Source organism: Pseudomonas urethralis (assembly GCF_021602465.1).
Classification (GTDB): domain Bacteria; phylum Pseudomonadota; class Gammaproteobacteria; order Pseudomonadales; family Pseudomonadaceae; genus Aquipseudomonas; species Aquipseudomonas vlassakiae.
In genome coordinates this window covers 55,975-97,869 of sequence record NZ_BQIJ01000020.1, presented here as the reverse complement: position 1 = coordinate 97,869, position 41,895 = coordinate 55,975, and the positions used below count along the sequence as shown (strand labels likewise).

The window sequence follows — 41,895 nt, the reverse complement described above, 5'->3', positions numbered from 1 at the left end:
GCCCCACGCCCATCATCCGCCGCGCTGACCAGCGCAAAGTTGTATGCTCCGTGCGACCAGTACCGCGCCTCCAACTGCCCATCGACCCGCTGCCCCTGGGGCATGCGTTCATAGCGGTCGCCCGGCGAGCGCAGGAACAGGCTGATGCGCTGGCCGTTACGATCCTGGAATACCAACAGCGCTGCCGGCCCCTGCTCGTTGCTGAGCAAGCGCGCGCCGACCGGCTCGAAGCCATAACCCGCCAGGTCAGGGAGCTGGCCCACGCGGTTGAAATGCCGGCCCAGCCAGTCGCGCAGTTGCGCCGGGTCACTGGCCTGGATATCCAGTGCCTCACTGCCGGCGAACAACCGATGGGCCTGCACCGCATCGGCCATCGGCAATTCATTGCTGGCCAAGGTCACCTGGCGTGCCTGCCAGCCACCCAACCCGCCGACCCCCATGGCCAGCAACAGCATCGCCGCCGAAGCCAGCCGCCGCTGCCGGCGCTGGCGCACCCGCTGCTGCACCTGACGCAGGTCGAGCGTGGCCGCCCCAGGCTGCTCGGCAAACCCTGCCAAAGCCGCACGCAGGCGCCGGGCATCGTTGCGCCAGGCCTCGACCCGCGCCGCTTCCTGCGGGTTGGCCGCCAGCCAGGCCTGCACCTCGGCACGGCGGGTGGGTTCCAGGCGGTCATCGATATAGGCGTGCAGTTCGTCTTCACCAGGAATCAGGCGTGTCATTTGAGTCTCCGCAAGGCCGGCGGCTGGGGGTTGCCTTCGGTCAGTTCACGCAAGGCAGCACGGGCACGCGACAGCCGCGACATCACCGTGCCAATAGGGATTTCCAGGGCTGCCGCCGCTTCCTTGTAACTGAACCCCTCGATGCTGACCAGCAACAGCAAGGCCCGCTGTTCGGTCGAGAGCTGGGCGAAGGCCTGCAAGTCGGCCTGGGCCAGGACGATGTCCTCGGTGTTATCGCCGAGTGCTTCATGCTCCACCGCGCTGCGGCCGAACCATGACAGCCAGCGGGCATGCAAGCGCTCGCGGCGCTTGGCATCGAGAAACAGCCGATAAAGAATGGTAAACAGCCAGGCGCGCAGCGCCTCGGCCTCGCGTTGCTGGTCTCGGCGGCTCAAGGCGCGTTCGACCGTGGCCTGGACCAGGTCATCGGCACTGCCGGGCTCACGGGTCAGCCACAGGGCAAAGCGGCGCAAGCGCTGCAACAGCTCACGCCATTGCTGTTCGTCCAGATCGTGCATGGTCAGGTACCGGGCGCGGGGGTTGTCAGTGTAGGGGCAGACGCCCGGCAAGAAAATTTATTCCCGCCGAGGGAATAAGTTTTTCCCCAGGCCGTCGTACCGCCACCTTCACTGAACCGGATGACCACCATGAACTTACCCTTGCAAGGCCCTGCCAAGGCGCTGCGCCTGGCCGGCATCGGCGCCGTGATGCTGGCGCTGGGCGCCGGCTTCGCCTATGCCGCAGGCTGGATAGGCGGGCCGCAGCTGACGCCACAACGCATCATCGACACCTTCGAGGCCCAGGCCGGGCACTACCCGGGCTATCGCAAGAACCACGCCAAGGGCCTGTGCGTCAGCGGCTACTTCGAGCCCAGCGGCCAGGCCGCAACTTTGTCGACTGCACGGGCTTTCAGCCAGGCGCGAGTGCCGGTGATCGGCCGCTTCGCCATCGGCGGTGCCAACCCGTTCGCCCCGGACACCGGCATACCGGTGCGCAGCCTGGCAATCCAGTTGAGTACCGATGACGGCCAAGTCTGGCGTACCGGCATGAACAACCCGCCCGTGCTGGCGGTCAGCACACCGCAAGGCTTCTACGACCAGGTGCTGGCCGGCGCGCCAGACCCGACCACTGGCAAGCCAGACCCGGCAAAGCTGCAGGCATTCTTCGCCGCCCACCCGGAGAGCGCGGCATTTCGCCAGTGGGCGGCAAGCTACAAACCCAGCGACAGCTTCGCCAGCACCCAGTACTACAGCATCAATGCCTTCCGCCTGATCGACGCTCACGGCACCGCGCACCCGGTACGCTGGCAGCTGGAACCGCAAACGCCATTCACCGCCCTGCCCGGCCAGGTCGACGACAAACAGTTCCTCCAGCACGACCTGCAACAGCGCCTGGCCCAAGGGCCGTTGCGCTGGACCCTGCGCCTGGTGCTGGCCGACCAGGGCGATGCGGTGGACGACCCGGCTCGTCCCTGGCCGGCCGAACGCCGTCGCGTCGATGCCGGCACCCTGGTGATCGAACAGGTCGACGCTCCCGAACAAGGCGCTTGCCGTGACCTGAACTTCGACCCATTGATCCTGCCCGGTGGCATCGAACCGTCCGCCGACCCGATCCTCGCCGCCCGTTCTGCGGCCTATTCGGAATCATTCAACCGCCGCAGCCGCGAGTCTCTCGGCGCAGGAGCACAGCGATGAAACCTGAAGTCTTCCACCCGATGGCGCGCCTGGTGCACTGGCTGATGGCGATCCTGATCATCAGCATGCTGTTCATTGGCGTGAGCATGGTCGGCGACCTGTCACCGCGCCACCCGCTGCTGGTCGAATTGCACAAGGCCACAGGCCTGGCACTGCTGGTACTGGTGATCGTGCGCATCGGCCTGCGCCTGACCTTGCCACATCCGCCCTTGCCCAGCGACCTGCCTGCCTTGCAACGTGTTGCCGCAGGCGCCTCGCACTTGCTGCTCTACGCCCTGATGCTGGCCATGCCGCTGCTGGGCTGGGCGATGCTGTCGGCGGGCGGCTACCCACGCCCCCTGCAACTGCCGGCGATCGCCCCGCACGACCTGCACCTGTATGCCGTGCTGCGCCAGGCCCATGGCTGGGCCGGCTACCTGCTGTTCGCCACCGTACTGGTGCATCTGGGCGCGGCGCTGATGCATGCGTTGGTGCGTCGGGACGGCGTGTTGCGTAGCATGTGGCCAGGCCACGTGCGGCGCAGCGAGTGACAGGCTGACGCCAGGCGGGCTCGACGATAACTACTCTTACTCATCTCGACAGCTAGCTTGTCGACCTGCTCTGGACTGCCCGATGAATGCCGCAAAGGACCCTGCCGTGCTTGCCCCTGCCAACACCCTGGACATGCGCCCGCTGCTGCTGGCCAACATGGCCTGCACCATGTCGATGATGGCCTTCGTCGCGCTGATCGGGCCGATCTCGCGCTTGCTGGGCATGGCCACCTGGCAGGCCGGCGCGGCGGTGACGGTGGCCGGCGTGGTCTGGGTGCTGCTCGCGCGCCCTTGGGGGCGATTGTCCGACCGCTTGGGGCGTCGCCGCATCCTGCTGATGGGCAGCGCTGGCTTCACCCTGGCCTACTGGCTACTGTGCCTGTTCGTCGAAGGTGCGCTGCGCTGGCTGCCAGGGGCAGGCCTGGCATTCGTCGGGCTGATGCTGGCGCGCGGTTGCATCGGCGCGTTCTACGCTGCCATACCGGTGGGCTGCAATGCGCTGATCGCCGACCATGTCGAACCGCAGCGCCGGGCGCGGGCCATGGCTTCACTGGGTGCGGCGAATGCCGTCGGCCTGGTGGTGGGGCCGGCGCTCGCAGCCGTGCTGGCCCAGCACAGCCTCAGCCTGCCGTTTCACATCATGTCGTTGCTGCCGGCCAGCGCCTTCCTGGTGTTGTTGTTCAAGCTCAAACCACAGCCCCTCGCCCAGAACTATGCGCCCAGCCCGGTTCGGCTCAGCGACGCCCGCCTGCGCCGGCCACTGCTGGTGGCGTTCAGCGCCATGCTCAGCGTAACGGTTTCGCAGATCGTCGTCGGCTTCTTCGCCCTCGACCGCCTGCAACTGGCGCCGACCGATGCCGCGCAAGCTGCCGGTGTCGCCCTGACCACCGTCGGGGTGGCGCTGATCCTGTCGCAAGTGCTGCTGCGCCAGCTGGAGTGGCCACCGTTGAAGATGATCCGGGTCGGTGCCAGCGTGTCGGCGCTGGGTTTCGCCGCTGGCGCGCTGGCCACCACGGCGCCTTGGCTGTGGAGCTGCTATTTTGTCGCTGCGGCCGGCATGGGCTTTGTATTCCCGGCGTTTTCCGCGCTGGCAGCCAATGCCATGCAGGCCTCCGAACAAGGTGCCACCGCCGGCTCGATCGGCGCAGCCCAAGGCATGGGGGCGGTGATCGGCCCGTTGGCCGGAACGCTGGTCTATGCCTTGGACCCACGCCTGCCGTTCCTGGCGGTGGCACTGCTGTTGCTGCTGGTCGGGCTGTGGCCGCTGCCGCGTGACCAACGCGCCTGAAAGCACAGCGCGCAAGCGTGCAGAGTATGTTTTAATGCGTCGCTAATTATTTTAAACACCTCTGATTACAAGGCGGCTATGGACACGGGGACGCGACTCAAACTGGTGCGTGAACGCAACAACCTCTCCCAACGGGAACTGGCCCGCCGCAGCGGGTTGACCAATTCGACGATCTCGCAGATCGAACAGAACCGTGTCAGCCCGTCGGTCAGCTCCCTGAAAAAACTCCTCGAAGGGATCCCCATGACCCTGGCCGAGTTCTTCAGCTTCGACGAGCCGGTGCGCGAAGAACGCTTCGTGTTCCGTGCCAGCGAGCAGCCGGACCTGGGCCGCAATGGCCTGCGCATGCTGCTGGTCGGTGCCAGCGTCGAGGCCCGCCAGATGCGCATGCTGCGTGAACTGTATGCCCCCGGCGCCGACTCCGGCGAGCCGATCGTGCATGCCGAAGGCGAAGAATGTGGCCTGGTTACCCGGGGCACCGTGGAGCTGTGGGTCGATGGCCAGGTGAGCATCCTCAACTCGGGCGATGGCTATTACATCCCTACTACCCTGCCGCACAGCTTCAAGAACATCGGCCCGGACGAGGCGGAAATCATCAGCGCCAACACTCCGGCGAATTTCTGAGCCCGCGATGGCCTCACCCATGGGGAGGCCATCCAGCCTCAACGGCTCAGCGCTTCTTCGACGAAATCCAGGCGATCCTGGCCGAAGAACATTTCCCCGTCGACAAAGCAGGTCGGCGCACCGAACACACCCCGCGCAACCGCTTCCTCGGTCACTCGCTTGAGTTCGGCCTTGACCTCGCCATCGGCCGCCAGCGCATGAAACGCCGCAGGGTCGAAGCCGGCCTGGCGCAGCGTTTCATCCAGTACCGCGGCATCGCTCAAGTTGCTCCGGTGTTCCCACAGCCCCTTGAACAGCACGGCCAACAACGCGTCGAACTGCGCGGGCGCACGAAGCTGCATGCCGAGGGTGCCGCGCATCAGGGTCAGGGTGTTCACCGGAAACCCCGGCGGCAGCCCGAACGGCACGTCATAACGGCGGGCGTAACGGCCGAGATCGATGGACATGTAGCGGCCCTTGGCAGGGATCATCGCCGGTGATGCGTTACCGGTGGCCTGGAACACCCCACCCAGCAGCATGGGCCGGTAGAACAGGGCCGCGCCATGCCGGGCGCACAGTGCAGGCAGCTGGGTCCAGGCCAGATAACTGGCCGGGCTGCCCAGGTCGAAGTAGAACTCCACGGTCTTGTTCATACGTCACGCTCCTTGCTAATGCAGGCTTACCAGCGTTCCATCCACGGGCGCAGGTCCAGTTCGAAGGTCCAGGCATCCCGGGGCTGGGCATGCAGGAACCAGTAGCTGTCGGCGATGTGCGCCGGGTCGAGGATACCGTCCTGATCCTTCAGCGCGTAGCGTTCGGGGAACGTGTCACGAATGAACGCGGTGTCGATGGCCCCATCCACCACCACATGGGCCACGTGGATGTTGCGCGGGCCAAGCTCGCGCGCCATGCTCTGGGCCAAGGCGCGCAGGCCATGCTTGGCCCCTGCGAAGGCGGCGAAACCGGCAGCCCCACGCGTGCCTGCGGTGGCGCCGGTGAAGAGGATCGTGCCGCGCTCACGGGTGACCATGCACCGGGCCACGGCCTGGGCGGTGAGGAAGCCGGCGAAGCAGGCCATTTCCCAGATCTTGAAGTATTTGCGCGGGGTCTCATCAAGGATGCTGCACGGCACGTTGGCGCCGATATTGAAGACAAAGGCTTCAATCGGGCCAATATCACGTTCGATGGTTTCGACCAGCTCGGCAACTTCCTGCTCTTTGCGCGCATCCGAGCCGAAACCATGGGCCTGACCCCCTTCAGCACGAATCTCGTCGATCAACGGCTGCAGCTTATCGGCCTGGCGGCGCGTGACACAGGCGACATAACCCTCACGGGCAAAGCGCTTGGCGATTGCGCCACCGGTGGCGTCTCCGGCCCCGATCACCAGCACCACTTTTTGTTGTTCTGCCATGCCTGACTCCATTGGTGAATGATCGTTTAGTAAACGAACGCTATGTTATGATCGCCCCCATCGTCAAGCAGCGCGAAGAGGTCGTGCATGCGCTACTCCACCGAACACAAGCAGCAGACCCGCGACAAGCTGCTGGCCAGCAGCGGCGCGCTGGCCAAGCGTGGCGGCTTTTCCAGCACCGGCGTGGCCGGGTTGATGAAGGCCATCGGCCTGACCGGCGGTGCCTTCTACAACCATTTCCCGTCCAAGGACGACCTGTTCACCGAGGTGGTCCGCCAAGAGCTGTGCAACAGCCCGCTGGCCCGCCTGGCCAATCAGGGGGCCAGCCGCGACCGCCTGGCCCGTTGCCTGCAGCAGTACCTGAGCCTGGCCCACCTGCACAATGCCGAGGGCGGCTGCCCGCTGCCACCGCTGGGGGTGGAAATCGCCCGCGCCGAACGGCCTGTGCGCGAAGAGGCCGAGCACTGGCTGGTAGGCTTGCATGGGGCGTGGAGCGAAACCCTGGAAGACCCGGCGCTGGCCTGGGTGCTGATCAGCCAGTGTGTCGGCGCCCTGGTGGTTGGGCGCATGCTGGCCAGCGAGGAGGTGCAACAGCAATTGCTCGATGCCAGCAAAGGCTTTGTCGACAGGGCATTGAATGAAAGCCATTAACCTGCTGTTGGGGCTGCTGCTGGCAGCGCCCGCCCTGGCCGAACAGGCCTGCCCGGCCGGGCAGTACCAGGTGTGCCTGATGGGCTGTTTCTGCGCGCCGATCGACCCCGGCCAGGCCGGGCAGATACTGCAGGATGTCGAAACCGTAGCGTCGAGCAGCCTGGCGTTTGCCTTGCAACAGGCACGCGACGAGGCCACCGCCAGCGGCAGTCAACCGATCCCTTTGCACATCCGCGCACAACTGGAGCCCTGGTATGACTTTGCCGTGCTCGATGCAGCGCGCTACCGGGTCGGTGACGAGCAGCAAGTCACGGCGGCCAACGCCATGCTGCAGAACCCGGACGTGAACGCGGTAACCCTGATCGATACCATCATCTTCCGTCACGCCAGCGATGCCGAGGACAACGTGGCATTGTGGGCACACGAGCTGAAGCATGTGCAGCAGTACCAGCAGCTGGGCGTGAATGAGTTTGCCCGGCGCTACACACGCAACTATGAAGAGCTGGAAGGCCCGGCCTACAAGATCGAGGCCGAAGTGGGGAAGGCATTGCACGAGCGCAGTTCGGGGCAGGCTCGATGACCTGCACCGGCCCCTGCGGGAGCGTGCGCGTCGCGACGCCGCGAACAGGCCGGTGCAAGCAACCTGCAGCGATCAGGACGAAGCAGTCGCCCCCTCACCCACCGGCTCCCGACTGGCATAGCGCTGCGCCAGCACCGCACACACCATCAGCTGGATCTGGTGGAACAGCATCAGCGGCAGAATCATCGCGCCGATGCCGCTCCCCACGAACAGCACCTGGGCCATTGGCACGCCGGTGGCCAGGCTCTTCTTGGACCCGGCAAACAGGATGGTGATGCGGTCTTCCAGGTTGAAGCCCAGCAGCTTGCCCAGCAGGCGCGTACCGAACAGCACCACCGCCAGCAGGACGCCGCAGACGGCGAACAGCCCGGCCAGGTGCTGCGGTGACACGGTGTGCCACAGGCCGGTGACCACTGCCTCGCTGAACGCGGTGTACACCACCAGCAGGATCGACCCCTGGTCGACGCTCTTCAGCCAGCGGGCATTTTTCTTGACCCACGCACCGATCCAGCGGCGTGCAATCTGCCCGGCCACGAACGGCACCAGCAACTGCAGCGTGATCTTCAACACGGCGTCCAGCCCCGAACCCGTATCGCCACTGGCGCCCAACAGCATCATCACCAGCAGCGGGGTCAGGAAGATGCCGATCAGGCTGGACGCCGCCGCACTGCAGATGGCAGCCGGCACGTTGCCGCGGGCCAGCGAGGTGAAGGCGATCGCCGACTGCACGGTGGCTGGCAGCGCGCACAGGTAGAGCACGCCAAGGTACAGTTCGTTGCCTACCAGCGGCACGAACAGCGGCTTGAACGCCAGGCCCAGCAGCGGGAACATCACGAAGGTGCAGGAGAAGACCAGCAGGTGCAGGCGCCAATGGCCAGCACCCGCGATGATTGCCTCGCGCGACAACTTCGCACCGTGCAGGAAGAACAGCAGGCCGATCGCCAGGTTGGTCAGCCAGCCGAAATACACCGCGCCGTCGCCCGAGCAAGGCAGCACGGTGGCGATCAGTACCACCCCGAGCAGGCACAGGGTGAAGTTGTCGAACAACATGCGCAAATACTTCATAACAGTTTCCATCTTGTCGTTGTGCAGGGCCTGACGATAAGGTCTTGGCTTTTTTCCCGCTAACGCCGGAACCCCCATTGGTGTCGCTCAACGGACACATCCACGAAAAGGACCCTTTGCATGCCACGCGTACGTCTATCTCCACTGCTGATGCTGTTCGGCCTTGCCTCGGCGCACGCGGCCGAGCCGCTGCAGGCCCAGGTGGACGAGGTCATCCGGCCGCTGATGAAACAACAGGACATCGCCGGCATGGCCGTGGCGGTTTATGACAACGGCCAGGCCCACTACTTCAGCTATGGTGTGGCCAGCAAGGCCGATGGCAAGCCGGTGACCGCCGACACCCTGTTCGAAATCGGTTCACTGAGCAAGACCTACACCGCCACTCTCGGGGCGCTGGCCAGTGCCGAAGGCAAGCTCGACCTGGACGCCCCTGCCCGGCGCTACGAGCCGGCCCTGGCCGGTGCGCCATTGGGCGAGGCCAGTGTGCTGGAGCTGGGGGCCTACAGCGCCGACTGCCTGCCGCTGCAATTTCCCGATGAGGTACAGACCGCAGAACAGGCACTGGCATTCCTGCGCAACTGGAAAGCCCGCAGCGAACCTGGTACTCAACGCTGCTATTCCAACCCGAGCCTGGGGCTGTTCGGCGACCTCGCGGCACGCGCGCAACACCAGCCATTCGCAGCCGTCATGACCCAGCACCTGCTACCTCAGATGGGCCTGCGGCACACCTACCTGCAGGTGCCAGAAGCGGCAAAGGCCTTGTATGCACAGGGCTACGACGCGCAAAACCACCCGGTGCGCGTCAGCCCTGGTCCCTATGCCGACGAAGCCTACGGCATCAAGACCAGCGCCAGTGACCTGCTGCGCTACGTGCGCCTGCACATGCAGCCTGCGCAACTGCCGACGGCACTGCGCAAAGCCATCGGCATCACCCAGGCGGGCTACTTCAGGGTTGGCAGCATGACCCAGGGGCTGGGCTGGGAGCGCTACCCTTACCCGGTCGCGCTGGAGACGCTGGTCGATGGCAACAGCCCGCGCCTGATTCGTGAACCCCAGGCCACCCAGCGCCTGCAGCCGGCGCTTCCGGCCCTGCCCGCCGCCTGGTACAACAAGACCGGCTCCACCAACGGGTTCGGCGCCTACGCTGCCTTCATCCCGTCCGAAGGCAGGGCCATTGTCCTGCTTGCCAACCGCAACTACCCCAACGAAGCCCGCGTTCGGGCGGCCTTCCAGATCCTGTCCGGGCTCGACCGCTGAGTCACCGCCAAGCTGATTGCCAGACAATATGACAAGAATGTAGTGAGTAAAAATATTCACTACAAAACCATTGACGACGTTCATCGGCCTTGTGCATGATGAGGCCGTCTCCCTGATCGGGAGCGGTGGCAAGGGTGTTCCAGACGGCTTGCGCGGTAACGCAGGCCGTCCGTGGAGAGGGAATCTGTCCAAAAGGCAGCGTGAGAAAGCCCCTGTTGCGATGCTGCTGTAGCAGCCTTGGTAGTGCGCTACAACCTGTGGCGCCAACTGTGACAATCAACAACAAATAGGTGATGGGGGCTTTATGATGAACTTGAACGACAATCCGACTATCGACCAACTGGCCCAGCTGTTCGCGGTACGCAAGGACAGCCTCGATGACCACCTGCTGTGGGTCAGCCAGACCGGCGAGGTGCGCATCGACCGCCTGCCGCCGAACACGGTCGAAGATGAATTCGAAGCGCACCTGCCCAGCATGCGCGCCCGCTTCAAGGTCTACCGCCGTGGCCAGGGCTACGTCGGCAAAAAGGCCGCCGCCGACACCGAGTTCGTCGGCCGCGTGCTACAGACCCTGCAACAAGAATGGCCCGCCGTCCGTGAGCGGCAGGCAGTCAAGGTGATCGATCCGCTGAACTGAGGGTTGGCCACCACTTAGCGAGCCCGGCCTGCATAGGCCGGGCTTTTTCATGCCCGCTGTCGGCGCTGCGGCATCGGTAACGCACCGATCGCCAGCGCCCGGGCCCGGTTTACCCCCCACACCATCGCACGGGTCATGGTTTCGCCGGGTCGCGCCGGGTAATACTCCTCCAGCAGTGCCCTGCCGTCCTGCCCGTAAAGCCCAAGGAACAGCTGCGTCGCGCCGAGCCGCGACAGGCGCACCTGGATATCCAGCGAAGTGCCGTCGCTGAGCACTTCGTCATGGCAGCGGCTATGCAGCTGCGCATCGGCCCACTGCCAATAAGTCTCGTCCCTGACTCGCATGGAAAATCAATCCTCCCTTTCCTGGATGCCGCGCCAGAAGACCACAACTGCGCCGCCGCCGCGAGAGCAACTCACGGTTACCATGAGCGGGATCAAACAACATCAACAAAAACCCCGCCGTTGGGCGGGGATCTGTGAGCAGGTTCACCTTTTGACTGGCCTATTTCCTGGCCGGCACCCGGGGTGTGAAGCGGCCTTTCTTGATGCGCTGCAGGTAGGCAGGTTTGAGGTCTTCCGACTCCTCCAGGGTCATGTGGACGAAGCCGAGGCGAAACGCCGCCTGACCGCAACGCACCTGGCTATTGATCGGAAATGCATCGTTGCTGTCTTCGAAAAAGGACTCGCTCATGCCCCTATCTCCATTCAGTGGCGACCGCGTCAGCCAGCAATGGGCTGACCTGAAAAACGCGACCTGTGCCAATGAGACTAGCCGGTCACAAGCGGACCGCTCGGACGAAGCCGGCAGACCCGACCAGTGGCATTTAGCTACTTCAGCCGCACGGCAGTACCGGTGGCGAACACCACGACCATGCCGCCTTGCACCGACGGCATGCTGATCTCGAAGTCCACGCCTACCACCGCATCGGCTTGCAACTGCCGTGCCCGCGCCATGAGCTCTTCGGTGGCCTGCTCGCGGGCCTCACGCAGGGCGCTCTCCAGGGTTTGCGAACGGCCGCCGAAGACGTCGCGCAAACGTGTGAAGAAATCGCGCACGAAGTTGATGCCCTGCACCGATTCGGAGCTGACCACGCCAAGGTACTCGGCGATCGGGCGGCCCTCGAGCTGGCTGGTGGTGGAGATGATCATGTTTGCGCTCCTTGGCCTTGCAAAAAAGGCCAAGTCTAACAAAAGCGCCGGTGGTTCCCGCTATTGCACACTGGCTGCCCGCAAACGCTGCCCCAGCCTGGCTCCGAACACGTTGACCAGCAAACCAAGCATCACCAGCAATGCGCCCCAGCCCTGGGTGGCCGTCAGCCGCTCACCCAGCAACCAGGCTGACGAACTCAGGCCGATTACCGGCACCAGCAGCGAAAACGGTGCCACCTTGCCCGCAGGGTGGCGCGACAGCAGCTTGCCCCACAGGCTGTAACCGATCATGGTGGCGACGAAGGCCAGGTACGCCAGCGCCAGTACCGAGCTCCAGCCGATATTGGCCAGTGCATGACCAATCCGCTCCGGCCCTTCCAGCCACCACGACAACGCCAGGAACGGCAGCGGTGGAATCAGCCCGCCCCAGATCACCAGCGCCACCAGGTCCACCGAGCCAAAGCGGCGGGTAATGATGTTGCCCATGCCCCACATGGCCCCGCCACACAAGGTCAGCAGCAGCGCCACCAGCGGTACATGGCCGCTGTCCTCGCTACCGATCAGTGCCAGGCCGCTGGCCGCCACTATCAGGCCGAGCACACTGGCCAGACGCAACCGCTCACCGAGGAACAGCGCGGCGAAGCCAAGCGTGAAGAACGCCTGCGACTGCAGCACCAGCGACGCCAGGCCCGGTGGCATGCCGCTGTACATGGCCTGGAACAGGAAGGCGAACTGGCCCAGGGAGATGGTCGCGCCATAGGCGACCAGCCAGCCCCACGGCAGCTTCGGCCGCTTGACCAGCAGCACAGCCGGAAACGCCACCAGCAGAAAACGCAATGCCCCGAGCAGCATCGGCGGCAAGCCATCGAGGCCGACCTTGATGACCACGAAATTGACTCCCCAGGCGACAATCACCACCAGGGCGATCAGCAGGTCCTTGAGCGGCATTGCAGCTTCCTTCTTCCGGCGTTCTAGACATATTTCGTAACAGCATAAGGCCATTTTCCGCCCACGGACCAGCACAGTTATGGTCAACCCTTGCGCTACAGATTGGCTGTTATGCCCCGCAGTCTTCACTTGACCCTACTTGTATAGACATGCTGATATCAGGCAGACGCCATCCGCGCAGTGCACCGGCGATGGCCCTCCCTGACACAAAAACAATGAAGTGGAGCCCTCAATGTCCCGCAAATCTGTGCTCGAACGGCGCTCTATCGACTACATCCCGGAAGCCGAGCGCCATGGCAAGCTGTACAGCCAGTTCACCCTCTGGCTCGGCGCCAACCTGCAGATCACCGCCATCGTCACCGGCGCCCTGGCCGTGGTGCTGGGCGGCGACGTGTTCTGGTCGCTGATCGGCCTGCTGCTGGGCCAGCTGATCGGCGGCGCGGTCATGGCCTTGCATGCAGCCCAGGGCCCGCGCCTGGGCCTGCCGCAGATGATTTCCAGCCGCGTGCAGTTCGGCGTGTATGGCGCGGCCATCCCGATGGTGCTGGTGTGCCTGATGTACCTGGGCTTCACCGCCACCGGCACGGTGCTGTCCGGGCAGGCCATCGGCCAGTTGCTGAGTGTCAGCGATAGCACCGGCATTCTTGTCTTCGCCTCGGTGATCGTGCTCGCTACCCTCGCCGGCTACCGGGTGATCCACTGGATCGGCCGGGTCGCCAGCGTGCTGGGCATCATTGCCTTCGTCTACCTGTTCAGCCGCATCCTGATGCTCGCCGACATCGGCCAGTTGCTGGAAAACCGCCACTTCAGCTGGGCCACCTTCTTGCTCGCGGTGTCGCTGGCCGCCTCCTGGCAGATCGCCTTCGGCCCCTACGTGGCGGATTACTCGCGCTACCTGCCGAGCAGCACCTCGCCGGTGAAGACCTTTCTCGCCGCCGGCCTGGGCTCTGTCATTGGAGCACAAGCGTCGATGATCCTCGGCGTGTTCGCCGCAGCCATCGCCGGCGGGCAATTCAGCGGGCGTGAAGTGGCCTACATCGTCGGCCTCGGCGGTGCCGGCACCACTGCCGCGCTGCTGTACTTCAGCATTGCGTTCGGCAAGGTGACGATCTCGACGCTGAACTCCTATGGCAGCTTCATGTGCATTGCCACCATCATCAGCGGTTTCCGAGGCCACCTGGCAATCAGCCGCGTGCAACGCCTGGTGTTCGTGCTGGCCATCGTCGGCGCCGCCACCCTGGTGGCCCTGCTCGGCCAGCACACCTTCCTCAGTGCGTTCAAGTCGTTCATCCTGTTCCTGCTGACGTTCTTCGTGCCCTGGAGCGCGGTCAACCTGGTGGATTACTACTTCATCACCAAGGAGCGCTACGACATCCCTGCCCTGGCCGACCCGGAAGGCCGCTACGGCCGCTGGAACTGGCCTGGCATCAGCGTCTACACCCTCGGCGTGCTGGTGCAGATGCCGTTCATCGACACCAAGCTGTACACCGGCCCCATGGTCGCGCACCTGGGTGGCGTGGATGTGTCGTGGCTGATCGGGCTGGTGGTGCCGAGCGTGCTGTACTACTGCGTGGCGCGCCGCCGGGCCGCCGAGGCGCCGGCCAGCCTGATCGTGCCGCAGGCGCGCTGATGCTGTGTGCCGAGTTCTCCTTGCACCGGCCTCTTCGCGGGTAAAACCGCGAAGAGGCCCGAGAGTCAGTCGCGGTAGTCCGGGGCGATCCGCTCCAACATCCGCAGCAAAGCCCCCCAGGCCAGCTGAAGCGCATCCGGGTCATCCAGCTCACCCTGCTTCAACCCGCGCATCGGCGCATTGAACTGCCGCTCGGTATGCGCGCACACCGCTTCCGACGGCAACACCAGCTGCCCGGCGCTCTGCGCCGCCAACTGGATCTCGCAAGCCTTTTCCAGGTAATACATCCGCAGGAACGCCTCGGCCACCGAGCGCCCGGTGGTCAGCAAGCCGTGGTTGCGCAGGATCATCACCGGCTTGTCGCCCAGGTCCGCCACCAGCCGCTGCTGTTCGTCCAGGTCCAGCGCGATGCCTTCGTAGGCGTGGTAGGCGACCTTGCCATGGAACTCCATCGACATCTGGTTGACCGGCAGCAACCCGCACTCCAGCGCCGCCACCGCGCAACCGGCGCGGGTGTGCGTGTGCAGCACGCACTGGGCGTCCTCGCGGGCGGCATGGATCGCACTGTGGATGACGAAACCGGCCGGGTTGACCGAATATTCAGTGGGCGCCACCGGCCGGCCTTGCAGGTCGATCTTCACCAGGCTCGAGGCGGTGATTTCTTCGAACAGCAAGCCGTAGGGGTTGATCAGGAAATGATGCTCGGGGCCCGGCAGGCGCAAGGAGATATGGGTAAAGATCAGGTCCGACATGCGGAAGTGGGCAATCAGGCGATAGCAGGCGGCCAGTTGCTGGCGCAGGGTCTGTTCCGTGGTGTCCATCGTTGTTCTCCCTGTTGGCAGTTCGGGGCTGCCGGGCAGCCCCGATAAGCGACATCATTTGCTGGCCCAGGCATTGAAGCGTTGCTCCAGCTCCTCGCCGTGATCGACCCAGAACTCCACATCCATCGCCAACGCACCTTGCAGGTTCTCAGGCGAGGTCGGCACCCAGCTGGCCAGCGCCGGGTCAAGCCTGGCCGCCGCCTGAGTATTGGTCGGCCCGTAGGGAATCTGCTGGACGTAACGCACCTGGGTATCCGCCTGGTTGGCGTAGCTGATCAAGCGTTTCGCCTGATCGACATGCTTCGAGCCCTTGATGATCGCCCAGTAGTCCATGCCATACAGACTGCCAGGCCAGACCACCGCCAGCGGGCTGCCTTGCTGCGCGGCCACGGCGATGCGGCCACTGTAGGTCGAGGTCATCACCACATCACCCGCCGTCAGCCACTGCGCCGGTTGCGCGCCGGCATCCCACCACTGGATATACGGCTTGAGCTCGGTGAGCTTGGCAAAGGCGCGCTCGACGCCTGCCGGGGTCGACAACACCTTGTACACGTCAGCGACCTTGACCCCGTCGGCCAGCAAGGCGAACTCCAGGTTGTACACCGCGCGTTTGCGCAGGCCGCGTTTGCCCGGGTACTTCTGCACGTTCCAGAAGTCGGCCCACGAGGCCGGTGCCTGGGCCAGCTTGTCGCGGTCGTAGGCAATCGCCACGCTCCATACCAGCGCCGCCGAGCCGCAGTCCTGGGCCGCAGCGGGGATCAGTTCGGCGGCATGCCCCAGGCGCTGCCAGTCGAGGTGCTCGTAGATGCCCTCCTCGCAGCCGCGCATCAGGTCTGGCCCCTCGATCTGCACCACGTCCCAGTCGACATTGCCGGTATCGGCCATCACCTGGATGCGCGCCATCTCACCGTTGTATTCGCTCTGGATCAACTGGCTGCCGTCCTGGGCGCTGAAAGGCTGGAAGATCGCCACATCCTGGGCTTTCTGACCGGCGCCGCCATAGCCGACCACGACCATCTGCGGCGCCGCTTGCGCACTGCCCAGGCCCAAGGCCAAGAGCGCTGCGCAAAGGCCGGTAGTGCAAGGAAATGCCTGCATCGAGTTGCCTCCTGTCGGTACCGCCGAGCGTTGGCTCGAAGGCCCGTTTGTTGTTGTAGTGAGGTCACGCGCCACGGCCGTGGCGAGGGAAAAGCTAGTCCGCCATCAGTAAAAAAACAAATTGCTTTTTTACTTACGCTACACTTTCATGAGGAAAACAAGAACGACACCGCAACGGAGCCGCCCGCATGACGACCGCCTTCGCCCATTTGTTCGAACCCCTGCAGATCCGCGGCAAACGCCTGAAGAACCGCATCATGTCGACCGGCCACGACACTTGCCTGCCCACCGACAACCTGGTCAACGACAAGCTCATCGCCTACCAGCGCGCCCGTGCCGCCGGTGGTGTCGGCCTGATCGTGCTGCAGGTGGCGGGGGTGCATGAGAGTGCCCGTTACACCTCGCACGTGCTGATGGCCACTGACGACGCCTGCATCGACGGCTACCGCCGCCTGGCCGAGGCCTGCCATGCCCACGGCACGGTGGTGCTGTCGCAATTGTTCCATCCGGGACGGGAGATCATGGAGTCGGCGGACGGCCTGCTGGCAGTCGCCTACTCGGCCTCGTCGGTGCCCAACGAGCGCTTCCGGGTGATGCCGCGTGCCCTCGACCAGGCGATGATCGACGAGATCGTCCAGGGCTACGCCAGCGCTGCGCTGCGCCTGCACCAGGCGGGGCTGGACGGTGTCGAGGTGGTGGCCAGCCATGGCTACCTGCCGGCGCAGTTCCTCAACCCGCGGGTCAACCAGCGCAATGACAGCTACAACGGCGAACTGGAACAGCGCCTGCGCTTCCTGCGGGAAGTGCTGGCAGCGGTCAGGGCGGCCACCGACGAGCAGTTCATTGTCGGCCTGCGCATCAGCGCAGACGAACGCGACAGCGAGGGCCTGAGCGAAGACGAATCGCTTGCCGCCGCCCAGGCCGTGCAAGGCCAGGTCGACTACCTGCACATCGTCGCCGGGACCTCGGCTTCGCTCGGTGGCGCCGTGCATATCGTGCCACCCATGGCCATCGCCCCGGCCTACCTGGCGCGCGAGGCCGGCACCTTCAAGCAGCACCTGGACATCCCGCTGTTCGTCACCGGGCGCATCAATCAGCCGCAGGAAGCCGAACTGATCCTGGCCCGTGGCCAGGCCGACGTGTGTGGCATGACCCGCGCACTGATCTGCGACCCGCAGATGCCGGCCAAGACCGAGCGCGGCCAGGTCGAAGACGTGCGCGCCTGCATTGCCTGCAACCAGGCCTGCATCGGCCACTTCCACCGCGGCCTGCCGATCTCCTGTATCCAGCACCCGGAGACCGGGCGCGAATTGCAGTACCAACACCCAGCCCCCGCTACTGCGCGCAAGCGCATCCTGGTGGCGGGCGGCGGTCCCGCCGGCATGAAAGCCGCAGCCGTGGCTGCCGCCCGGGGGCATGACGTCACGCTGTACGAAGCCAGTACACAACTCGGCGGCCAGATACAGCTTGCCCAGCTGCTGCCCCGGCGCAGCGAGTTCGGCGGCGCCAGCACCAACCTGCAGCGCGAAATGGAACTGGCCGGCGTGCGCGTAGTACGTAATACGCGTGTTGATCGCGCACTGGTCGAACGCGAACGCCCCGACCTGGTGATTGCCGCCACTGGTGCCACGCCCTACTGGCCATCGTTCGAACGCAGCGGCGAGCTGCAGGTGGTGGATGCCTGGCAAGTCCTGCGCAATGAAGTCGCCCTTGGCAGCTCGGTGCTGGTGATCGACTGGCGCTGCGACTGGATCGGCCCCGGCATCGCCGAGCGCCTGACCCGGGATGGCCACCAGGTGCAGCTGGCGGTGAACGGCACCCACTGCGGCGAAACCCTGCCGCTGTACGTGCGCGACCAGATGGCCGGCGAACTGCACCGCCTGGGCATCCCGATCACACCCTATGCCCGCCTGTACGGCTGCGATGACAACACCGTCTACCTGCAGCACACCGCCAGCGGCCAACCGATGATCTTCGAAGGTATCGACACCCTGGTACTGTGCCTCGGTCACCAACCTCAGGACACCCTGGCCATGGAACTGGCAGGCCTGGTGGAGGTACGGCGCATTGGCGACTGCCTGGCCCCGCGCACGGTCGAAGAGGCGATCCATGAGGGCCTGACAGTTGCCTGGGCACTCTGAGGCTGTCCATACTGCGGCTTTCCCGATGGACCGAAGCGCATGAGCCAGCAACCCCAGTTCCCGCCCGCTGCCGCAGACGGTGGCAGTGCGCCACAGTTCCTCGGTGGCCGCATCCGCGGCCTGCGCAAGCGTCGCGGCATGACCCTGGCGGAGCTGGCGGCGCACAGCGAGCTGACCGCCGGCTACATCAGCCAGCTGGAGCGTAACCTGTCATATCCGTCGATCCCGGCGCTGTTCAACATTGCCCGCAGCCTCGGCGTGACCATCCAGTGGTTCTTCGCCAGCGAGGCCACCACCGCACCGGAAGACCAGGGTTACGTGGTGCGGCGCAACAGCCGGTTGAGCGTGCATTACGAGGACGGCATCGTCGACCAGCTGCTCACGCCGCAACCCAACCGCCAGCTGGAGATGCTGCATTCGCGTTTTCCACCTGGCACCTACAGCCAGCAGAGCTACAGCCATGAGGGTGACGAAGCGGGTTATGTGCTCTCGGGCAGTTTCGAAGTGTGGGTGGGTGAACGCCACTTCCTGCTGGGCGAAGGCGACAGTTTCAGTTTTTCCAGCCAGGAGCCGCACCGCTACGGCAACCCTGGCGAGGTGGATGCCGTGGTGATCTGGGTCATCACCCCGCCCACATTCTGAAAAGAGCTGTCAGCAGGCCCGGTTCAACTGTGGCCCTGCTGAGCCGCGCGGCCAGCGCACCTTGCAATTGACGCTCGCGCCCGTTGCATTTGCGCTTTTCTCCGAACCCATGGCATAGATGCAGGTCGACGTCCTTAGGTGGACGCTTTCGCGCTTTCCAAGGAGACCCTCTGCATGAGCAAGCCCCCCTATGTCCCGCCCAAGGTCTGGCGCAACGATGCCGCATCCGGTGGCCAGTTCGCCAGCATCAACCGGCCGATCGCCGGGCCGACCCATGACAAGGACCTGCCGGTCGGCAAGCACCCGTTGCAGCTGTACTCCCTGGCCACCCCCAACGGTGTCAAGGTCACCATCCTGCTCGAAGAACTGCTCGCCCTGGGCCACAGCGGCGCCGAATACGATGCCTGGCTGATCCGCATCGGCGACGGTGACCAGTTCTCCAGCGGCTTCGTCGAGGTCAACCCCAACTCGAAGATCCCCGCCCTGCTCGACCGCAGCGCTGAACCGCCGGTGCGGGTGTTCGAGTCTGGTTCGATCCTGCTGCACCTGGCCGAGAAGTTCGGTGCCTTCCTGCCCAAGGCGCCGGCTGCACGCACCGAGAGCCTCAACTGGCTGTTCTGGCAGATGGGTGCGGCGCCTTACCTGGGCGGCGGCTTCGGCCACTTCTATGTGTACGCGCCGGAAAAGATCGAGTACGCGATCAACCGCTTCACCATGGAAGCCAAGCGCCAGCTCGACGTGCTGGAGCGCCGCCTGGCGGTCAGCCGCTACCTCGGCGGCGACGAATACAGCATCGCCGACATCGCCGTGTGGCCGTGGTACGGCCAGCTGGTGCGCGGCAACCTGTATGGCGCGGCCGAATTCCTGGCGGTGGATGAATACCCACAGGTCAAGCGCTGGGCCGAGGAAATCGCCCAGCGCCCGGCCGTGCAGCGTGGCACCCGGGTCAACCGTATCTGGGGCGATGAAGCCAGCCAGGTACCCGAGCGGCACTCGGCGGCCGACCTGGGCTGAAGCTGTCGGGGCCGCTGGCGGCCCCGACAATGCCCCGTTGCAAAAAACCATTTCTGCCGCGCAAACCTCCCAGCCCTGATCCCTTCTTGTACACTCCTCGCACTAGCCCCAACCTGCACAAATTTTGGTGAAAGCATGATCGAGGTAACCGAGGTTTCCATTGCCGAGCTGCGCGACGCACTCGAAACGGGCCGCACGACGGCCGTCGAGCTGGTCAAGGCCTACCTGGCGCGCATCGACGCCTACGATGGAGCCGACACCGCCACCGCGTTGAACGCCGTGGTCGTACGCAACCCTGACGCGCTCAAGGAAGCCGAGGCCTCCGACGCCCGCCGCGCCAAGGGCCAGACCCTGAGCCCGCTGGACGGTATCCCCTACACCGCCAAGGACAGCTACCTGGTCAAGGGCCTGACCGCCGCCTCCGGCAGCCCGGCGTTCAAGGACCTGGTCGCCCAGCGCGACGCTTTCACCATCGAGCGCCTGCGCGCCGCCGGTGCCGTGTGCCTGGGCAAGACCAACATGCCACCGATGGCCAATGGCGGCATGCAGCGTGGCGTCTACGGCCGCGCAGAAAGCCCGTACAACGCCAACTACCTGACCGCACCATTCGCCTCCGGCTCGTCGAACGGCGCCGGTACCGCCACCGCCGCCAGCTTCAGCGCCTTCGGCCTGGCCGAGGAAACCTGGTCGAGCGGCCGCGGCCCTGCCTCGAACAACGGCCTGTGCGCCTACACCCCCTCGCGCGGGGTGATCTCGGTACGTGGCAACTGGCCGCTGACCCCGACCATGGACGTGGTGGTGCCGTATGCCCGAACCATGGCCGACCTGCTGGAAATCCTCGACGTGGTGGTTGCCGACGATGCCGACAAGCGCGGCGACCTGTGGCGCCTGCAGCCATGGGTACCGATCCCGGCCGCCTCCTCGGTGCGCCCGGCGTCTTACCTGGACCTGGCCGTTGACGCCAGCTCGCTCAAGGGCAAGCGCTTTGGCGTACCGCGCATGTACATCAATGCCGACGCTGAAGCCGGCACCTCTGAGAAGCCAGGCATCGGCGGCCCGACCGGCCAGCGCATCATCACCCGCGACAGCGTCATCGCCCTGTGGCAGCAGGCTCGCCAGGCCCTGGAAGCGGCCGGCGCCGAAGTGCTGGAAGTGGACTTCCCGCTGGTGTCCAACTGCGAAGGCGACCGCCCGGGCGCGCCGACCGTCTACAACCGTGGCATCGTCAGCAAGGAATTCCTCCACGACGAGCTGTGGGAGCTGTCGGGCTGGGCGTTCGACGACTTCCTGCGGGCCAACGATGACCCCAAACTCAACCGCCTGGCCGATGTCGACGGCCCGCAGATCTTCCCGCACGACCCGGGCACCCTGCCCAACCGTGAGGACGACCTGGCCGCTGGCATGGACGAATACGTCAACATGGCCAAGCGCGGCCTGAAGACCTGGGACCAGATCGAGACCCTGCCCGATGGCCTGCGCGGGCTGGAAAAAACCCGCAAGATCGACCTCGAAGACTGGATGGACGCGCAGGGCCTGGACGCCGTGCTGTTCCCGACCGTGGCCGATGTCGGCCCGGCCGATGCCGACGTCAACCCGGCCTCGGCCGACATCGCCTGGAGCAACGGCATCTGGGTGGCCAACGGCAACCTGGCGATCCGCCACCTGGGCGTGCCGACCGTGACCGTGCCGATGGGTGTGATGGCCGATATCGGCATGCCGGTGGGGCTGACCTTTGCCGGCAAGGCGTATAGCGACAATGCGCTGCTGAGCTTTGCTGCGGCCTTTGAATCGACCGGTTCGCGCCGGATGGTACCGCCGCGTACCCCGCCGCTGGGCTGATCATCCTGGCCCCAGCGTCGACTTGCCGACGCTGGGGCCAGCTGGTATGACAGGCTTCCTTTGTATTGCGCAATCCAGCCGGCGTGTGGGGCGGCGTTGGCGCTGGCTTATGAGTCAGCAGCTTTGGCTGGCTACCAGAATGGTGGTTTGTGGGGCGCTACTGCAACTCTGCAGCAGATTCAGGCGTGGTTGAAGCAGGTAGGATGAACGGCGGTATGGCCTCCGGGTGCTCGCCGAGGCATTTTCGGCGCCTGGGAGATCGAGCGCCGCCCGCGCGGCGCATCGCGGATAAATCCGCTCCTACAGTTTGCTGCAACGTGGCCATGCCTGTGAGGGCATGGTTGTCAGCCGGTTTGCACGGCTCAAGTCATGCGCCAGGGCTGGCTACCATGGCGTAACAGGTTCGGCACGTTGCAACAAAGCTGTAGGAGCGGATTTATCCGCGATGCGCCGCGCGGGCGGCGCTCGGTCTCACAGGCGCAAAAAACTGCCACGGCGAACACATACCACCGGTCACCCTGTCATCAGAATATTCATTTCCTCCTGTACCACTGAACCCGCCGCTGGCGAATCATTTCACCTGCCACAACCGCCACGCAGACGAAATACACCATCCGCCCTTTCGATCTGCGGCAAGTGAAGGCACAATGCGGATCTTTTTTTTGGCCGGCCTGGCCGGGGGCCTTTAAATGATCAAGACGCCGTACTACCTCATCGACAAAACCAAGCTCCTGCGCAACATGGAGAAGATCGCCTACGTGCGTGAAAACTCCGGTGCCAAGGCGCTGCTCGCCCTCAAGTGCTTCGCCACCTGGTCGGTGTTCGACCTGATGCAGCAGTACATGGACGGCACCACGTCGTCTTCGCTGTTCGAGCTCAAGCTCGGCCGCCAGAAGTTCGCCGGCGAAACCCACGCCTACAGCGTGGCCTGGGCCGATGACGAAATCGAGGAAATGCTCGAGAACTGCGACAAGATCATCTTCAACTCGATCGGCCAGCTGCAGCGTTTCGCCGAACAGTCCGAAGGCAAGGTCCGCGGCCTGCGCGTCAACCCGCAGGTGAGCAGCTCCGACTACCTGCTGGCCGACCCGGCCCGCCCGTTCAGCCGCCTCGGCGAGTGGGACCCGGTGAAGATCGAACAGGTGATCGAACAGATCTCCGGCTTCATGTTCCACAACAACTGCGAGAACGGTGACTTCGGCCTGTTCGACAAGATGCTGACACACATCGAAGAGCGCTTCGGCCACCTGCTGCACAAGGTCGAGTGGGTCAGCCTGGGTGGCGGCATCCATTTCACCGGCGAGGGTTATGCCCTGGACGCCTTCTGTGCACGCCTGAAAGCCTTCTCCGAGCGATACGGCGTGCAGGTCTACCTGGAGCCAGGCGAAGCGGCCATCACCAACAGTGCCTCGCTGGAAGTGACCGTGCTCGACACCCTGTACAACGGCAAGCACCTCGCCGTGGTCGACAGCTCGATCGAAGCGCACCTGCTCGACCTGCTGATCTACCGCCTCAACGCCAAGATGGCCCCTAACGACGGCGAGCACACCTACATGGTCTGCGGCAAGTCGTGCCTGGCCGGCGACATCTTCGGCGAGTACCAATTCGATCGTCCGCTGGCCATCGGCGACCGTCTGTCGTTCATCGACACCGCCGGCTACACCATGGTCAAGAAAAACTGGTTCAACGGCCTGAAGATGCCATCGATCGTGGTCAAGCAGCTCGACGGCAGCGTCGAGGTGGTGCGCGATTTCGGTTTCGAAGACTACGTTTCCAGCCTGTCGTAAGACCGGCTACCCAAGTAAGGAGCAACAGGTAAATTGAAGAAGAACGTTCTTATCATTGGTGCAGGAGGTGTCGCCAAGGTGGTGGCCCACAAGTGCGCGCAGCATAACGACGAACTGGGTCGTATCGCTATCGCGTCACGGAACATCTCCAAATGCCAGGCCATCATCGACAGCGTCAAGGCCAAGGGTAGCCTCAAGGTGCCCGCCGACATCCAGGCCTTCTCGCTCAACGCCCTCGATGTCGAGGCGACCAAGGCACTGATCCGCGAGACCGAATCGCAGATCGTGATCAACGTCGGTTCCGCCTTCCTCAACATGTCGGTGCTGCGTGCCTGCATCGATACCGGTGTCGCCTACCTGGACACCGCCATCCACGAAGAGCCGGGCAAGATCTGCGAGACCCCGCCGTGGTACGGCAACTACGAGTGGAAACACCTCGAAGAGTGCCAACAAAAGAACATTACCGCCATTCTCGGCGTCGGTTTCGACCCGGGTGTGGTGAACAGCTACGCAAAACTTGCGCAACAGCAATACTTCGACAGCATTGATTCGATCGACATTCTCGACGTCAATGCCGGTTCGCACGGCAAGTACTTTGCCACCAACTTCGACCCGGAAATCAACTTCCGCGAGTTTACCGGGCAAGTATGGAGCTGGCAGAACAGCCAGTGGACCAGCAACACCATGTTCGAAGTCAAGCGTACCGACGACCTGCCGGTGGTCGGTTCGCAGAACCTGTACCTGACCGGTCACGACGAAGTTCATTCGATCTCGAAGAACCTCAACGTACCGAACGTGCGTTTCTGGATGAGCTTCGGCGAGCACTACATCAATGTGTTCACCGTGCTGAAGAACCTTGGCCTGCTCTCCGAGCAACCGGTGAAGACGGCCGAGGGCCTGGAAGTGGTCCCGCTGAAGGTGGTCAAGGCCGTACTGCCTGACCCGGCCTCGCTGGCCCCAGGCTACACCGGCAAGACCTGCATCGGTGATCTGGTGAAGGGCACCAAGGACGGCAAGCCGCGTGAAGTGTTCATCTACAACGTGGCCGACCACGAGGAAGCCTACGCCGAGACCGACAGCCAGGGCATCTCCTACACCGCCGGTGTACCGCCGGTGGCTGCGGCCCTGCTGGTCGCCCGTGGTGAGTGGGACGCCAAGCGCATGGTCAACGTCGAGGAGCTGCCGGCCGAGCCGTTCCTCAAGGCGCTGGACGTGATGGGCCTGCCGACCCGCGTGAAAGATGAAAATGGCGACCGTCCGTGGGACGCTGAAGCCTAAGCCGTAAAACAGAAGGGGCGCCAACATGGCGCCCCTTCTGCTTTTGCGGGCCCGGTCTGGGTGAACCCGCGAAGAGGCCGGCACAGAAATACCCCCTACTTCCTGGCCTCCAGGATCAAATTGAACGGCGTCTGCGTCGCCCGCCGGAACCGTGTGAACCTCGCCTCCTCGAACACCGCCCGCAGGCGCGCCTCCCCCGCCTGAGCGCCCAACCCCAGCCCCACTTCCTGGGACAACGAATTGGGCGTGCAGATGAACGTCGACGCCGCATAGAACAACCGCCCGACCGGCGTCAGGTTGCCCTCCAGCGAATCCTCGGCATAAGGCTCCACCAGCATCACCGTGCCATCCGCCTTCAGCGCCCGGTAGGCATGCTTTGCTGCGCCCACGGGGTCGCCCATGTCATGCAGGCAATCGAAGAAGCACACCAGATCGTGATCATGCCCCGGATAGTCCTTGGCCGATGCCTGCTGGAAGCTCACACGCGCCGCCAGCCCGGCTTCGCGCGCACGTTCACTGGCCGTGGCAATGGACGGTGCGTGGTAGTCGTAGCCGGTAAAGCTAGAAGCCGGAAACGCCTGCGCCAGGACCAGGGTCGAAGCGCCATGGCCACAGCCGACGTCTGCCACCTTGGCTCCGGCCTGCAGCTTGGCCACCACGCCTTCGAGCGCCGGCAACCAGTCCGCCACGAGAAACGTGCGGTAACCGGGCCTGAAGAACCGCTCGGTGCCACTGAACATGCACGGGTGGTGGTCACCCCAGGCCAGCCCGCCGTCACCGCGCATGGCCGCCACCAACTTGTCCTTGTCATGGAACAAGGCCGCGATGACCGCCGCACCACCGGCCATGTAGGCCGGCGAGTCTTCCAGGGCCAGGGCCATGGCCTGCTCTTCAGGCAGAACGAACGTGCCTTTGTCATGCACCATGTAGCCGGAGGCTGCCTGGGCGCTAAGCCACTCGCGCAGCAACCGGGGGTGGCAGCCGGTCTTGGCCGCCAGTGCCTCGGGGCTGGTCGGCTGGCTGTCGGCCATGGCCCGGTACAGGCCAAGTTCATCGCCAAGGATGACATTGGCCAGGGTCGCCGCAGCGCCCATGTCACCGACCAGCTTGCCCATGAATTCGTGAAGCCTTGTCTCGTCCATGACCTGCCCTCCTCTGCAAGAAGGCCACCGTCGACGAGGAAGTCCGGTTCGAGGGGAGCGGTGGTCAGGGTATGAATGGATGCACATCCGTTATGAGTTTAGCCCCTCGATGCCGCTCATGGGCAACACTAACTTACCGGGCCTACAACTGACGTTTGTTAGTGCAACTTATCCTAAGAAACCCACGGCATATTCTGGCACTTCGCAATCCACTGTCTATGCTCTTGCACTGTGCCGATCCTTTTTTCGGTTGTTGTTCAAGTCATAACTATCAAGTCGTCCATCGCTCAACTTTCCGGCCTGCGCCGGGCGCTTTTCCGTGCGCCAGGAAAATGAGTTTGCCTTCCATTTACAAAGCAAACGTGTGCATCACCCATGGGCCCTGAGCGCCGCACTCAGGTAACAAAATTTAAACAAGAATGTGACATTTTTTTTCAGCTTTTTCGCCAAGGATCTCTGCGGCCGCATCCCGGCACCTGCGCAAGCAGGGGTACTGCCCGTACAGGTTCACACCATGGAGCTTTGAATGAAGGTTACGGTTTTCGGTACCGGCTATGTCGGCCTAACCCAGGCGGTGTGCCTGTCCCAGGTGGGGCACTCGGTGCTATGCATGGATATCAACGCCGCGAGGGTAGCGGCGCTCAGCGAGGGGCATTGCCCGATCTTCGAGCCCGGCCTTGCGGCCCTTCTGGAGAACAACCTGGCATGCGGCCGACTGCGCTTCACCACCGATGCCGCTGAAGCGGCGCAGTACGCCAGGTTGCAGTTCATCGCCGTCGGCACCCCGCCCCAGGCCGATGGCAGCGCCGACATGCGCCACGTGTTCAGCGTCATCGACAGCATTCTCGAGCATGCCGACGGCCCCAAGGTGATCGTCAACAAGTCCACCTCGCCAGTCGGCACGGTAGACCGTATCAAGGCGCGGATCAGCCAGGCGGTGGCCGACGCTGAGCGCTACCGGGTGATCAGCAACCCCGAGTTCCTCAAGGAGGGCTCGGCGGTGGAGGATTGCATGCGCCCGGACCGCATCATCATCGGCGGTGCCGAACCGGCCGAGGTCGAGTTGCTGCGCGAGCTGTACCAGCCATTCAGCCGCAACCGCGAGAAAATCATACTCATGGACGCGCGCAGCGCCGAGCTGACCAAGTACGCCGCCAACTGCCTGTTGGCGACCAAGATTTCCTTCATCAATGAAATGGCCAACCTGGCCGAGCACCTGGGTGCCGACATCGAAATGGTCCGCCGCGGCATCGGCTCGGACCCGCGCATCGGCTACGATTTCATCTACCCCGGCTGCGGCTTCGGCGGCTCGTGCTTCCCCAAGGACCTGCAGGCGCTGCGCAGGACAGCCGAGGCCGAAGGCTTCGACCCGCTGTTGCTCGGCGCAGTGGAAGCCGTCAACCAGCGGCAGAAGAGCCGGCTGTTCAGCAAGATCCAGCGCCACTACCCCGATGGCCTGCACGGCAAGGTCTTCGCCGTCTGGGGGCTATCGTTCAAACCCAACACCGATGACATCCGCGAAGCCTCCAGCCTGGTGCTGCTCGAAGCCCTGTGGGGCGCCGGCGCCCGCGTGCAGGCCCACGACCCGCAAGCCATGGAAGAGATCCAGCGGCTCTACGGCGCCCGCCCCGACCTGAAACTGGTGCCGTGCAAGGACGACGCCCTGCAGGGTGCCGATGCCCTGGTGATCGTCACCGAGTGGCAGGATTACCGGGTACTGAACCTGGACAAGGTCCCGCAGCAACTGGCTGACCGCGTGGTATTCGACGGCCGCAACCTGTTCGAACCCGAGCACATGGCCGCCGCCGGCCTCACGTATTACGGTATTGGCCGTGGCCAGGTGAAACAAGCATGCCCGTACTGATCACCGGCGCCGCTGGATTCATTGGTTTCCACCTGGCGCGCCGTCTGTGCGAAGCCGGCGTCGATGTGGTGGGCATCGATAACCTCAACGCCTACTACAGCGTCGAACTCAAGCTGGCGCGCCTGCAACAGCTGCTCGCCTATTCCAATTTCCGCTTCCAGACGGTCGACATCGCCAACGCCGCCGACATGCAGCAACTGTTCGCCGGGCAGCCGTTCAGCGAAGTGATCCACCTGGCGGCGCAGGCGGGCGTGCGCTACTCACTGGACAACCCGGCGGTGTATGGGCAATCCAACCTGACCGGTTTTCTCAACCTGCTCGAAGCCTGCCGCCAGCACCCGCCGCGCCACCTGATCTACGCCTCCAGCAGCTCGGTGTATGGGGCCAACACCAAACAGCCGTTCAGCGTCGAAGACCCGGTCGAGCAGCCGATTTCGCTGTATGCCGCGAGCAAGCGCGCCAATGAGCTGATGGCCCACAGTTATGCGCACCTGTACCAGCTGCCGATCACCGGCCTGCGCTTTTTCACCGTCTATGGCCCGTGGGGCCGCCCCGACATGGCGCTGTTCAAGTTCACCCGGGCGATGCTCGAAGGCCAGCCGATCGAGCTTTACAACCATGGCCAGATGGCGCGCGACTTCACCTACATCGACGACATCGTCGAGAGCATCCTGCGCCTGCGCCAGAAGCCGCCTCGGCCTGATGCCGGGCAACCGCCCTGCCAGCTGTTCAACATCGGCCGTGGCCAGCCGGTGCGCCTGCTGGCGTTCGTCGAGTGCCTGGAGAACGCACTGGGCATCAAGGCCCGGCGCGAATACCTGCCGTTGCAGGCCGGTGACGTGCTGGAAACCTGGGCGGATGTGGACTCACTGACGCGCTGGATCGATTTTTCGCCGGGCACCCCACTGGAGCACGGCGTTGCCGCTTTCGTTGGTTGGTACCGGGACTTCTACCGGGTTTGACCACGCAATCCATACAAGAACACAGGTAGCCTCGATGACTGATCCCCTTGACCTCTCGGTACTGATCCCCGCCAAGAACGAGGTCGACAACCTGCCGGCGCTGCTGGCGGAAATCCGCACGGCGCTGGCCGCTGAAAACTATGAGGTGCTGGTAGTCGACGACGGCAGCACTGACCAGACGCTCAACAGGCTGAAGCAGCTCAGGCAGCAAGGCTTCCCCCAGTTGCGCATCCTGCGCCACGACCGCTCGCTGGGCCAGAGCACCTCGATCTGGCACGCCGCCCAGGCTGCCCGTGGCCGCTGGCTGGCCACCCTTGACGGCGACGGGCAGAACGACCCGGCCGACATCCCCGGCATGCTCGCCCTGGTGCGCGGCAACCAGGACCTCGGCGGCGACATCCAGCTGGTCGCCGGGCACCGCGTCAACCGCCGCGATACCGCCAGCAAGCGCTGGGCCTCGCGCTTTGCCAACGGCCTGCGCAGCCGCCTGCTCAAGGACGCCACGCCGGATACCGGCTGCGGCCTGAAACTGATCGACCGCGAAGCCTTCCTGCGCCTGCCCTATTTCGACCACATGCACCGCTACATCCCGGCGCTGATCCTGCGCCACAACGGCCGCATGCTGGTGCACCCGGTGAACCATCGCCCGCGCCATGCCGGCGTGTCCAAGTACGGCAACCTGGACCGCGCCCTGGTCGGCATTCTCGACCTGGTCGGGGTCTGGTGGCTGATCCGCCGCACACGCCTCGACACCCACCCTCAGGAGCTCGAAGGATGACCCGCGAAACCCTCTGGCTGATCGTCGGCTTCGCCGGCCAGGTCGTGTTCACCGGCCGCTTCGTGCTGCAGTGGCTGTACAGCGAATTCAAGAAACGCAGCGTGATCCCGGTGGGCTTCTGGTACCTGAGCATGCTCGGCAGCGCCCTGCTGCTGGTCTATGCCATCTACCGCGAGGACCCGGTATTCATCATCGGCCAGTCGTTCGGCCTGGTGGTCTACCTGCGCAACCTGCAGTTGATTGCCCGCCACAAAGAGCAGAAGGAATAGCCCTTGCCAAGGTTCAAGACACTGGGGGCCGAACGCCTGGCCCTGGTTGTACTCGCCGTGCTGCTGGTCGGTGCCGGTATTGGCTGGCGCCAGCCGATGAACGTCGATGAAGAGCGCTTCCTCGGCGTTGCCCTGGAAATGCTGCAGAGCGGCAACTGGTTCATCCCTCACCGTGCTGCGGAAATCTATGGCGACAAACCCCCGTTGTTCATGTGGACGGTCGCCCTGTTCAGTTACCTGACCGGCTTGCCCAAGGTCGCCCTGTACCTGCCGGGGCTGATGTCTGCGGCGACCATCACCCTGGTGCTGCATGACCTGGGGCGACGCCTCTGGACCCGGCGCATCGGCGTGATCGCCGCGCTGCTGTTCCTGGCGACCTACCAGAGCTACAGCATCCTGCGCACCGGGCAGATCGACAGCTACCTGTGCCTGTGGGTGGCGCTGGGCCTGTACGGCATGGTCCGCCATCTGTTGCTCGGGCCTGCCTGGGGTTGGTTCTACATGGCCTGCGCGGCCATGGGGCTGGGCATCATCAGCAAGGGCGTGGGGTTCGTACCCGCACTGATGCTGCTGCCTTATGCCTGGGCCGTGCGCAAAGGCTGGCGCGGCGTGGTGGCGTATCCCGGCCAGGGTTGGCGCTGGAGCCTGGGTTTCGTCTGGCTGCTGGCAGGCTGCGCGGTGTGGCTACTACCGCTGCTGCTATCGATCGCCCACGGCGGCGGTGCCGCGGAGCTGGCCTACCTGAAGGAAATTCTCCTGCGCCAGACCGCTAACCGCTACGCCAATGCCTGGGACCATCGCGAGCCGTTCTGGTACTTCTTCGTCAAGGTCATCCCGCAATACTGGCTGCCCCTGATCCTCGCCTTGCCGTGGCTGGTCCCGGCCTGGCGCAGGCAGCTGCAACAACGTGATGGGCGCTTCCTGCTGCTGCTCGGCTGGGTGGCCCTGGTATTGCTGTTCTTCAGCCTTAGCAGCGGCAAGCGCAAGCTCTACATCTTCCCCGCCCTGCCAGGCCTGGTACTGGCCATCGCCCCGCTGGTGCCGTGGATGCTCAAGCGCTGGCTGCAGCGCCGCCCCGGCTGGCGCAAGGCGTTCACCGCGATTGCCGTGGCCTGGTTCTGCCTGTGGTTTGCCCGCGGCTTCGTCGAGCCGCTCAAGGAAGGCCGCAACCCCCACGAAACCTTGATGAGCGACGCCGCACGCGCCACCGGTGGCGCCGAACTGGTGCTGGTCAACTGGCGTGAAGGGCACTGGCTGTTCGCCCGGCAACCCCTCGTTCATTTCGGTTTCGCCAACCAGTCCAAGCCGGAAACGGCGGTGTATTGGTTACGCCAGAACCCCGCGGCCTTCGCCCTGGTTCCGGAAACCGAACTGGGCCGCTGCTTCAACGCCGACAAGGCTCACCGATTGGGCGACACCTCGCGCGCCGAGTGGTACGTGGTCGGTGCCGATGCCGACAACGGCCAATGCCAGCCAGCCGTACCTGCCGAGGTCTACCACTTCGCCTGGGCCAACACGCCCGCACACCTGCAAACAGCAGCACAGGGGACCGGACAATGACGACTCAAACCCTGCCAGCACCGCGCCGGCATGTGTGGCGACGTCTGAACCGCTGGGGCCAGATCGGCGCGGTCGGCGTGCTGGTGGCCATGGCACTGGTGGGCATCGAGGCCGCCCGCTCGTTCTGGCCTCAGCAACTCTACGCGCACCTGAGCAACCGCTTGACGGGCGACACCGCACCCGGCAAGAACGTCTGGTTGCCGGCCTTCAAGGTCACGATCGACGCCAAAGTGGTGGACCCGAGCCTGACCAACCTATCCGGCATCACCTACGACTACGACCGCGACCGGTTGCTGGCGATCACCAATGGTGTGCCCATGGAGCTGCTGGAGTTGAGCAAGCGCGGCGACATCGTGGCGCGCTACCCGCTGGTGGATTTCGAAGACACTGAAGGCCTGGCCTACCTGGGCAATGGCCACCTGGCCATCAGCGACGAACAGATGCAACGGCTGGACGTGATCACCCTGCCCGACCACCCGCAGCCGATCCACGCCAGCGCGGCCCAGTGGATCACCCTCGACATCAACCCGACCTTGCGCAACAAGGGCTTCGAGGGGGTGACCTACGACCGCCAGCATGACCGCCTGTTCGCCATCAAGGAGCGCGACCCACGCCAGTTGTTCACCGTGACCGGCATGCTCACGGCACTCAGCGGCGGTCCCCTGCAGATTACCGTCAGCGACCGCCGCGACTGGGTCAAGCGCAGCGTGTTCGCCACCGACCTGGCCGACGGCTACTACGACCCGCGCACCGGCCACCTGCTGGTGCTCAGCGACCAGTCCAAGAACATCACCGAGCTCGACGGTGATGGCCGCTTCGTCAGTATTCGTTCGCTGCGTGCCTGGCTTGGCGGGCTGCACCGTGACGCGCCGCAGCCCGAAGGCATGACCATGGACAGCGCCGGCAACCTCTACGTCGTCAGCGAGCCCAACCTGTTCTACGTGTTCGGCAAGCCCTGAAGCCGGCGCTGGCCCTTGCAAATGTACAAGTCTCGAAATACTGTATGAATATTCAGTATTTCGAGACATCCCCATGCAACTCATTGCCAAACTCGGCATTCTCGCCGATGCCGCCAAGTACGATGCCTCATGCGCCAGCAGCGGCGCGCCGAAACGCAGCTCGCGGGGCAGCGAGGGCATGGGCGCGACCGATGGCATGGGTATCTGCCACAGCTATACCCCCGATGGCCGCTGCGTATCGCTGCTCAAGGTGCTGCTGACCAACTTCTGCCTGTATGACTGCCAGTACTGCGTCAACCGCCGCTCCAGCAACGTCCCGCGGGCGCGCTTCAGCCCCGAGGAGGTGGTGCGCCTGACCCTTGATTTTTACCGGCGCAACTGCATCAGCGGCCTGTTCCTCAGCTCGGGCATCATCCGCTCGGCCGACTACACCATGGAACAGCTGATCCGTGTGGCGCGCCTGCTGCGCGAGGAACACCACTTCCGTGGCTACATTCACCTGAAGACCATCCCCGACGCCGACCCGCTGCTGATCGAAGAAGCCGGGCGCCTGGCCGACCGCCTCAGTGTCAACATTGAACTGCCCACCGACGCCAGCCTCAAGCGCCTGGCCCCGGAAAAGCAGGCACATACCATTCGCCAGGCCATGGGCGTGATCCATCAGGGGCAGCAGGCCGTGGCCGGTGAACCGAAGGCACCACGCTTCACCCCGGCCGGGCAGAGCACCCAGGTCATCGTCGGCGCCGACGCCACCGACGACAGCACCCTGCTGCGCAACGCCGAATCGCTGTATCAGGGCTACGGCCTCAAGCGCGTGTACTACTCGGCCTTCAGCCCGATCCCCGACAGCCCTGGCAGTGTACCGCTGGCCGCCCCGCCACTGCTGCGCGAACACCGCCTGTACCAGGCCGACTTCCTGCTGCGCGGCTACGGTTACAAAGCCGGTGAGCTGCTCGGCCAGGCTGGCAACCTGGCGCTGGACATCGACCCCAAGCTGGCCTGGGCGCTGGCCAACCGCGAGGTGTTCCCGCTGGATGTGAACCGTGCCGAGCCTGCGCTGCTGGCGCGCATTCCCGGCATCGGCCTGCGCAGCGTGCAACGGCTGGTGGCGCTGCGTCGCGAGCGGCGCGTGCGCTACGACGACCTGATCCAGCTGCGCTGTGTGCTGGACAAGGCGCGGCCGTTCATCGTCACCAGCGATTACCGCCCTGCCGATGGCGAGCTACGCAGTGGCTTGCTCAGGGCACGCCTGCGTGAACCCCAGGCGCCGCAGCAGATGGGGTTGTGGGGGTGATTGCGCTCGATTGCGATGACCTGTTCGCCACGTGGCGCAACCAGGCGCGTACCCTGCTCGGGCATGGCATCGACCCTGCCGACGTGACGTGGGCACAAGGCCCGATCCAGGACCTGCTGGCGCAGCCCACTCCCCTGCCCGAAGGCCCCGGCCCATTCCGTGCCAAGGTGCCGGCCGCGTTGCTGACGCAACTCGAGCAGGCGGCCCGCTACCGCGGCGAACAACGCTGGAACCTGTTGTACGAAGTGCTCTGGCGCGTGGCCCATGGCGACCGTACCGCAATGCTGGCGGGTGACCGCCTGGGCAGTGAGTTGCAGCGGCGCATCAAGCAGGTCAGCCGCGAGGCGCACCACCTCCACGCATTCGTGCGTTTCGTGCCGCTGCCCCAGACGCTGGCCGAGCGGTTGCAGCTGGACCTGGTGGCCTACCACGAACCCGCTCACGACATCCTGGAAAGCGCCAGCGCGCACTTCGCCGACCGCCTCGGGCGCCAGCGCTGGCTGATCGCAACCGCGCAGGATGGCATTCGCTTCGATGGTCAAGCATTCGATTATCGACGCCTTTGCCCCGACGATTGGCGGCAATGGGCGCACAATGCCAACGACCCCGGCGCTGAACTGTGGCGTACCTATTACCGGCACACTTTCAATCCGGCCCGGCTCAACCCTGACGCGCTGCGCCTGCACATGCCGGGACGGTTCTGGCGGCACCTGCCGGAAGGCATGCTGATTCCACAACTGGAAGGCCTGGCACGACAAGGCAAGCAGCGCGACGGGCAGGCAATCGAAGTGGCCAGCCAGCGTGGCAAGAAGATCACCCGCACCGGGTGATTTGTGAAAATTTTGTAATGGATCTGGCACACCACCTTCCCAAGGTGCGACACATCCTGACAAACTAACTGCTAATCATTCTCATAATTAGTTACGTTAGCGAAAGTCAGGAGCCTGCTTATCATGTTGTCGCCCCTTGCGCACACGCGCCCCTTCACCGCCCATCATGCGCTCGCCATGGCCGTCTGCATGGCCATGGCCGCGCCCACACTGGCCGAAGACGCTCCAACCACGCTGGAGCTGGGCGCGACTGAAATCAGCTCGGACAGGCTGGGCAGCACCACCGAAGGCTCGGGCTCCTACACCACCGGCTCCATGTCCACCGCCACCAAGCTGCCGCTGAGCATGCGCGAAACGCCCCAGGCGGTGACCGTGATCACCCGCCAGCGCATGGACGACCAGGCCATGACCAGCATCAACGATGTGGTCAAGGCCACGCCTGGCCTGTTCCTCGACTACTCCAGCGGGCCAGGCCGGCAGACCTACACGGCTCGCGGCTTCGACATCGACAACCTGATGTACGACGGTATCCCCAGCGGCTACACCGGCTACGTGGTCGGTGCCCAACCGAACCTGGCGATGTTCGACCGGGTCGAGGTGGTGCGCGGCGCCACCGGCCTGGTCACCGGTGCCGGCAACCCGTCGGCGGCGATCAACCTGGTGCGCAAGCGGCCGCTGGCCGAGCAGAAGGTCACCCTGACCGGCGCCGCCGGCAGCTGGGACGACTACCGCGGCGAGGTCGATGCCTCCAGCCCGCTCAACGACAGCGGCACCCTGCGCGGGCGGGTGGTGGCGTCCTACCGTGACGCCAACAGCTATATCGATGATGTCGAGGAAAACCATGGCCTGTTCTATGCGGTGAGCGAGGCGGATTTGTCCGACGACACCAGCCTGATGCTCGGCTTCTCGCACCAGACGGACAAGACCAATAATTTCTGGGGGGCCATGCCCACTGCGGTGGATGGTCACCACCTGGGCTTCTCACGTTCCTACAACCCAGGCAGCGACTGGGAGAACAAGGACCAGCAGATCGATACGGTGTTCGCCGAGCTGCGCCAGCGCCTGGCCAATGACTGGAAGCTGCAGGTCAATGCCAACTACGCGCAGCAGCAAGGCACCTTCACCGGGTCCTACCAGTCGCGCTGGGCCGGGCTGCAGGCGCCGCTTGAACGCACGGTGTACCAGTCCAGGCACCAGGAAAACCAGGCCGGCCTGGATGCCTTCGTCAGCGGGCCGTTCGACTTGCTTGGCCGTAGCCACGAACTGGTGGTCGGCGCCAGCAAGCGCATCTACGACATGGACACGCGCAACTACAGCCCCTACGACATGCACTGGCCGCTCAACGGCAGCAAGCCGAACTTCGTGCACACCGGCAACCAGCGTGAAGTCACCACCCAGGACGGCGTGTACCTCACCACCCGGCTGAACCTCGCCGACCCGCTCAAGCTGATCCTCGGCGGGCGCCTGGACTGGTACGACTATGACAACCGCGATGGCGACGGCGACTACAAGGTCACCCGCAACGTCACCAAGTATGCAGGCCTGATCTACGACCTCGACGACCATCACTCGGTGTACGTGAGCTACAGCGACATTTTCACCCCGCAAAGTTCCAAGGATACTTCCGGTACTCCGGTGAAACCGATCGTGGGCAAGAACTACGAGGTCGGCATCAAGGGCGAATACTTCGACGGCGCGCTCAATGCCAGCATCGCGCTGTTCCGCATCGACCAGGAAAACCGCGCCACCCAGGTATTCGTCGCGAACTGCCCGCAAACATCCTGCTACGAAGCCTCGGGCGAGGTCCGCAGCCAGGGTATCGACATGGAGCTGCAAGGTGCACTGACGGAGAACTGGCAGGTCGGGGGCGGCTACACCTACGCCCGCGCGCACACCATCAAGGACGCCGCCAACCCCGCCAAGGTCAATCAGCGTTTCGACACCGACACCCCGGAACACATGTTCAAGCTGAACACCGTCTACCACTTCCAGGGCCCGCTGGAGAAGCTGCGCATCGGCGGCAACATCGCCTGGCAGAGCCGCATCTACAACGACTTCACCGTGGCCGACGGCAGCGAGTACCGGCTGGTCCAGGGCGCCTATGCCGTCACCGACCTGATGGCGGGTTACCGGGTCAACCAGCACCTCGACCTGCAGCTCAATGCCAACAATGTGTTCGACCGCAAGTACTACTCGGCCGTTGCCAGTTCGGTAGATTACGGCGGCGACACCTGGGGCGCGCCGCGTAACCTGATGATGACGGCCAAGTACAGGTTCTAGTACTCACCGGCGGGGCGCTGGCGTGTGGGCAGTCACTGTTTCTGCTCGCGCTCGGCCAGCTTCTCCAGAAGCACCTTGGCCAGTGCCTTGTCAGAGAACGGGTTCTGACCCGTGATCAGTTCCCGGTCAACCTGGACATGCGGCTGCCAGGCCTTGGCATAGCTCATGGCACCGCCCGCCCCGGCCATGGCCTTGGCCGGGTAGAACTGCAAACGCTGCGGCGCGAGCGAGCGCTCGAAAACCTGCTCCTCGGGGTCAGAGAAAATCGTCATCCGATACCCCTGGTACACCCAGTCACGGGCCGCCGGCTGTTCGCCACGTGCCAGGGCAGCCTGGTAACGGGCCGGGTCCTGTTGCGCGGCCAACAAGGCGATAGGCCCGTGGCAGATGGCGGCGGTCGGTTTGCCGGCGGCGTGGAAATGGCGCAGCAAGGTGCCTACGTCGGGGTCGTTGGCCAGGTCGATCAACGGCGCATGGCCACCGGGGATGAACAGACCGGCATAGCGTTCCAGCCCGCCTGCCAGCAGTTCCTTCACTGACAAGGTGTCGTCGATGCCTGGCAGGCCCTTGACGACTTGCTCGATGCGCCGCATTTCCGTTGCATCGCCAGCAAAGTACTGCGGGTCGACCGAGCGCACATCGACGCTTGGCGCATTGCCTTTGGGGGTCACCAGTACCAGTTTGTAACCGGCCTTGAGCAATTGATCGGCAGGTACGCCGAACTCGTTCAGGTAATAACCGGTAGGGTATTGCTTGCCGTCTTGCAGCGGCAGCTGGTGTTCACTGGATAACAGCACCACGATCTCGCCCTTGGGTGCGGCATGGCCCGTAGTGGCGAGCAGAGCACCGGCCATTGCCAGCGCCAGGGTATTGAGCTTGTTCATCGGTTTCACCTGAGTAGAGAGGGGAACTGGGCCCATCGTAATCAGGCCGCTAGAATTCGATAATTCGAAAGCTCTTATTCCTGTGATCCATAAAATGAATATCGCCAGCAAGGACCTCAACCTGCTGTACCTGTTCCACGTGCTCTACCAGGAACGCAACGCCACCCTCGCCGCCTCGCGCATGGCCCTGAGCCAACCGGCGCTGAGCCATAAGCTGAACAAACTGCGGCACCAGTTTGGCGACCCGCTGTTCGTGCGTGCCCCCCGTGGCCTCGCCGCCACCCCGCGGGCGCATGAGTTGGCCCCTGAGGTACAGCGGCTGGTCGAAAGCCTGGCCGCATTCTACGAACGCTGTGACGGCCAGGATTTTCTCGCCCGCCCGGCGCGCCTGCACCTGTACAGCACCGACTTCATGGAGCAGACCCTGCTGCCAAGGCTGCTGCCGATCCTGCGCCGCCAGGCGCCGAACCTGGTGCTGATCACCCACAACACCGCTGGCCAGTTGCCGCGCGAGGCGCTGGAAAAAGGCACCTGCGACCTGGCCATCGCGGGCTTCTTCACCGACCTGCCAGACACCTTCCATCAGCAACGCCTGCTCAGCGAGGACTTCGTGGTGCTGGCGTCGCGTAGCAACCCGCGCCTGCATGCGGGGCTCGATCTTGAGGCGTTTCTGGCCTGCGACCACCTGCTGACGACCCTCACCGGCGACCTTGACGGCCTGGTGGACCGTGCCCTGCGAGCGGCCGGGCGCAGCCGGCGAATCGTGGCTGGCTTGTCCAGTTTCATCGCCCCGACGCGACTGATACCGGGCACCGACCTGCTGCTCACCTGCCTGCGCTCGGTCGCCGAAGAGGCCGCCGAGAGGGAACCGGGGCTGTGCCTGCACCCTGTGCCCCTGAACGTGCCGAAGATCGAACTCATGCAGATCTGGCATGAGCGGACCCATGCCGACCCGCTGCGACAATGGTTTCGTCAACAACTGTGGGCCGTGGCGCAGCAATGACCGGCCTCAAGCCGAACGATCCGCCCGCGGTGCCGTCATAACCTTGGCCGGTGCCGCCACGCAAAGAGGACGCGAAATGACCCAGCCCGACCCGTCATACCTGCAATGGCTCGAAGACCGTTCGATGCTCAAGGCCTCACAGGAGCGAGCCCGCCTGTACTCCGGCCAGTCACGCCTGTGGCAGAACCCCTACGCCGAAGCCCAGCCACGCCGTGCCACCGCAATCGCCTCGGTATGGCTGACGGTCTACCCCGACGCGATCATCGCCCCCGAAGGCTGCTCGGTGCTCGCCGCCCTCGGCCATGAAGCGCTGTGGAAACGCCTGTCGGAGATTGGTGTGCAGGGCATCCACACCGGCCCCATCAAGCAGTCTGGCGGGGTTCGCGGGCGTGATTTCACACCCAGTATCGACGGCAACTTCGACCGCATCAGCTTTGACATCGACCCGCTCTACGGCAATGAACAGGAGCTGGTGCAGATGAGCCGCCTGGCCGCCGCGCACAATGCCGTGACCATCGACGACCTGATCCCCTCGCACACCGGCAAGGGCGCAGACTTTCGCCTGGCCGAACTGGCCCACGGTGCCTACCCCGGGCTCTACCACATGGTCGAGATCCGCGAGGAGGACTGGCCGCTGCTGCCCGAGGTGCCTGAGGGCCGCGATGCCGTGAACCTGTCGCCGGCCGAGTGCGACGAGCTCAAGTCGCGCCACTACATCGTCGGTCAGCTGCAGCGGGTGATCTTTTTCGAGCCTGGGGTCAAGGAAACCGACTGGAGCGCCACCGCGCCCATCACCGGGGTCGACGGCAAGACCCGGCGCTGGGTGTACCTGCACTACTTCAAGGAAGGCCAGCCATCCCTGAACTGGCTCGACCCCAGTTTTGCCGCCCAGCAGATGATCATCGGCGACGCCTTGCACGCGCTGGACTGCCTGGGTGCCCGCGGCCTGCGCCTGGATGCCAACGGCTTTCTCGGCGTGGAAACCCGTGCCAGCGGCAGTGCCTGGTCCGAGAGCCACCCGTTGTCGATCGTCGGCAACCAGCTGATCGGCGGCATGATCCGCAAGGCCGGCGGCTTCAGCTTCCAGGAGCTCAACCTGACCCTGGACGACATCGCGCAGATGTCCAAGGGCGGAGCCGACCTGTCCTACGACTTCATCACCCGCCCCGCCTACCAGCACGCCTTGCTGACCGGCGACACCGAATTCCTGCGCCTGATGCTCAAGGAAATGCACGCCTTCGGCATCGATCCGGCGTCGCTGATCCACGCCTTGCAGAACCACGACGAACTGACCGTCGAGCTGGTGCACTTCTGGACCCTGCACGCCCACGACATGTACCTGTACAAGGGCCAGACGCTGCCTGGCAGCATCCTGCGCGAGCACATCCGCGAGGAAATCTACGAACGCCTGTCCGGTGAGCATGCACCGTACAACCTGCGATTCGTCACCAACGGCATCGCCTGCACCACCGCCAGCCTGATCACTGCAGCATTGGGCATGCGCGACCTCGAACAGATCAGCCCGGCGGACATTGCACTGATCCAGAAGGTGCACCTGCTGCTGGTGATGTACAACGCCATGCAACCGGGCGTGCTCGCACTGTCCGGCTGGGACATGGTCGGCGCCCTGCCACTGCCGGCCGAGGCGGTGGCCGAGCGCATGGCCGACGGCGATACCCGCTGGATCCACCGCGGCGGCTACGACCTGGCCGGGCTCGCCCCGCAGGCAGAGACATCGGTGCGCGGCATGCCGCGCGCGCGCTCGCTGTATGGCAGCCTCGACAGCCAGCTGGACAACCCCGCGTCGTTCGCCAGCCAGGTGAAGAAACTGCTGGCCGTGCGCCAGGCCTACGGCATCGCCACCAGCCGCCAGGTGCTGGTGCCCGAGGTCAGCAGCCCGGGGCTGCTGGTGATGGTGCATGAGCTGCCGGCCGGGCGTGGCATCCAGATCAGTGCGTTGAACTTCGGCCAGGCGGTGATTGCCGAGGAGCTGCAATTGACCGGTTTCACTCCCGGGACGGTGGTGGACATGATCAACGAAACGGTCGAAGGCGACCTCAGCGAAGACGGCCGCCTGATGATCAACCTGGACCCTTACGAGGCCCTGTGCCTGCGGATCGTGAACAGCAGCGGGCACCTCTGAGGCCGGCACAGGCAACTTGCATTTGCCGCTCCATGGGCATAGCTTCCTGATGTTTTCCCACTCTGTGCCCAGGAGCAACTCCATGTACACCGGCATCGTCCAGGCCGTCCGCCCTCTGCTTGATGTGACCACCTACCCGGGCCACAACCAGTTCACCATCGACCTCACCCCGGAGCTGCTCGACGAGCTGAAGATCGGCGCCAGCGTCAGTGTCGAAGGAACCTGCCTGTCGGTCACTGAAATCGACGGCACCCAGGTCAAGTTCGACGCCATGACCGCCACGCTCGAACGCACCAACCTGCGCTGCTTCAAGGCTGGCCAGGGTGTCAATATCGAGCGCTCGGCGAAAATGAACGCCGAAGTGGGTGGCCACCTGATGGCCGGCCACATTGCCACCACCGCCGAGGTCGTCGAGCTGTCGATCAAGGAAACCGGCGCTTTCATCACCTTCCGCATGCCACCGCAGTGGGGCAAGTACGTGTTCCCGCGTGGCTTCATCGGTGTCAACGGTTGCAGCCTGACCGTCGCCGATGTCGAGGACAACGTGGTGACCATCAACCTGATCCCCGAGACCCTGCGCCAGACCACCTTCGCCCGCTACCAGGCCGGCGAGCTGCTGAACATCGAGGTGGACCACCAGACCATGGTGCTGGTGGATGTGGTGGAGCGCACCATCAAGAGCACCCTCGCCCGCGAATTGCCGCACTGAAGCCCGCACATGCTGCCCAACGCCCACCCCGCGCGCACGGCCAGGCGCCTGCGCCTGCACGTGCTACGGGGCCGCGTCGGCCTTGGCCTGGTGGCCGGCTTGTCGGTGCTGGCGGGCATGACGGATGCCATCGGCCTGCTGGCATTGGGCGACTTCGTCTCGTTCATGAGCGGCAACACCACGCGCCTGGCCGTGGCCATCAGTGACGCGGACCTGGCCATGGTGCTGCGTCTGAGCGGCGCCGTGCTGGGCTTCGTGGCCGGCAACGCGCTGGGTGTCATGCTGGCACGTGGCTTCAGACGCCGAGCCTGGCCCGTGTTGCTGGTGGTCGCCACACTGCTTGCCTGCGCCGCGGGATGGCCGTTTGCGGCGACGTTCCCGGCGCTGCTGGCGGCCACCTTGGCCATGGGCATGATCAATGCGGTAGTGGAGCA

At 64.6% G+C, this 41,895-nt stretch carries 41 protein-coding genes and 1 pseudogene (1 of these 42 only partly in view); 29 read left to right on the top strand and 13 right to left on the bottom strand.

The window, feature by feature from the left end; translation table 11 throughout:
- Positions 1 to 719, bottom strand: a 719-nt coding sequence (locus L6D64_RS24510; RefSeq protein WP_176510302.1) for an anti-sigma factor family protein, incomplete at its 3' end; no start/stop codon positions are given.
- The gene (locus tag L6D64_RS24505; protein WP_176510303.1) at positions 716 to 1,237 is read right to left on the bottom strand and encodes a sigma-70 family RNA polymerase sigma factor; all 522 of its coding nucleotides are present in this window, start codon (positions 1,235 to 1,237) and stop codon (positions 716 to 718) included. The genes L6D64_RS24505 and L6D64_RS24510, both read right to left, overlap by 4 nt.
- Positions 1,238 to 1,366: 129 nt before the next feature.
- On the opposite strand from L6D64_RS24505, the gene L6D64_RS24500 reads away from it, so the two are divergent.
- From L6D64_RS24500 to L6D64_RS24485, 4 genes are all read left to right on the top strand, one after another.
- Positions 1,367 to 2,413 carry a catalase family peroxidase gene (locus L6D64_RS24500; protein WP_176510304.1) on the top strand — a complete coding sequence of 349 codons (1,047 nt, stop codon included), beginning with the start codon at positions 1,367 to 1,369 and terminating at the stop codon, positions 2,411 to 2,413.
- A complete protein-coding gene (locus tag L6D64_RS24495) occupies positions 2,410 to 2,943 on the top strand; it encodes a cytochrome b (protein ID WP_176510305.1) in 534 nt (177 codons plus the stop codon). Before L6D64_RS24500 ends, L6D64_RS24495 begins: the two co-directional genes overlap by 4 nt.
- A gap of 82 nt (positions 2,944 to 3,025) precedes the next feature.
- Complete coding sequence (locus tag L6D64_RS24490) at positions 3,026 to 4,231, top strand: MFS transporter (RefSeq protein WP_176510306.1); 1,206 nt, start codon at positions 3,026 to 3,028, stop codon at positions 4,229 to 4,231.
- A 78-nt stretch (positions 4,232 to 4,309) separates the two neighbouring features.
- Positions 4,310 to 4,855: a cupin domain-containing protein gene (locus L6D64_RS24485; RefSeq protein WP_054887330.1), complete on the top strand. Its 546-nt coding sequence runs from the start codon at positions 4,310 to 4,312 to the stop codon at positions 4,853 to 4,855.
- Positions 4,856 to 4,893: 38 nt separating this feature from the next.
- Here L6D64_RS24485 and L6D64_RS24480 read toward each other — a convergent pair whose 3' ends face one another.
- Positions 4,894 to 5,487, bottom strand: coding sequence for a 2-hydroxychromene-2-carboxylate isomerase (locus L6D64_RS24480; protein ID WP_176510307.1), 594 nt, complete (start codon positions 5,485 to 5,487; stop codon positions 4,894 to 4,896).
- Positions 5,488 to 5,513: 26 nt separating this feature from the next.
- Positions 5,514 to 6,245, bottom strand: a complete 732-nt coding sequence (locus L6D64_RS24475; RefSeq protein ID WP_176510308.1) for an SDR family oxidoreductase — start codon at positions 6,243 to 6,245, stop codon at positions 5,514 to 5,516.
- 87 nt (positions 6,246 to 6,332) lie between these two features.
- Between L6D64_RS24475 and L6D64_RS24470 the strand changes: the two genes are divergently transcribed.
- Both L6D64_RS24470 and L6D64_RS24465 read left to right on the top strand, forming a co-directional pair.
- Entirely contained in the window at positions 6,333 to 6,896 is a 564-nt protein-coding gene (locus L6D64_RS24470) for a TetR/AcrR family transcriptional regulator (protein WP_176510309.1), read from the top strand.
- Entirely contained in the window at positions 6,883 to 7,476 is a 594-nt protein-coding gene (locus tag L6D64_RS24465) for an eCIS core domain-containing protein (protein WP_176510310.1), read from the top strand. The genes L6D64_RS24470 and L6D64_RS24465 overlap by 14 nt, the downstream gene beginning before the upstream one ends.
- Before the next feature lie 72 nt (positions 7,477 to 7,548).
- Here the strand turns inward: L6D64_RS24465 and L6D64_RS24460 are convergent, their stop codons facing one another.
- Positions 7,549 to 8,541 (bottom strand): bile acid:sodium symporter family protein, encoded by a 993-nt coding sequence (locus tag L6D64_RS24460; RefSeq protein ID WP_371870343.1) that lies wholly within the window; start codon positions 8,539 to 8,541, stop codon positions 7,549 to 7,551.
- A 120-nt stretch (positions 8,542 to 8,661) separates the two neighbouring features.
- On the opposite strand from L6D64_RS24460, the gene ampC reads away from it, so the two are divergent.
- On the top strand, positions 8,662 to 9,798 hold the full coding sequence (ampC, locus tag L6D64_RS24455; RefSeq protein WP_176510312.1) for a class C beta-lactamase: 1,137 nt from the start codon (positions 8,662 to 8,664) through the stop codon (positions 9,796 to 9,798).
- A 304-nt stretch (positions 9,799 to 10,102) separates the two neighbouring features.
- A complete protein-coding gene (locus L6D64_RS24450; protein WP_176510313.1) occupies positions 10,103 to 10,435 on the top strand; it encodes a hypothetical protein in 333 nt (110 codons plus the stop codon).
- A gap of 47 nt (positions 10,436 to 10,482) precedes the next feature.
- Here the strand turns inward: L6D64_RS24450 and L6D64_RS24445 are convergent, their stop codons facing one another.
- From L6D64_RS24445 to L6D64_RS24430, 4 genes are all read right to left on the bottom strand, one after another.
- A complete protein-coding gene (locus L6D64_RS24445; protein ID WP_176510314.1) occupies positions 10,483 to 10,779 on the bottom strand; it encodes a hypothetical protein in 297 nt (98 codons plus the stop codon).
- 160 nt (positions 10,780 to 10,939) lie between these two features.
- Complete coding sequence (locus tag L6D64_RS24440; RefSeq protein WP_176510315.1) at positions 10,940 to 11,128, bottom strand: hypothetical protein; 189 nt, start codon at positions 11,126 to 11,128, stop codon at positions 10,940 to 10,942.
- Positions 11,129 to 11,265: 137 nt separating this feature from the next.
- Positions 11,266 to 11,586, bottom strand: a complete 321-nt coding sequence (locus L6D64_RS24435) for a YbjQ family protein (protein ID WP_176510316.1) — start codon at positions 11,584 to 11,586, stop codon at positions 11,266 to 11,268.
- Positions 11,587 to 11,646: 60 nt separating this feature from the next.
- The gene (locus L6D64_RS24430; RefSeq protein ID WP_176510317.1) at positions 11,647 to 12,534 is read right to left on the bottom strand and encodes an EamA family transporter; all 888 of its coding nucleotides are present in this window, start codon (positions 12,532 to 12,534) and stop codon (positions 11,647 to 11,649) included.
- Positions 12,535 to 12,766: 232 nt separating this feature from the next.
- On the opposite strand from L6D64_RS24430, the gene L6D64_RS24425 reads away from it, so the two are divergent.
- Positions 12,767 to 14,164: a purine-cytosine permease family protein gene (locus tag L6D64_RS24425; protein WP_176510318.1), complete on the top strand. Its 1,398-nt coding sequence runs from the start codon at positions 12,767 to 12,769 to the stop codon at positions 14,162 to 14,164.
- 65 nt (positions 14,165 to 14,229) lie between these two features.
- Here the strand turns inward: L6D64_RS24425 and L6D64_RS24420 are convergent, their stop codons facing one another.
- Entirely contained in the window at positions 14,230 to 14,985 is a 756-nt protein-coding gene (locus L6D64_RS24420) for a class II aldolase/adducin family protein (protein WP_176510319.1), read from the bottom strand.
- A 54-nt stretch (positions 14,986 to 15,039) separates the two neighbouring features.
- Positions 15,040 to 16,083, bottom strand: coding sequence for an ABC transporter substrate-binding protein (locus L6D64_RS24415; RefSeq protein ID WP_176510320.1), 1,044 nt, complete (start codon positions 16,081 to 16,083; stop codon positions 15,040 to 15,042).
- Positions 16,084 to 16,271: 188 nt separating this feature from the next.
- Between L6D64_RS24415 and L6D64_RS24410 the strand changes: the two genes are divergently transcribed.
- From L6D64_RS24410 to L6D64_RS24385, 7 genes and pseudogenes are all read left to right on the top strand, one after another.
- On the top strand, positions 16,272 to 18,224 hold the full coding sequence (locus L6D64_RS24410; RefSeq protein ID WP_176510321.1) for an oxidoreductase: 1,953 nt from the start codon (positions 16,272 to 16,274) through the stop codon (positions 18,222 to 18,224).
- Positions 18,225 to 18,263: 39 nt separating this feature from the next.
- Entirely contained in the window at positions 18,264 to 18,866 is a 603-nt protein-coding gene (locus tag L6D64_RS24405; RefSeq protein ID WP_176510322.1) for a helix-turn-helix domain-containing protein, read from the top strand.
- Between the two features lie 174 nt (positions 18,867 to 19,040).
- Positions 19,041 to 19,880, top strand: coding sequence for a glutathione-dependent disulfide-bond oxidoreductase (gene yghU, locus L6D64_RS24400; protein ID WP_176510323.1), 840 nt, complete (start codon positions 19,041 to 19,043; stop codon positions 19,878 to 19,880).
- Between the two features lie 135 nt (positions 19,881 to 20,015).
- Complete coding sequence (locus L6D64_RS24395) at positions 20,016 to 21,719, top strand: amidase (RefSeq protein ID WP_176510324.1); 1,704 nt, start codon at positions 20,016 to 20,018, stop codon at positions 21,717 to 21,719.
- 72 nt (positions 21,720 to 21,791) lie between these two features.
- Positions 21,792 to 21,926: pseudogene (locus L6D64_RS28380) on the top strand (serine dehydratase); the annotation flags it as partial.
- A 482-nt stretch (positions 21,927 to 22,408) separates the two neighbouring features.
- A complete protein-coding gene (locus tag L6D64_RS24390; RefSeq protein ID WP_176509870.1) occupies positions 22,409 to 23,506 on the top strand; it encodes a carboxynorspermidine decarboxylase in 1,098 nt (365 codons plus the stop codon).
- Between the two features lie 33 nt (positions 23,507 to 23,539).
- Positions 23,540 to 24,784, top strand: a complete 1,245-nt coding sequence (locus L6D64_RS24385) for a saccharopine dehydrogenase family protein (RefSeq protein ID WP_054887353.1) — start codon at positions 23,540 to 23,542, stop codon at positions 24,782 to 24,784.
- A 95-nt stretch (positions 24,785 to 24,879) separates the two neighbouring features.
- Here L6D64_RS24385 and L6D64_RS24380 read toward each other — a convergent pair whose 3' ends face one another.
- Complete coding sequence (locus L6D64_RS24380) at positions 24,880 to 25,926, bottom strand: class I SAM-dependent methyltransferase (RefSeq protein WP_176509869.1); 1,047 nt, start codon at positions 25,924 to 25,926, stop codon at positions 24,880 to 24,882.
- 526 nt (positions 25,927 to 26,452) lie between these two features.
- Between L6D64_RS24380 and L6D64_RS24375 the strand changes: the two genes are divergently transcribed.
- The 9 genes from L6D64_RS24375 to L6D64_RS24335 all read left to right on the top strand — a co-directional run bounded on the left by L6D64_RS24375 (position 26,453) and on the right by L6D64_RS24335 (position 36,722).
- Positions 26,453 to 27,790, top strand: coding sequence for a UDP-glucose dehydrogenase family protein (locus L6D64_RS24375; protein ID WP_176509868.1), 1,338 nt, complete (start codon positions 26,453 to 26,455; stop codon positions 27,788 to 27,790).
- A complete protein-coding gene (locus tag L6D64_RS24370; RefSeq protein WP_176509867.1) occupies positions 27,778 to 28,752 on the top strand; it encodes an NAD-dependent epimerase in 975 nt (324 codons plus the stop codon). Before L6D64_RS24375 ends, L6D64_RS24370 begins: the two co-directional genes overlap by 13 nt.
- Positions 28,753 to 28,786: 34 nt before the next feature.
- Entirely contained in the window at positions 28,787 to 29,530 is a 744-nt protein-coding gene (locus L6D64_RS24365; protein WP_176509866.1) for a glycosyltransferase family 2 protein, read from the top strand.
- Complete coding sequence (locus tag L6D64_RS24360; RefSeq protein ID WP_054887358.1) at positions 29,527 to 29,799, top strand: lipid-A-disaccharide synthase N-terminal domain-containing protein; 273 nt, start codon at positions 29,527 to 29,529, stop codon at positions 29,797 to 29,799. The genes L6D64_RS24365 and L6D64_RS24360 overlap by 4 nt, the downstream gene beginning before the upstream one ends.
- Before the next feature lie 3 nt (positions 29,800 to 29,802).
- Entirely contained in the window at positions 29,803 to 31,359 is a 1,557-nt protein-coding gene (locus tag L6D64_RS24355) for an ArnT family glycosyltransferase (protein WP_176509865.1), read from the top strand.
- An 89-nt stretch (positions 31,360 to 31,448) separates the two neighbouring features.
- Entirely contained in the window at positions 31,449 to 32,318 is an 870-nt protein-coding gene (locus tag L6D64_RS24350; protein WP_236192598.1) for an SdiA-regulated domain-containing protein, read from the top strand.
- Between the two features lie 73 nt (positions 32,319 to 32,391).
- A complete protein-coding gene (locus L6D64_RS24345; RefSeq protein ID WP_176509863.1) occupies positions 32,392 to 33,612 on the top strand; it encodes a putative DNA modification/repair radical SAM protein in 1,221 nt (406 codons plus the stop codon).
- Positions 33,603 to 34,442, top strand: coding sequence for a TIGR03915 family putative DNA repair protein (locus L6D64_RS24340; RefSeq protein ID WP_176509862.1), 840 nt, complete (start codon positions 33,603 to 33,605; stop codon positions 34,440 to 34,442). Before L6D64_RS24345 ends, L6D64_RS24340 begins: the two co-directional genes overlap by 10 nt.
- Positions 34,443 to 34,565: 123 nt before the next feature.
- Positions 34,566 to 36,722 (top strand): TonB-dependent siderophore receptor, encoded by a 2,157-nt coding sequence (locus L6D64_RS24335; protein ID WP_176509861.1) that lies wholly within the window; start codon positions 34,566 to 34,568, stop codon positions 36,720 to 36,722.
- Positions 36,723 to 36,754: 32 nt separating this feature from the next.
- On the opposite strand, the gene L6D64_RS24330 is transcribed toward L6D64_RS24335, so the two are convergent.
- Positions 36,755 to 37,606 (bottom strand): type 1 glutamine amidotransferase domain-containing protein, encoded by an 852-nt coding sequence (locus L6D64_RS24330; protein ID WP_176509860.1) that lies wholly within the window; start codon positions 37,604 to 37,606, stop codon positions 36,755 to 36,757.
- 94 nt (positions 37,607 to 37,700) lie between these two features.
- Between L6D64_RS24330 and L6D64_RS24325 the strand changes: the two genes are divergently transcribed.
- From L6D64_RS24325 to L6D64_RS24310, 4 genes are all read left to right on the top strand, one after another.
- Entirely contained in the window at positions 37,701 to 38,609 is a 909-nt protein-coding gene (locus L6D64_RS24325) for a LysR family transcriptional regulator (RefSeq protein WP_176509859.1), read from the top strand.
- 76 nt (positions 38,610 to 38,685) lie between these two features.
- On the top strand, positions 38,686 to 40,752 hold the full coding sequence (treS, locus tag L6D64_RS24320; RefSeq protein WP_176509858.1) for a maltose alpha-D-glucosyltransferase: 2,067 nt from the start codon (positions 38,686 to 38,688) through the stop codon (positions 40,750 to 40,752).
- A gap of 82 nt (positions 40,753 to 40,834) precedes the next feature.
- A complete protein-coding gene (locus L6D64_RS24315; protein ID WP_054887367.1) occupies positions 40,835 to 41,461 on the top strand; it encodes a riboflavin synthase in 627 nt (208 codons plus the stop codon).
- 9 nt (positions 41,462 to 41,470) lie between these two features.
- Positions 41,471 to 41,895 carry the 5' portion of a YoaK family protein gene (locus L6D64_RS24310; RefSeq protein WP_176509857.1) on the top strand. Its footprint extends 277 nt past the window's final position, so the window shows 425 of its 702 coding nt (coding positions 1–425); the start codon lies at positions 41,471 to 41,473; the stop codon falls past the right edge of the window.

Excerpts from the sequence above, each read along its gene's own strand:
- L6D64_RS24505 (WP_176510303.1), bottom strand. The coding sequence starts at position 1,237 with ATGCACGATCTGGACGAACAGCAATGGCGTGAGCTGTTGCAGCGCTTG.
- L6D64_RS24500 (WP_176510304.1), top strand. The coding sequence starts at position 1,367 with ATGAACTTACCCTTGCAAGGCCCTGCCAAGGCGCTGCGCCTGGCCGGC.
- L6D64_RS24495 (WP_176510305.1), top strand. The coding sequence starts at position 2,410 with ATGAAACCTGAAGTCTTCCACCCGATGGCGCGCCTGGTGCACTGGCTG.
- L6D64_RS24490 (WP_176510306.1), top strand. The coding sequence starts at position 3,026 with ATGAATGCCGCAAAGGACCCTGCCGTGCTTGCCCCTGCCAACACCCTG.
- L6D64_RS24485 (WP_054887330.1), top strand. The coding sequence starts at position 4,310 with ATGGACACGGGGACGCGACTCAAACTGGTGCGTGAACGCAACAACCTC.
- L6D64_RS24480 (WP_176510307.1), bottom strand. The coding sequence starts at position 5,487 with ATGAACAAGACCGTGGAGTTCTACTTCGACCTGGGCAGCCCGGCCAGT.
- L6D64_RS24475 (WP_176510308.1), bottom strand. The coding sequence starts at position 6,245 with ATGGCAGAACAACAAAAAGTGGTGCTGGTGATCGGGGCCGGAGACGCC.
- L6D64_RS24470 (WP_176510309.1), top strand. The coding sequence starts at position 6,333 with ATGCGCTACTCCACCGAACACAAGCAGCAGACCCGCGACAAGCTGCTG.
- L6D64_RS24465 (WP_176510310.1), top strand. The coding sequence starts at position 6,883 with ATGAAAGCCATTAACCTGCTGTTGGGGCTGCTGCTGGCAGCGCCCGCC.
- L6D64_RS24460 (WP_371870343.1), bottom strand. The coding sequence starts at position 8,541 with ATGAAGTATTTGCGCATGTTGTTCGACAACTTCACCCTGTGCCTGCTC.
- ampC (WP_176510312.1), top strand. The coding sequence starts at position 8,662 with ATGCCACGCGTACGTCTATCTCCACTGCTGATGCTGTTCGGCCTTGCC.
- L6D64_RS24450 (WP_176510313.1), top strand. The coding sequence starts at position 10,103 with ATGATGAACTTGAACGACAATCCGACTATCGACCAACTGGCCCAGCTG.
- L6D64_RS24445 (WP_176510314.1), bottom strand. The coding sequence starts at position 10,779 with ATGCGAGTCAGGGACGAGACTTATTGGCAGTGGGCCGATGCGCAGCTG.
- L6D64_RS24440 (WP_176510315.1), bottom strand. The coding sequence starts at position 11,128 with ATGAGCGAGTCCTTTTTCGAAGACAGCAACGATGCATTTCCGATCAAT.
- L6D64_RS24435 (WP_176510316.1), bottom strand. The coding sequence starts at position 11,586 with ATGATCATCTCCACCACCAGCCAGCTCGAGGGCCGCCCGATCGCCGAG.
- L6D64_RS24430 (WP_176510317.1), bottom strand. The coding sequence starts at position 12,534 with ATGCCGCTCAAGGACCTGCTGATCGCCCTGGTGGTGATTGTCGCCTGG.
- L6D64_RS24425 (WP_176510318.1), top strand. The coding sequence starts at position 12,767 with ATGTCCCGCAAATCTGTGCTCGAACGGCGCTCTATCGACTACATCCCG.
- L6D64_RS24420 (WP_176510319.1), bottom strand. The coding sequence starts at position 14,985 with ATGGACACCACGGAACAGACCCTGCGCCAGCAACTGGCCGCCTGCTAT.
- L6D64_RS24415 (WP_176510320.1), bottom strand. The coding sequence starts at position 16,083 with ATGCAGGCATTTCCTTGCACTACCGGCCTTTGCGCAGCGCTCTTGGCC.
- L6D64_RS24410 (WP_176510321.1), top strand. The coding sequence starts at position 16,272 with ATGACGACCGCCTTCGCCCATTTGTTCGAACCCCTGCAGATCCGCGGC.
- L6D64_RS24405 (WP_176510322.1), top strand. The coding sequence starts at position 18,264 with ATGAGCCAGCAACCCCAGTTCCCGCCCGCTGCCGCAGACGGTGGCAGT.
- yghU (WP_176510323.1), top strand. The coding sequence starts at position 19,041 with ATGAGCAAGCCCCCCTATGTCCCGCCCAAGGTCTGGCGCAACGATGCC.
- L6D64_RS24395 (WP_176510324.1), top strand. The coding sequence starts at position 20,016 with ATGATCGAGGTAACCGAGGTTTCCATTGCCGAGCTGCGCGACGCACTC.
- L6D64_RS24390 (WP_176509870.1), top strand. The coding sequence starts at position 22,409 with ATGATCAAGACGCCGTACTACCTCATCGACAAAACCAAGCTCCTGCGC.
- L6D64_RS24380 (WP_176509869.1), bottom strand. The coding sequence starts at position 25,926 with ATGGACGAGACAAGGCTTCACGAATTCATGGGCAAGCTGGTCGGTGAC.
- L6D64_RS24375 (WP_176509868.1), top strand. The coding sequence starts at position 26,453 with ATGAAGGTTACGGTTTTCGGTACCGGCTATGTCGGCCTAACCCAGGCG.
- L6D64_RS24370 (WP_176509867.1), top strand. The coding sequence starts at position 27,778 with ATGCCCGTACTGATCACCGGCGCCGCTGGATTCATTGGTTTCCACCTG.
- L6D64_RS24365 (WP_176509866.1), top strand. The coding sequence starts at position 28,787 with ATGACTGATCCCCTTGACCTCTCGGTACTGATCCCCGCCAAGAACGAG.
- L6D64_RS24360 (WP_054887358.1), top strand. The coding sequence starts at position 29,527 with ATGACCCGCGAAACCCTCTGGCTGATCGTCGGCTTCGCCGGCCAGGTC.
- L6D64_RS24350 (WP_236192598.1), top strand. The coding sequence starts at position 31,449 with ATGGCACTGGTGGGCATCGAGGCCGCCCGCTCGTTCTGGCCTCAGCAA.
- L6D64_RS24345 (WP_176509863.1), top strand. The coding sequence starts at position 32,392 with ATGCAACTCATTGCCAAACTCGGCATTCTCGCCGATGCCGCCAAGTAC.
- L6D64_RS24335 (WP_176509861.1), top strand. The coding sequence starts at position 34,566 with ATGTTGTCGCCCCTTGCGCACACGCGCCCCTTCACCGCCCATCATGCG.
- L6D64_RS24330 (WP_176509860.1), bottom strand. The coding sequence starts at position 37,606 with ATGAACAAGCTCAATACCCTGGCGCTGGCAATGGCCGGTGCTCTGCTC.
- L6D64_RS24325 (WP_176509859.1), top strand. The coding sequence starts at position 37,701 with ATGAATATCGCCAGCAAGGACCTCAACCTGCTGTACCTGTTCCACGTG.
- treS (WP_176509858.1), top strand. The coding sequence starts at position 38,686 with ATGACCCAGCCCGACCCGTCATACCTGCAATGGCTCGAAGACCGTTCG.
- L6D64_RS24315 (WP_054887367.1), top strand. The coding sequence starts at position 40,835 with ATGTACACCGGCATCGTCCAGGCCGTCCGCCCTCTGCTTGATGTGACC.